General features: G+C 38.1%; 45 protein-coding genes (2 of these 45 only partly in view). 4 read left to right on the top strand and 41 right to left on the bottom strand.

The features are described 5' to 3' along the window. From RGQ13_RS11770 to RGQ13_RS11780, 3 genes are all read right to left on the bottom strand, one after another. On the bottom strand, nt 1-966 hold the 5' portion of the coding sequence (locus tag RGQ13_RS11770) for a hypothetical protein (RefSeq protein ID WP_348389945.1). It extends 111 nt beyond the left edge of the window; the window shows 966 of its 1,077 coding nt (coding positions 1-966); it begins with the start codon at nt 964-966; its stop codon lies off the left edge, out of view. After that, on the bottom strand, nt 941-2,359 hold the full coding sequence (locus RGQ13_RS11775) for an MBOAT family O-acyltransferase (protein ID WP_348389946.1): 1,419 nt from the start codon (nt 2,357-2,359) through the stop codon (nt 941-943). Before RGQ13_RS11775 ends, RGQ13_RS11770 begins: the two co-directional genes overlap by 26 nt. 148 nt (nt 2,360-2,507) lie before the next feature. Then, nucleotides 2,508-2,720 (bottom strand): hypothetical protein, encoded by a 213-nt coding sequence (locus tag RGQ13_RS11780; RefSeq protein WP_348389947.1) that lies wholly within the window; start codon nt 2,718-2,720, stop codon nt 2,508-2,510. Nucleotides 2,721-2,952: 232 nt separating this feature from the next. On the opposite strand from RGQ13_RS11780, the gene RGQ13_RS11785 reads away from it, so the two are divergent. Continuing rightward, the gene (locus RGQ13_RS11785; protein ID WP_348389948.1) at nt 2,953-3,723 is read left to right on the top strand and encodes a hypothetical protein; all 771 of its coding nucleotides are present in this window, start codon (nt 2,953-2,955) and stop codon (nt 3,721-3,723) included. 157 nt (nt 3,724-3,880) lie between these two features. On the opposite strand, the gene RGQ13_RS11790 is transcribed toward RGQ13_RS11785, so the two are convergent. The 3 genes from RGQ13_RS11790 to RGQ13_RS11800 all read right to left on the bottom strand — a co-directional run bounded on the left by RGQ13_RS11790 (nt 3,881) and on the right by RGQ13_RS11800 (nt 9,847). Then, entirely contained in the window at nt 3,881-6,946 is a 3,066-nt protein-coding gene (locus tag RGQ13_RS11790; protein WP_348389949.1) for an SMC family ATPase, read from the bottom strand. Next, nucleotides 6,946-8,139: an exonuclease SbcCD subunit D gene (locus RGQ13_RS11795; RefSeq protein ID WP_348389950.1), complete on the bottom strand. Its 1,194-nt coding sequence runs from the start codon at nt 8,137-8,139 to the stop codon at nt 6,946-6,948. Before RGQ13_RS11795 ends, RGQ13_RS11790 begins: the two co-directional genes overlap by 1 nt. Nucleotides 8,140-8,254: 115 nt before the next feature. Further along, complete coding sequence (locus RGQ13_RS11800; protein ID WP_348389951.1) at nt 8,255-9,847, bottom strand: DUF2235 domain-containing protein; 1,593 nt, start codon at nt 9,845-9,847, stop codon at nt 8,255-8,257. A gap of 373 nt (nt 9,848-10,220) precedes the next feature. On the opposite strand from RGQ13_RS11800, the gene nrdG reads away from it, so the two are divergent. The 3 genes from nrdG to RGQ13_RS11815 all read left to right on the top strand — a co-directional run bounded on the left by nrdG (nt 10,221) and on the right by RGQ13_RS11815 (nt 13,408). Further along, nucleotides 10,221-10,697 carry an anaerobic ribonucleoside-triphosphate reductase activating protein gene (gene nrdG / locus RGQ13_RS11805; protein ID WP_348389952.1) on the top strand — a complete coding sequence of 159 codons (477 nt, stop codon included), beginning with the start codon at nt 10,221-10,223 and terminating at the stop codon, nt 10,695-10,697. After that, nucleotides 10,684-12,531: an anaerobic ribonucleoside-triphosphate reductase gene (gene nrdD, locus RGQ13_RS11810; protein ID WP_348389953.1), complete on the top strand. Its 1,848-nt coding sequence runs from the start codon at nt 10,684-10,686 to the stop codon at nt 12,529-12,531. The genes nrdG and nrdD overlap by 14 nt, the downstream gene beginning before the upstream one ends. An 82-nt stretch (nt 12,532-12,613) precedes the next feature. Further along, nucleotides 12,614-13,408: a hypothetical protein gene (locus RGQ13_RS11815; RefSeq protein ID WP_348389954.1), complete on the top strand. Its 795-nt coding sequence runs from the start codon at nt 12,614-12,616 to the stop codon at nt 13,406-13,408. A gap of 64 nt (nt 13,409-13,472) precedes the next feature. Here the strand turns inward: RGQ13_RS11815 and pyrD are convergent, their stop codons facing one another. The 35 genes from pyrD to plsX form a co-directional block, all read right to left on the bottom strand. Next, nucleotides 13,473-14,483, bottom strand: a complete 1,011-nt coding sequence (pyrD, locus tag RGQ13_RS11820; protein WP_348389955.1) for a quinone-dependent dihydroorotate dehydrogenase — start codon at nt 14,481-14,483, stop codon at nt 13,473-13,475. Nucleotides 14,484-14,623: 140 nt separating this feature from the next. Further along, nucleotides 14,624-19,450 carry an NAD-glutamate dehydrogenase gene (locus RGQ13_RS11825; RefSeq protein ID WP_348389956.1) on the bottom strand — a complete coding sequence of 1,609 codons (4,827 nt, stop codon included), beginning with the start codon at nt 19,448-19,450 and terminating at the stop codon, nt 14,624-14,626. Nucleotides 19,451-19,790: 340 nt separating this feature from the next. Next, nucleotides 19,791-22,145: an efflux RND transporter permease subunit gene (locus RGQ13_RS11830; protein WP_348389957.1), complete on the bottom strand. Its 2,355-nt coding sequence runs from the start codon at nt 22,143-22,145 to the stop codon at nt 19,791-19,793. A 12-nt stretch (nt 22,146-22,157) separates the two neighbouring features. After that, complete coding sequence (locus RGQ13_RS11835; RefSeq protein ID WP_348389958.1) at nt 22,158-23,165, bottom strand: WD40/YVTN/BNR-like repeat-containing protein; 1,008 nt, start codon at nt 23,163-23,165, stop codon at nt 22,158-22,160. Between the two features lie 94 nt (nt 23,166-23,259). Then, a complete protein-coding gene (locus tag RGQ13_RS11840) occupies nt 23,260-24,624 on the bottom strand; it encodes a DUF1329 domain-containing protein (RefSeq protein WP_348389959.1) in 1,365 nt (454 codons plus the stop codon). A gap of 11 nt (nt 24,625-24,635) precedes the next feature. Continuing rightward, the gene (locus tag RGQ13_RS11845) at nt 24,636-26,663 is read right to left on the bottom strand and encodes a DUF1302 domain-containing protein (RefSeq protein WP_348389960.1); all 2,028 of its coding nucleotides are present in this window, start codon (nt 26,661-26,663) and stop codon (nt 24,636-24,638) included. Nucleotides 26,664-27,091: 428 nt separating this feature from the next. Continuing rightward, entirely contained in the window at nt 27,092-29,662 is a 2,571-nt protein-coding gene (gene pepN, locus RGQ13_RS11850; RefSeq protein WP_348389961.1) for an aminopeptidase N, read from the bottom strand. Nucleotides 29,663-29,766: 104 nt separating this feature from the next. Further along, the gene (gene nhaC, locus RGQ13_RS11855) at nt 29,767-31,224 is read right to left on the bottom strand and encodes a Na+/H+ antiporter NhaC (protein WP_348389962.1); all 1,458 of its coding nucleotides are present in this window, start codon (nt 31,222-31,224) and stop codon (nt 29,767-29,769) included. 296 nt (nt 31,225-31,520) lie between these two features. Then, nucleotides 31,521-33,596 carry a carboxy terminal-processing peptidase gene (prc, locus tag RGQ13_RS11860; protein ID WP_348389963.1) on the bottom strand — a complete coding sequence of 692 codons (2,076 nt, stop codon included), beginning with the start codon at nt 33,594-33,596 and terminating at the stop codon, nt 31,521-31,523. Between the two features lie 16 nt (nt 33,597-33,612). Further along, a complete protein-coding gene (gene proQ / locus RGQ13_RS11865; protein ID WP_348389964.1) occupies nt 33,613-34,263 on the bottom strand; it encodes an RNA chaperone ProQ in 651 nt (216 codons plus the stop codon). A gap of 73 nt (nt 34,264-34,336) precedes the next feature. Next, a complete protein-coding gene (locus tag RGQ13_RS11870; protein ID WP_348389965.1) occupies nt 34,337-34,627 on the bottom strand; it encodes a hypothetical protein in 291 nt (96 codons plus the stop codon). Nucleotides 34,628-34,655: 28 nt separating this feature from the next. Further along, nucleotides 34,656-35,117 (bottom strand): GAF domain-containing protein, encoded by a 462-nt coding sequence (locus RGQ13_RS11875; protein WP_348393403.1) that lies wholly within the window; start codon nt 35,115-35,117, stop codon nt 34,656-34,658. 105 nt (nt 35,118-35,222) lie between these two features. Further along, the gene (locus tag RGQ13_RS11880; RefSeq protein WP_348389966.1) at nt 35,223-35,933 is read right to left on the bottom strand and encodes an SIMPL domain-containing protein; all 711 of its coding nucleotides are present in this window, start codon (nt 35,931-35,933) and stop codon (nt 35,223-35,225) included. Continuing rightward, complete coding sequence (locus RGQ13_RS11885) at nt 35,930-36,541, bottom strand: YccT family protein (protein WP_348389967.1); 612 nt, start codon at nt 36,539-36,541, stop codon at nt 35,930-35,932. The genes RGQ13_RS11880 and RGQ13_RS11885 overlap by 4 nt, the downstream gene beginning before the upstream one ends. A gap of 387 nt (nt 36,542-36,928) precedes the next feature. After that, nucleotides 36,929-38,107, bottom strand: coding sequence for a 2-methylaconitate cis-trans isomerase PrpF (gene prpF / locus RGQ13_RS11890; protein WP_348389968.1), 1,179 nt, complete (start codon nt 38,105-38,107; stop codon nt 36,929-36,931). A 180-nt stretch (nt 38,108-38,287) separates the two neighbouring features. Continuing rightward, nucleotides 38,288-40,891, bottom strand: a complete 2,604-nt coding sequence (gene acnD / locus RGQ13_RS11895; protein WP_348389969.1) for a Fe/S-dependent 2-methylisocitrate dehydratase AcnD — start codon at nt 40,889-40,891, stop codon at nt 38,288-38,290. A gap of 281 nt (nt 40,892-41,172) precedes the next feature. Continuing rightward, entirely contained in the window at nt 41,173-42,297 is a 1,125-nt protein-coding gene (gene prpC, locus RGQ13_RS11900) for a bifunctional 2-methylcitrate synthase/citrate synthase (protein WP_348389970.1), read from the bottom strand. A gap of 60 nt (nt 42,298-42,357) precedes the next feature. Next, complete coding sequence (gene prpB, locus RGQ13_RS11905; protein ID WP_348389971.1) at nt 42,358-43,248, bottom strand: methylisocitrate lyase; 891 nt, start codon at nt 43,246-43,248, stop codon at nt 42,358-42,360. Nucleotide 43,249: 1 nt separating this feature from the next. Then, a complete protein-coding gene (locus RGQ13_RS11910; protein WP_348389972.1) occupies nt 43,250-43,933 on the bottom strand; it encodes a GntR family transcriptional regulator in 684 nt (227 codons plus the stop codon). 243 nt (nt 43,934-44,176) lie between these two features. Continuing rightward, entirely contained in the window at nt 44,177-45,406 is a 1,230-nt protein-coding gene (locus RGQ13_RS11915) for a nucleoside recognition domain-containing protein (protein ID WP_348389973.1), read from the bottom strand. Between the two features lie 597 nt (nt 45,407-46,003). Then, nucleotides 46,004-46,639 carry a glutathione S-transferase family protein gene (locus RGQ13_RS11920; protein WP_348389974.1) on the bottom strand — a complete coding sequence of 212 codons (636 nt, stop codon included), beginning with the start codon at nt 46,637-46,639 and terminating at the stop codon, nt 46,004-46,006. A gap of 24 nt (nt 46,640-46,663) precedes the next feature. Then, nucleotides 46,664-47,431 carry a TatD family hydrolase gene (locus RGQ13_RS11925; RefSeq protein WP_348389975.1) on the bottom strand — a complete coding sequence of 256 codons (768 nt, stop codon included), beginning with the start codon at nt 47,429-47,431 and terminating at the stop codon, nt 46,664-46,666. 171 nt (nt 47,432-47,602) lie between these two features. Then, nucleotides 47,603-48,130 (bottom strand): hypothetical protein, encoded by a 528-nt coding sequence (locus RGQ13_RS11930; protein ID WP_348389976.1) that lies wholly within the window; start codon nt 48,128-48,130, stop codon nt 47,603-47,605. Nucleotides 48,131-48,144: 14 nt separating this feature from the next. Next, complete coding sequence (locus RGQ13_RS11935) at nt 48,145-48,768, bottom strand: HupE/UreJ family protein (RefSeq protein ID WP_405054196.1); 624 nt, start codon at nt 48,766-48,768, stop codon at nt 48,145-48,147. Nucleotides 48,769-48,961: 193 nt separating this feature from the next. Further along, nucleotides 48,962-49,288 (bottom strand): PilZ domain-containing protein, encoded by a 327-nt coding sequence (locus tag RGQ13_RS11940; protein ID WP_348389978.1) that lies wholly within the window; start codon nt 49,286-49,288, stop codon nt 48,962-48,964. A gap of 33 nt (nt 49,289-49,321) precedes the next feature. Then, on the bottom strand, nt 49,322-50,269 hold the full coding sequence (locus tag RGQ13_RS11945; protein ID WP_348389979.1) for a hypothetical protein: 948 nt from the start codon (nt 50,267-50,269) through the stop codon (nt 49,322-49,324). Then, nucleotides 50,259-50,891 (bottom strand): dTMP kinase, encoded by a 633-nt coding sequence (tmk, locus tag RGQ13_RS11950; protein ID WP_348389980.1) that lies wholly within the window; start codon nt 50,889-50,891, stop codon nt 50,259-50,261. Before tmk ends, RGQ13_RS11945 begins: the two co-directional genes overlap by 11 nt. A 3-nt stretch (nt 50,892-50,894) precedes the next feature. Beyond that, the gene (mltG, locus tag RGQ13_RS11955; protein WP_348389981.1) at nt 50,895-51,890 is read right to left on the bottom strand and encodes an endolytic transglycosylase MltG; all 996 of its coding nucleotides are present in this window, start codon (nt 51,888-51,890) and stop codon (nt 50,895-50,897) included. Further along, a complete protein-coding gene (gene pabC, locus RGQ13_RS11960; protein ID WP_348389982.1) occupies nt 51,890-52,678 on the bottom strand; it encodes an aminodeoxychorismate lyase in 789 nt (262 codons plus the stop codon). The genes mltG and pabC overlap by 1 nt, the downstream gene beginning before the upstream one ends. A 189-nt stretch (nt 52,679-52,867) precedes the next feature. Then, nucleotides 52,868-54,109, bottom strand: coding sequence for a beta-ketoacyl-ACP synthase II (gene fabF / locus RGQ13_RS11965; protein ID WP_348393404.1), 1,242 nt, complete (start codon nt 54,107-54,109; stop codon nt 52,868-52,870). Nucleotides 54,110-54,245: 136 nt separating this feature from the next. Further along, a complete protein-coding gene (gene acpP / locus RGQ13_RS11970) occupies nt 54,246-54,479 on the bottom strand; it encodes an acyl carrier protein (RefSeq protein WP_348389983.1) in 234 nt (77 codons plus the stop codon). A gap of 192 nt (nt 54,480-54,671) precedes the next feature. After that, nucleotides 54,672-55,415 carry a 3-oxoacyl-ACP reductase FabG gene (fabG, locus tag RGQ13_RS11975; protein WP_348389984.1) on the bottom strand — a complete coding sequence of 248 codons (744 nt, stop codon included), beginning with the start codon at nt 55,413-55,415 and terminating at the stop codon, nt 54,672-54,674. A 7-nt stretch (nt 55,416-55,422) separates the two neighbouring features. Continuing rightward, complete coding sequence (gene fabD, locus RGQ13_RS11980) at nt 55,423-56,352, bottom strand: ACP S-malonyltransferase (protein WP_348389985.1); 930 nt, start codon at nt 56,350-56,352, stop codon at nt 55,423-55,425. Nucleotides 56,353-56,367: 15 nt separating this feature from the next. After that, nucleotides 56,368-57,336 (bottom strand): beta-ketoacyl-ACP synthase III, encoded by a 969-nt coding sequence (locus RGQ13_RS11985; protein WP_348389986.1) that lies wholly within the window; start codon nt 57,334-57,336, stop codon nt 56,368-56,370. Nucleotides 57,337-57,341: 5 nt separating this feature from the next. Beyond that, nucleotides 57,342-57,671, bottom strand: the end of a protein-coding gene (gene plsX, locus RGQ13_RS11990) for a phosphate acyltransferase PlsX (RefSeq protein ID WP_405054197.1). It continues 669 nt past the right edge of the window; the window shows 330 of its 999 coding nt (coding positions 670-999); its start codon lies off the right edge, out of view; it ends in the stop codon at nt 57,342-57,344.

The following is a 57,671-nucleotide window of genomic DNA, read 5'->3' on the forward strand; positions in this document are numbered from 1 at the left end:
GGGCAATGTATATTTATTTAAATCTGGGTAGTCTTGAAAATGAATGCCGGGGGCACCAGTTTCTTTAAGTAAAACATCCCAGTTCGTTTCTTTTGGATTATACATGCCCTCTTTCATTGTATAAAAACCTTGTGATGGCATTCTGACAAAGATAAGTGTAGCGCCTTTTGCGAGCATTTTTTTGTTAACTGCTACCGCTCTTGCTATTTGTTTATCTCTGTTTTCACGCATTTTGGCTATTTTTTCCGGCGTTTTTTTATCGATAGGCTCAAAGCCCTGCATCCATATTTTTATGGCTAATTTACGGTATTGTTCATCCTTTACAACTTTATCCCACATTTGCGTATTTCTATCTGCTGACATTAGAGCTAAAGCCCGAACATCAAGTTCAATTTTAATTTGTTCCCGTGTAGGCCAGCTTTGTCTTTTAAGTACGGTAAATAAAGCAAAATCTGGCTCAATAAACGCGAAAAAGGGTTCAATAAGCATAGATAGTTGTTGACCAAGCCATTGTGAAGGTGCTTCTTTTTGATAAGCTTTTAAAGCATTTTGTCGGTATTCAAAACCTGAGAAAAACAACCCTGGGGCAACACCAGCAAACACTGTCCCTTTAAAGTTGTCATCGTCGGCTAAATCTTCTAAAACACCTATTGGAGTTGTCCCTTCTAACGCTAATTGTATAGGTTTAATACCGGTTTGTTGCTGCCAAATATCGGTTTGCATATTAAACAACACTCGAGAAGAGCCAGTAAACACCACCGAGTTTTCCTGCACTTTACGGCGTTCAATAGCCCACAAACTGTCTGAGTTTAAATAGTCAGGTTTAGCTCCTTCACTGCGCCAATACATTTCCCAAGCAGCTATTAAAACAATAAATAAAATAACCATAACAACAAAGAGCTTGCCCCAACTTTTATTGGGAATATCGCGTTCTACAATGTTAGAACTGGAAGTAGATGAAGGCATTGCTTCCTCCTTGCGAGATCGCAATTAAAAACATTAAGGTCGCGCCGGTAGCACTTAGTGCAGGTAAAGAAATATTATTGATAACTTGTTCTAGTTTTCTATTTCGCATATACCAGTGAATGCCAAGCATAATACTGATGGTTATTATCGTTTGAATAATATATTGGCTAGAGAGTACATTTTTATCACCACTAAATAGCAGCATAGATTGCATCATTCGCCAAGCTGTAGCAAAGTCAGGCGCGCGGAAAAATACCCAGGTAATGTTCACTAAAAAATAAGTAACAAGCGCAAGTATTATTTTACCTTGTGTTGTGTGCCATAGTGCTACCTGTTGATATTTTTGCCGAAGAATTCTTTCGCCAGCCAAGTACAAACCATGTAAACCACCCCAAACAACAAATGTCCATGCTGCCCCATGCCATAAACCACCTAGCAGCATCGTCAACATTAAGTTAATAAAGGTTCGTCTTGAACCGTTTTTATTGCCCCCTAAGGGGATATATAAGTAATCTCTTAACCAGCTTGACAATGATATGTGCCAACGACGCCAAAAATCAGAAAAACCAATTGCGGCGTAAGGGTAGTTAAAATTATTAGGTAGAGAAAAACCTAAGGTTAATGCCACACCAATCGCAATAGTTGAATAACCGGCAAAATCACAAAATATTTGCCCTGAAAATGCCAACGTTCCTAGCCATGCATCAATGGGATTAAGCTGTTCATGTGAAGCAAAAACAGCCTCAGCCGCAGGTGCTAATAAACCATCGGCCACTACTACTTTAGAAAACATGCCGATAATCATTAACCCTATACCCCATAACAATTGGTTAATTGTTGCGACTCTAGGTTTGGCAAATTGCGGAATTAAATAGGTAGGCCTAACAATGGGCCCAGCCACTAATTGTGGAAAAAAGGTAACAAATAAAGAAAAATCTAATAACGATTTAGCTGGCGCAGCTCTTTTTAGATACACATCAAGAGAGTACGCCATAGTTTGAAAGGTATAAAAAGAAATACCTACGGGTAATATTATTTCCCATGCTGCAGCTTGGTATTCAATACCGAATACCGCCATAAGTGCGATAAAGTTATCGAGAAGAAATTGGCCATATTTAAAAAATCCAAGCATGCCAAGGTTAACTATCACACTTATCGCAAGTAATACTTTTCTGGCATGTGGCCTTTGTTCATTAAACATCCGTTTTGCAACGTGCCAATCTACAACTGTTGAGATCCACAACAATATTACAAAGGGAGGATTCCATGCGGCATAAAATAGGTAACTGGCAATAAGCAGGTTAGATTTTTTAACACGCCAGCTAAATGGCATATTGTGTAAGGCGAGAACAATTAAAAAGAAAAATATAAATGAAAATGAATTAAATAGCATTAAACCATCCGGTTATTAGATAAACCATTCAGCTTGATTGCTGATAATGCTAGTTTTTGTACAAAAGTTAAGTTTAGAAGAAAATAGTTAAATAGCTAATAACTCTACAATTTCCTGAATTTATTTCAGGGTCTAGTAACAATGAAATTTACTTGTCAGCCTTATTTCTATAAATATTGGTTTTTTGATGGATGTTCGATTTACCGGTAATTTGAGTTTTTAAAATGTCGTAAAAGCCTTTTGCAATAAATGGCAATGAGTTTAATAATAGTTTGAAAAAAACAGTTAAAACTTGACCTGCAGAGGTTCCGTGTTCAACTTGTTTTTTCTTTTTTAATATTGAGTGTTTACGAGTTTTCAAAATAACGCCACGCCTTGTTTACTTAACAACAGCGCGAGTATACCCACGTAAATGTAATCATGTGTTACCCCTTTGTAACACCAAAATTGTGATTTCTATATTTTTTGCTAGGCTTTAACGGTAATCATGCTGGCTTTAATGCCATTTGAATTCATAGAGTTAATTACTTTGTTGTTGTGAGTTGTTTCAAAGAATTGTAGCTAGGCATATCAATTCATTAAAGGAAAACGTAATGAACAAAGTAATACTAAAATCATTCATTGTTAGCTTACTAGCAATTATTCAATTAAGTTTCTCAGCATTTGCTGCTGATGAAAAGCCTCATTCACTGGCAGATGTTTGGGTTATGGTGCCTAATCCAGGGCAACAAGCTGGATTTGAAAAAGCCTTTCAAGAACATATCAAATACAGAGCATCTAAGGGTGACCCTCGTCAATGGCAAGCTTATACGCCTGTTATTGGAAAGAACTTAAACTACTATGTAGTTCGATACTGTTGTACCGCTTTTAAAGATGTTGAAGCTTATAAAAAGTGGGAGAGCGACAACAAAATGGATGCCCACTGGAATGAAAATGTAGCAAAATATGTGGCCCACTATGAACATTATTATTCAAGAATAGATTTCAAAAATAGTAATTGGCCAGATGGTAAAAACAACTACAAATACTTTGCTGTGACGGACTATAGTGTAAAAGTTGGCGCAGGAAAAGGCGTTAGTGAAGGCAAAAAAGTTCTCAGCGAAACCGCTAAAGCAATGAAATGGCCATACTCTTGGTCTTGGACTTGGCAAATTGGTGGTGATGAAAACTTAAGCCTAGTTATACCTTACGAAAATTACGCGGAAATGGAAGATCCTGACAAATCATTTTCTACAGCTTTTGCAGAGCAAATAGGCGATGCCGATAAAGCCGCTGCGGTATTTAAAGCTTGGGGAGAAAATTTCCATTCAACACAATATACCGTATATGTACTAAGAGAGGATATGTCTATGAGTACTGATTAGTTAGGTACTTAAGATTCGTTTTTGATAAGCCAATGCAAATGCATTGGCTTTTTTGTTGGCATGATGGGGATAAAAAAACGTCATGCCCGGCTCACTTCCGTCATGCCCGGCTCACGTCATGCCCGGCTCGTTCGGGTATCGGGTATCCATAACTAACCTACACTCCAATAGTAGTGATCGAACTGCCCGCCCTGCTGCTTTGTACGTCTATACGCAGTGCCATTTGTTCTTTTAGCTCTGATACGTGCGAGATAATGCCAATTGTTCGGCCTGTTGCTTGTAAATCAATTAACGTTTGAATGGCAAGTTGCAATGATTCTTGATCTAACGAGCCAAAGCCTTCATCGATAAACAAGGTATCAAGCTGTATACCACCAGAGCGCTGTTGTACTACATCGCTTAAGCCTAGTGCCAGTGATAATGAAGCCATAAACGATTCTCCTCCTGACAATGTAGCAACAGGCCTAACTTTACCGGTATAAGCATCGTCTATGGCTAAATCTAAGCCGGCTGTCACATTACGTTTTTGGGTGCCTTCATCTTGGCGCACCAGGCGATATTGGCCTTTACTCATAATATGTAAACGTTTGCTGGCTATGGCTAATACTGAGTCGAGTAAATCGCCCAGTACAAAACGCTCTAAAGAAACTTTTACATTGCCCTTTCCGCTAGCTGCACTGGCTAATGTGCCGATCACTTCAAATTGCTTTTTATTGTCTTCTTGTTCAGCTTCAATCCGGGTTATTTTAGTTAAGATGTCTTGCAACTTACTGTGTTGGTTTCTAGCTAAAGCCCAGCATTCTTCTGCTTGCTTATACAAATTTTGCTGTTCAATTAAGTTCGTATTAAGCTCATCTAAATTTGGCGCAACTTTATCTTTTAACTGTTGATCAAGTACCGACAGTTCTGACTGCAAACCTTGCAAAGTTTTATCAAATAATTCAATGTCTTGAGCGAATTGTTCGAGTAATTCATTCGCTAAAATTGCTTGAGTGAAAGCTGCAACATTATCAAACATACTGTCATCTAAAGCTTGTTGCCAGCTTGATGTAAGCATTTCAACTCGTTCAGATAATGTGGCTTTATTTGCCGATATTTGGTCAATGGTTGCATTAATTGCACTGCTATCATTACTTGCTTTATGGTGTTGCTGTTGAGCAATCCGTAAATCAATATCAAGTTTTTCTATTTGTTTTTTATTGCTAATTATGGCTGTTTCAAGCTCTACAGCGTTTCGGTATTGCTCTGGCAATGCTTGCTCTGCTGTTTGCAACTTTGTCGATGCAGCAACAGTATTCGCTTGTAATGTTGGGATCTCTTGCTCTAATTGAGCAATATTTTGACTTATTGGCGCTAGTTGTTCTTGCATATCTTGTTGAGCTTGTTGCCATTTAGGTAATTTACTTTCTTTAGTCTCTAAATCAAAAATTTGTTTATTTACAGTGTTAAACTCTTGATTTACCTGCTCTAAGATTTTATTAAATCCTTCGCCAAGTTCAGTGTTCAGCTTTTGCTTTTGAAGTTCTAGTTGAGTTAATTCTTGCTTGGCTGCGCCAAAGGCTTTATCCGCTTCACTTTGAGCTTGAACAAGCCTATTTTGTTCACCTCTTGCCGTATCTACATGATCTTTTGTCGCATTGGCCATTTCTGTAGAAGTAACTGCCGGCTCAGGGTGTTCAATTGATCCACAAACAGGGCACGGCGCATCAGTTTGTAGTGTTTGTGCAAGGATAGCCGCTTGATTTGAGTGCCATAGCATTTCAAGTTGATTGGCATTATATGTTGCTTGTTCACACTGTTGCTTAGCTTGGTTAAACGTCATTTCTAACTGTTGAATTTTTACTTGCTGATTAGCCATAGTTTGACCAATCGATAGTAATGAGGTTAAACCGTTAACTTGTTGCTGTAACGTTTGCTGAGCTCGCACCATTTCAGCTTTACCCTGCAACTCTTGGTGCAAGTCATGTATGACCTTTAAACCTTTTTCGCTGCGTTGGGTGTACTGAGTAAAGTTTTGTTTTAATTCGCTATGCTTATCTGTCGCTTTTTTCTCAAGCTCTTGGCATTGCTGTTTTTGTTGATGTAATTGTTCTAGACCAGATAATGTTTGTGTATAGCCTTGTAAGGTAATGTCTTGATTAACTAACTGATCGCGTTGCTGATATTTTTCAGTTGTTAGTTCTAATTGTTTCGATGCTTGTTCAAGGTTTAAAGCTAATTGTTGTTTAGTTTGCAGGGCTGTTTGATATTGTGTTTCGTTATTTTTAAAATCAACTTGCCCTTGCTGTAATGCATGATATTTAGGGGCAATTATCCCTGCCTGTTTTGCTAAGGTTAATTGCTCGCGTTTGTGCTCAACATTGTCTTTGCGCAGAGTATGCTCGGCTAAACTTTGTTGCTTTTGTGTTTTATTGGCAAATAATTTAGCTAGTGTTTGTGCAGCTTCTACGTTGTTATGGCTAAGTTGGCGTTTTTCATCTACCGCAAGTTTGGCCACATTTAATTCATCCTGCTTAGATTTAGCCGTTGTGACTGCGGCAATTAAATTTTCTTTGCCATCAACAAAAACTTCATTGAGCGCTTCAGTTATTTGATCTTTAAATCGAGCATATTCGCGTTCAATATTCCCTGCTTGGTTTTTTAATAATTGTTCAATACGCTGGAAAATTTCGGTTTGAAACAGGGTAGATAAAATGGCTTGCCGCTCAGTAGAATTAGCCAGCAGTAACTCTCTAAATTTACCTTGCGGTAATACCATTACCTGCCTGAATTGCTGGGCTGATAGGCCAACAATTAGTTTAATTTGCTCGTTGGCGTCTTTTACCTTTTTAGTAACCAAGGTTTGTTCTTCGCCATCAGCTAATATTTTTATTAAATGTGCTTCTGACTTCTGCTCAGTATAGCCGTCTCCGCGTTTGGCTTTTCGCTGCTGGGTGGGAATACGAGTAATTCGATAAAGTTGATCTCTTATTGAAAAGTCGAGGCTTAATTCGGTTAACGTTTCATCAGCAGCATTGTCTGACCGTACGCCCATGTCTTTTCTATCTTCATCGGTAGTTTCGCCATACAAGGCATAACAAACTGCATGTAAAATAGATGACTTACCCGCACCAGTTGGTCCATCAATTAGAAATAAAGGATTATCGCCTAATTCAGAAAAATCGATTGTTTCGGTCTTGGCAAAGGGGCCAAAGGCTTGAATGCTGAGTTTATGGAGTTTCATTATTCGTCCTCCATACTAGTACGAGCATCGGTAATAGTGGTTTGCAATATAGCAATTTGCTCTTTTGATAATTCAGTATTCATAACTTGGCTGAAAAAGTCGGTAAACACTTCTTCTTCACTGCGCTGGTTAGCGCTTGAAGATGCTGTGTTTTGGCTTAATTTGCTGCCACTTTGCAGATCAAAATTAGTGCGTTCTATTTGCAATACGTTAGGATAAACGGTTCGAAGTCGGCCCATAGGATCTAATATTACTTGCGTGTCGGTAAGCTTTGCTAATAAATAATCATCATTGGCTGTTTCTGTACTTTTTAAATTGGCTCTACCCTGCTCTATTAGCTCTTCTAGCGTGCCTTCTATCACTCGTAAATCATGCTTTGCAGTTAACGGTAAATGTTGTTGAGTTTTAAAGCCTTTAGCGTCCATTTCAACTAAAGTAACGCCCTTTTTTTGTTTGTATTCAGAAAACGAGTACTTAAGCAATGAACCACTATAACGGATATGCTGCTCACCTTTGTACTGCGGTGCATGCAAATGTCCTAATGCAACATAATCAAAATCAGTTAATGGTTGCCATGATACTCGATCAGCGCCGCCTATCGATAACGGTCGTTCAGAGTCTGATTCACTGGCGCCATCAATAAAACAATGGCTGAGTAATACTGCAGGTTGCTCTGGAAAATTAGCCGCTTTGTCGGCTAATATTTTATTAGCCGCAAAAGTATGTGCTTGATCATAGGTTTTTATCTCTATTCCCTGTTCGACTGTATTAAATGCTTCACGTACTTCTACAGGGTCATGATAAGGAATGCCGTAAAATGTCACCGGCCCCGTTTCACTATTAATAACAATTCCTTGTTCAATTTCACTTAAATCAGCAAGAATATGTAAGCCTGCTTTTTGCATTTGCTTGGCGCCAAAACGTAAGCGTTTAGCGCTGTCGTGGTTACCACTGATCATAATGATTGGAATAGCTAATGCTTCCATACTTCTAATAAACTTATTTAATGCATCAACCGCTTCACTTGGCGGTACAGAGCGATCAAAAATATCTCCGGACACCACTAAAGCGTCTATTTTATGATCTTCGGCATACTGCTTAATTTGCTTTAATACAAAAAGCTGATCGTCAAGTAATGAGATGTTTTGAAATAACCGGCCAATGTGCCAGTCTGATGTATGGATAAAACGCATTGAATCCCTAAAGGTGTGAGTCTTTTGTAGTTATAATAAAGATGTAAAAGTGCTACGTTCAAAGTAAGGCATGTTATTAAATTTCTCAATAACATTTTGCCATTATTTTAGTTATTTATTTTACCCTAGTAATGGTTAATTCAATATAGCCTTTGTTGTTTTCATAAAAACTCCAAGCATCATTAGCAAAACAATATAAATAGCCAGGGTAATTTATCAACAATGGCTTATTAGCTTGGTGATCTGCCAGTTGCAAATATTGATGTGGAATAGCACTACCATCATGCTTGACCACTTGTTGATAATCATTATTATGCTTAACAGCTAATTTATTATGGGTTTGTCCGCTGTCGTTTGCTATCGCACTAATTAACGCAAACCAAGGTTTGTTTTCTACTCGTTTACTAGCAAAAAAATCTGTAGAAGTATTGTCACTAAAGCGTTTAATTAACGACTCAAACTTTCCTAAAAAGCTTGAGGTTGCACGAATTAAATCTCCTGCAGTGCGTTGATTATTCCGCTCAGTACCAAGCCAATCACAGCTCTCACTACCATCTTGCCATTGACCATTAGCACTAAATACATATTCATGGCCTTGTGCTAAATATACCGAAGTTCTATTCCATCGACACTTCGCATATACCTGTACTGTTGTGCTTTCATCAAGGGCAAGAATTTGTGTCGGATAATAGGGCTCATGCTCTATTGGTGATATACGCTGTCGAATAAACGCACTCGGATGAAACTGCAGTGAATTAGCTCTAATTAATGCCGGTATATTTCTTGGCCGAGAGCGTAATTTAGAAAATGCTCCTTTGAATGAGTTATGCAAAACCCCCACAGGGTTGGCTGTAATTAAACCTTCAATATCATGTCGATACTCTAAACCAAAAACTTTGCTTTGTTCTATCATCCATTGCAATGCACCGTTTGATAAATCACAGTCTTGGTAACCTCCCCCTACATCAGAATGTACACCTGGAAACCATAACTCTACTGCGTCATTGTGTTCAACGGCATTACTCCAACGGGTAACGGTAAAACTGGTTCGTTTTTCATCTATAGCCATAGCGTGACGAGCGTGTTTAATATGCTCAGCCAATTTAGTGTCATGAAATTGCCATGCTTCTTTGCGATCTAATAAATTGATGATCTCTAAATCATCCGGAATACCTAAAGCTCCGACTGTATCCCAAACGCCTAAAAAGGAAATTGGGATAGGCCCTTTATTATGAAAAAACTGCCAATGAGCTTTAGCCCAACTATTTTGTGGCAGTTTATCTTTGTAGCCACGCTTAAACGCGGTATCGACTCGCTGCCAACTATCTTTAGCCGAAATATCTTGCAGATCTAACAGGCCCTTACCTAAAAAACCGGCTAAGCTTCTTGCAGAAAAAGCTCCGCGAGAAAAACCAAATAAGAAAACTTCATCACCTTCTTTATAATTTAAACCTAACCAATGATAAGCACTGGTGATATGACGGTTTATACCTAAGCCAAGGGCACCACCAAGAAACTCATCAATAAAACCAATTTCTTCACCGCCGACGCCTGGATGATAAAAAACTTTTTGTATAACCGCTGAATTGTTTGCGCTTGCATTGATAGAGTTTTTTAAACGATAAACATTGGTTGGCGAGGTGACACCGTTTTCTTCTTGCTCAGGGTTATTCCACGTACCATCAAAACAAATAATTAAACGCTTCATATTGCTTCCTTGCTGATATTAAATTCTAGTAGGATCTGTTGAACAAAATTTGTACCGCAAAGATCAACAGCCCACAGTTAAATTTAGCTGAAAAATGCAAGTTTGTGAACTAAATGACGCTTATCAGGTATATTTTCCCAACCTCAATTTAACATCCTATACACCTTTATTGATTAGCCTTTACAGCATTAAATTACGACTTATTACACTTTATTTCTTGCACTGTTTTTTATTAATCAGCTTTAGATTAAATAATATCCCCTAATTAATTTGGGGATATTAAAACCATAAAACTTTGATCTAGATCAAACTTTACCACCACACAAACACTATATAGTGTGTTTAACAACAATAACAACACAATATATAGTTTATGACTTTTAATTGCCTACCGCCAACAATAGTGTTCCAGGAAGTGCCAAATGAGATCAGTTTATGCTTTAGCATTACTGGTTGCCAAGTAGGTTGCAAGGGTTGTCACAGCACTGAGCTTTGGAATAAAAACTTTGGCCAACAGTTAACCAACACAAATTTTCAACAATGGATTAACAAGTACCAAGGGCTAATTTCTACAGTGTTATTCATGGGCGGAGAATGGCAAAAAAATGCTCTTATAGAGAAGCTCATTTTAGCCCAAAAACAGGGATTGAAAACCTGTCTATATACTGGCGAAAATATTGTTGATGAGCAAATAAGTAAGCATTTAAATTATGCAAAAATTGGAAAATGGGATCCTGACAGGGGTGGTTTAAACAACCCTGATACAAATCAACAATTCATTGATTTAACCGCAGGTAACACCTTAAATCATCTATTTATAAAAGAAGGAATACAACATGTTGCGGCTTAGCGAAGAACAAATTAATAATAAAACAGCTTACATTGAAGAGTATTTTGCAGCTAAAAATGCTGCCGATGGCTCTAAAATGGATGCCAACGCCAATGTTACACAAAAAAATATTGCCACTTTAGAGGCTGAACTACTAAAAGATTGCTACGTGCAAATTAATCGTTCATTGGTAAAAAATAAAATCAGTGAAATTTTTGATGCCGATTTAGCCGAAGAATATAAACGACAAATTGAAGATCATGAAATTTATGTTCATGATGAAACCAGCATTAAGCCGTATTGCACATCAATTAGTATGTACCCATTTTTACTTGATGGTTTAACGAAACTTGGCGGTGAGTCAAAAGCACCAAAACATATTGAGTCGTTTTGTGGTTCATTTGTTAACTTGATTTTTGCTATATCCGCACAATTTGCAGGTGCAGTAGCGTCGGTGGAGTTTTTAACTTATTTTGATTATTTCGCCCGTAAAGAATTTGGTGATAACTACCTAGACAATCATAGCAAATCGATTGAGAACCACTTACAGCATGTTGTTTATGCATTAAACCAACCAGCCGCGGCACGTGGTTACCAAAGTGTGTTTTGGAATATTTCAATATTTGATCAATTTTATTTTCAATCAATGTTTGAAGACTTTGTTTTCCCTGACTTTTCTAAACCAAGTTGGGACAGCGTAGATAAATTGCAGAATTTCTTTTTAACTTGGATAAACAGTGAGCGAGAAAAAGCAGTACTTACCTTCCCTGTTATCACCGCAGCTATGCTTACCGAAAATGGTGAATGTAAAGATAAAGACTTCGCTTACAACCTAGCCAAAGAAAAAGCTATGGGTAATTCATTCTTTATGTATTTGTCTGATAGTCCAGATTCATTAGCGTCATGTTGCCGTTTGCGTAACGAAATAACTGATAATACATTCTCCTTTACGTTAGGTGCTGGTGGCGTTGCAACAGGCTCGATAAACGTAATTACGATGAATATGAATCGTTTGATTCAAGATGGTCGTGATCTAAAAACCGAAATTGAAAAAATTCAAAAATATCAGGTCGCTTATCGAAAAATAATGGAAGACTACTTGGCTCAGGGCGCATTAAGCGTATACGACGCAGGCTTTATCACCTTAGACAAGCAGTTTTTAACTATTGGCATTAATGGCATGGCAGAAGCTGCAGAGTATAAAGGCATAACGGTTAGCAATAACCAAGAATACAAAGACTTTGTTAGTAAACATTTGCAGGTTATTTTTAAAGCCAATCAAGAGGCGAAAAAACAATTTGGCTATATGTTTAATACTGAATTTGTACCAGCAGAAAACCTAGGCGTTAAAAATGCAAAATGGGATGCTAAAGATGGTTACCTCACTAAGCGTGATTGCTACAACTCGTATTTCTACTTAGTCGAGGATGACAGCAGTAATCACTTAGATAAGTTTGTATTGCATGGTAAAGAGATCAACCAATACCTTGATGGCGGCTCTGCCTTGCATCTGAATTTAGATGAAAGTTTGTCGGCAGAGGCATATGTAAAACTGTTTAATGTAGCAGCCAAAACCGGCTGTAACTATTTTTGTGTGAACGTGAAAATTACTATTTGTAATGAATGTGAGCATATAGATAAACGAACTCTTCACTCTTGTAGCAAGTGTGGAAGTGAAGATGTAGATTATGGCACAAGAGTAATTGGTTATTTAAAGCGAGTTTCTTCTTTTTCAAATGATAGACAAAAAGAGCATGGCTTGCGTCATTACCAACGGTTACAAAGCGAACGAGTATATAAAGAAAGAATGTTGCAGCAACAGGTACAAGAGCAGTCTAATTTAGAGCTGGTTTAGTTAAAGCAAGGCAGTGTAATATGTATTTATTGATGTTACTCTGCCCTATCATCTTTAATCTATTTTAGAATTATTTACTGTCATGCTATCCAACCTATTTAAAACCAGTCCATTACTTGATAACGCCACAAAAAATTGGATATTAGACACCTTTTCCTGGGCGTTGAGAGAGTTTGATTTAAACGTATTTAAACAAGACTCTCAGCTAATATTGCCAATACATGAATTCTATCCTGGTAAAGTAAACAGCATAGAAGAAATGGCGCAATCGGTATTTGAGCACACCTTGAAGTATGCCGGCATGCAACACTGGCCAATTAAATTGGTAAGGCCAGATAACTATCAACAAAGCCCTATGGCCAAGCTAAGTTTTACTGACGGCATGCGCGGCTCACAAAGTCAGATAGTTAATAGTGACTACAGTGAGAATAATAATGCCACGATTTTAGTCAGTTATAACCCGTCACAAATTAACCAACCTCAAGATTTGGTCGCCTCATTTGCGCAAGCCTTTGCTTCAATTTTGGTCGCACAACGTGGTGTATTACCACCTGGAGGTGAAGAGTTTGTTCCACAAGCAGTTGATCTGCTAGCTTGTTTCATGGGGTTTGGGGTGATGTTTGCTAACACCGCTTATCAATTTAAAGGTGGCTGTGGTAGTTGTTATAACAAGTATGCCAATAGAGAAGTGGCATTACCTGAGCAGGAAATGCTTTATTGTTTGGCGCTGTTTACGACATTAAAAGAAATTCCAGCAAAACAAGTAGCTACTCATTTAAAATCACATTTGCGCAGTGATTTTAAAAAAGCGATGAAAGAAATAAAATCAGATCTTCAACAGCCAAACAACTCTGCTTTGCTAATAGATCAAATATAACAAAACTAGGGTCAGAGTCAGGTTATTACACAATAACCTGACTCTGACCCTAGTTTATCTGTTTTTAGATTGCGTCGACGATGTCTTTGATAAGTTTAGGGCCTTCGTAAATAAAGCCAGTATAAATTTGTACTAAGCTAGCGCCTGCGGCCAGTTTTTCTTGGGCAGCTTCAACACTGTTAATACCGCCAACACCAATGATAGGCATTTTTCCATCAAGCTCTTTGGCTAATAGCTTTATAACTTCTGTACTTTTATCTTGAACAGGTAAACCACTTAAACCGCCCATTTCGCTGCCATGTTCTAAGTTTTCTACGCCTTCACGACTTAATGTGGTGTTAGTCGCAATAACACCATCAATTTCATTGGCTAACAAGCATTCTGCTATGCCAGCAATTTCTTCTGCTGTTGAGTCAGGAGCTATTTTAACGGTAATAGGTACGTATTTCCCGTGTTTAGCAGCAAGTGCTGTTTGCTCGGCCTTTAACGCGCTTAAAAGGTTATTAAGGGCGTCTCCGTACTGTAGATCACGTAAGCCAGGAGTATTTGGTGATGAAATATTTACAGTAATGTAGGTGGCATGCTCATAGACTTTACGCATACAAAAAATGTAATCGTCTTTGGCATTCTCTTCAGGGGTATCTTTGTTCTTACCTATATTGATACCAAGCACACCTTTAAAGTTTGCTTTTTTTACTTGGTTTACTAAATAATCAACACCATGATTATTAAAACCCATGCGGTTAATAATCGCATTTGCTTCTGGTAAGCGGAATATACGAGGTTTTGGATTACCCGGTTGTGGACGCGGTGTAACAGTACCTATTTCAACAAAGCCAAAGCCCATTGCGCCAAAGCCATTAATACATTCACCATTTTTATCCAAGCCAGCAGCTAAGCCTACCGGGTTTGGAAATGTTATGCCCATCACTTCTACTGGTTTATCTTTAACTTGTGCACCATACAAACCTTTAAGTGCAAAAGATGCAGGTAGTTTAAGCATGTTAATGGTTAATTCGTGGGCTTGTTCAGCACTAAGTTTGAACAATAAATTACGGGCAATAGAATAAAGCATGACGTCTCAAAATAAATGGAATTGGAATGAAATAGCTAATTTTTTTAGGCTTATAAAAAAATAAACTCCCTTAAAAAGGGAGTTTATCATTTCTAGCTAGAAAGTATAAATTATTAATAATATTTTACACTTACTGATCACTACTGATGAGCAAGCAACATTAATTCACGCAACGCTACTGAGAACTTAGCAAACTCGTGAGTTTTCGTTGTTCTAAAGTCAGCAAGGATTTGTTTCCAACGCTCAATTGGTTGTGAAGACGTTTCCATCCAGGCTTCAAACATTTGATCAATGTCTTTACTGTCTGGGCTGCCTTTCAAAATTACTGACGTTAATGCACGCTGTTGCCAGTCCAGCTCTTCTCTAAATGAAGCACGAGCTAGTGCTTGCCAGTGGTTTTCAACCGGCTGAGCTGTAATTTGATTCAAGAACCAATGTAAATCTAAGTGCTCACCTATGGTGAAATATAACTCTGCAACAAGTTCTATATCACGAGATTCTTGACAAGCAACTTGGGCTATATCCATAGTTGAGAATAACGTAGATAATAATGAAATTCGTTCAGCAATTTTTGCTGGTACTTTTTCATTTAACAGTTTTTCTTTTCCTACTTTTAATTGACGAGCTTCAGTATCAACTAATAATTTGTCCATTTTATTCGACATGATTTTAAACGTAGGACGATAAAACTCAATTGATTGCTCAATATCAAGGGCTTTATTACGGTGACGCAAGAACCAACGCGTGGCACGACGAATTGTGCGACGCATTTCGAATAACATTTTAGTTTGTACTTGTGCTGATATTTTATTATCAAGCACTTCTATGGCTGACCATATATCTTCTAACTCAAATATTTCACTCGCCATGGTGTAACATTTAGCAATTTCAGCAACATCGGCACCTGTTTCTTCACCCATACGATAAACAAAATTAGCCCCCATGTAATTACATAAGTTGTTGGCCAAACGAGTGGCAATTATTTCACCGCGAAGTGGATGGTTTTGCATCTCGGCTTGATATTTTTCTTGAAGCTGTACCGGGAATGCTTTGATCAATAATGCACTAATAAATGTATCATTAGTGATTTCATCAACTACCAGTTGTTCTTTTAATACCATTTTCCCGTAGGCGATAAGTACCGATAACTCTGGTCGGGTTAAACCACGATTGCTCGACATACGATCGGCAATTTCTTCATCGTTAGGGATAAACTCTAAACCACGATCTAACTTCCCTTCACGTTCTAAGTGGTGAATAAAGCGAGCATGCTCTTTAAGTTTACTTGCACCGCGCGACTCTGAAACAGAAATTGAGTGAGTTTGACGATAACAGTCTTCTAATACGATATCTTCAACTTCATCAGTCATGTCGTATAGTAAGTTATTACGTTGTTTTAAGGTTAAGTCGCCATTGGCTACTAATACATTAAGTAAAATTTTAATATTTACTTCATTATCAGAACAATCAACGCCACCAACATTATCAACAAAATCGGTATTCATACGGCCACCGTTGGCTGTATATTCAATACGGCCCAGTTGCGTACAACCTAAGTTACCACCTTCACCTACAACTTTAGCTTGAACTTCATTACCATTTACGCGTAGTAAGTCGTTCGCACGGTCACCTACTTCTAAATGACTTTCGTTAGTACCTTTAATATAAGTACCAATACCACCATTCCAGAATAAATCGACCTTCATTTTTAAGGCAGCTTGAATTAATTCATTTGGTGCCATAGTTACTTTTTTAGTGCCAAGCATTTTCTTAATTTGGGGCGTCAGCTTAATTGATTTAGCTGAGCGTAAGAAAATACCACCACCTTCTGAAATAAGATCTTGGTTGTAATCATCCCAACTTGAGCCCGGCAGGTTGAATAAACGATCACGCTCTGGGTAAGTAGCTTTTGAATTCGGTGTAGGATCAATAAAGATATGCATGTGGTTGAATGCCACTTGCAAACAAATATGTTTCGATAACAGCATACCATTACCAAATACATCACCAGCCATATCACCAACAGCTAAACAGGTGAAATCTGTGGTTTGACAGTTAATATCCATTTCACGGAAATGGCGTTTAACTGACTCCCATGCACCTTTTGCGGTAATGCCCATTTTCTTATGGTCATAACCTACACTACCACCGGAGGCAAAGGCATCACCTAACCAAAAATTATACTCTTCGGCGATACCATTTGCGGTATCAGAGAAAGTTGCCGTACCTTTATCGGCTGCAACAACTAAGTAAGTATCATCTTCATCTAAACGAACTACGTTTTCAGGGTGAACAACTTCACCACCAACAATATTGTCAGTAACATCTAATAAACCACGAATGAAGGTTTTGTAACATTCACGTCCGGCTTCAAATATTTCATTACGAGTGCCGCCAACAGGTAATTGTTTACAGAAGAAGCCACCTTTAGCACCTACAGGAACAATTACCGTATTTTTTACTTGCTGCGCTTTAACTAAACCAAGTACTTCAGTACGAAAGTCTTCTCGTCTGTCAGACCAACGTAGACCACCACGAGCAACTTTACCGCCACGTAAATGGACACCTTCAAGTTGAGGTGAATAGACAAATATTTCGTACTTAGGTAACGGTTTCGGCATTTCAGGAATAAGTTCAGGCAACATTTTAAATGAAATGTATGACTTAATATTACCTTGCTCGTTATTTTGGAAATAGTTTGTACGAACCGTTGCGTTAATGATCTCTTCATAACGACGGATGATTCTGTCGTCATCAAGGCTTGCTACGCTATCAAGTGATGACTCGATAGTTTCAACAACTTTAGCAATAGCTTTGCTGTTATTTTTACCATTCGGTGTGAACTTAAGTTCAAATAACTGTATTAATAATTCAGCAAAGTTAGGATAACGAGTAAATGTAGACTCAATGTAGCTTTGTGAGAACGTGCTGCCAATTTGTTGCTGATATTTAGCATAAGCTCGTAAAATTGACACTTCACGACCAGCAAGACCGGCACCTAAAATTAAACGGTTAAAACCATCATCTTCTAATTCACCGTGCCACACTTTAGCAAAAGCATCTTGGAACAATATTTGAACTTGCTCTAAATTAAAGGTTTTATTGCCGGTTAACAACATTGAAAAATCTAGGATCCAGCACATTTCACCGTCACAGTTACGCACCATGTACGGGCTTTCGCCAATAACACGTAAACCAAAGTTTTCCAGCATAGGCAATACATCAGATAAATGTAATGGTTCACCTTTATGGAATAATTTTAACTTAACAAAACGTGAATCAGCTTTTTCTTCAAGCGGCTGGTAAAACAACATTTCAAGTGGTTTTTCAGCTGACACAGATTCAAGTTTTTCAATATCAACGATAGCTGTACCAGGTAAAACTTCATCTTTATACGATTGTGGAAAATTTGCATACTTACGGCTTAGCAACTTCCCTAATACTTCACCTTTATTTATGTTTAAGGCATCGACTAATTTGTCATCCCAGCTGCGTGCTGCTTGATTTAGGTTATGTTCAATTTCTTTCACATCAATATCTGCTTTAGTTGAGTCAACTCTGACTATGTAATGTGTTCTTGCTTGTACAGACTCTGAGAAGTAAGTATTAAATTCTACTTCTGCTGAGGTGCCAAACGCTTTTTGTAATATTTCTTGGGTATCAACACGTAATTGCGTGTTATAACGCTCACGAGGCACATACACCATACAAGAAAAGAATCGATTAAATGCATCACGACGAACAAATAACCCTGTTCTGTCTCGTTCTTGCATTTGCAAAACACCCTTTACGGTGTCAATTAATTCATCTTCTTTTGATTGTAATATTTCATCACGAGGGAATGTTTCTAAAATATTGATCAAGGTTTTATAAGCATGTGAGCCTTTAGCAAAACCAGAATTATCAACTACGCGTTGAACTTTATGTCGAATGATAGGTACGTTCAAGGCGCTATTATTATAAAAAGCCGAGCCAAACAAGCCAACGAATCTATCTTCGCCAACAATATTACCTTTGTTATCAAAACGCTTAATACCAATATAATCTAAATGCGCAGGACGGTGTACACGTGAACGAGAATTAGTTTTAGTAAGTATCAGTAAATTTTTACCTAATGCTAACTCTCTTGCCGATTCAGAATATTTTGAAACTAGACGTTGCTTAGTGCCATTTGAATTGCGTAATAATCCTAAGCTTGTATCAATATCAGCTTCTAAGGCAATATCACCTTCAACTTTTACTACGTTATACGAGCGAAAGCCCATAAAGGTAAAGTGATTATCACAAAGCCAGTTTAAAAACTCTTTTGCTTCATTAAAGTCAGTTTCATCAACTTGCGCTTTAAACTTATCTAGGCCTTTTATGCTGTCAGTGAATTTTTCCATTAATGGTTGCCAATCGGTAACCGTTAGTGAAACATCTTCATATACTGAATGTAATTCGGCTGTTAGTTCATCTAATTGTGACTGATCTGATAAACGGTCAATTTCAATAAAAAATACAGTTTCACAAATGCTGTCTTTTAATTCTTCACGAGCTGGAGATATTTGTTCAACACTGCCGTTATAACCACGAACTATGTTTAGTGGGCAGTTCAATATTAAATGTGGAGATAGACCTAAACGGTTTAAAGCGATTCGGGTTGAATCAACTAAAAATGGTACATCTTTAATAATAACTTCAATTACAGTATGGCTAGACTTCCAACCATGTTTGGAGACTTCAGGGTTCAATACACGTATGAAGGCTTTATCATCTTTTTGTGCATTTAACGCTTTCCAAAGACTCAATGTTGCTCCATAAACATCGCTGTCATTACGACCAGCAAGATCATCTTTTGACAGATTACTATAAAGTAAGCTGGTAAATTTTTCTAATAAAGGAGCCGTTTCACTTGGCACCTTATTGTGAATTAATTTTGCAACATTTTTAAACAGTACAGAAGATTTATTATCTAATGACGCCATATTTGTACCCTCAGATTAAGGCGAAATGTAATTGGTTATTTAAACTTTCACAGCTTATTACAACAAGATTTCAATAAGTATAGTAAATTCTTGTAAAATAAAACCTTAGATTAGTCTATGGGGCGGATTCTATTGTGATTTTTGCTGTTTTGCGAGTACTTTATTAGAGTAAAAATACCAATTTTTATAAAGCGGTTGAGCAAAGGTAAGTGATTATTCAGTAGCGATAAATAGAAAATGGCCTTTCGGCCATTTTAGTGATTAGTTATGCAGTTTAATGAATACAACTTGAATAAAAATAATTTTTAAGTCATTACAATTTTTTTTATTGTCATTTAAATTATTTTATTTCAGCGCTTTTTTTCAGATGTTTTTTATCTGGCCATAAGAAGGTCGAAAGTGCCGGTAAAATAATAATTGCCGCAAGCATATTAACCAAAAACATAAACGTTAATAATATGCCCATATCTACTTGGAATTTAAGATCTGAGAAAAACCAAGTTGATACACCAATTGCTAAGGTTATTCCGGTAATTAATACCGCACTGCCGCGTTCTTTAAGGGCAGATAGATAAGCCTGAGCCATGCTTTCGCCATGTCTTAAGTGAGCACTCATGGTAGATAAGATATAAATACCATAATCAACACCAATACCTACCCCTAACGCAATTACAGGTAGCGTAGATACAGTTAAACCTATATCGAGGTAAGTCATAAGTGCTTGCGCTAGCGTGGAGACAACATAAAGTGGGGCAATAACGACAATGGTTGCCCGTACAGAGCGGAAGCTAATCAAACATAATAACGTTACCGCGCCGTATACATAAAACATCATTGGAATTTGCGCTTCAGCTACCGCTTCATTGGTAGCAGCCATAACACCAACAGGACCAGATGCTAATTTAAACTTGATGGTCTCAGTGTTTAACTCTGCAGCATTTTCTTTAACGGCACTTACAATTCGTTCAATCGTATCTGCTTTATGATCTTCCATAAATAGAATGATCGGCATAGCACTACAATTAGTGTTTAACAAACCACTGGTTTGTGGAATGCGCGCAATCGATTGTACTAAGCTTTGTTGGTTTCGAGATAATACCTGCCAACGCTTATTACCTTCGTTGTAGCCGGTATTAACGATTTTAGCGACACTAGCTAAAGAAACCGTAGATTGCACACCAGGAACATTTTCTAAACGCCACTGCATAGTATCAATGGTATTTAGCACTTCATGCTCTACACAGGACTCAGCAAAAGTTTCGACAACAACCGACATATAATCAACACTAATCGCATATTTATCAGTAATTAAGAATGTATCTTGGTTATAACGAGAATCTTCATGTAATGCTGGAGCCCCGGCATGCAGTTCACCAATTTTTAGTTCACCACTTTGGTTGAAACCCCAAATAAACAGTATCGCGGTTAACGTTAATATAATCGCCGCTGGCTTTTTAGAGGTAACAATAGCCGCTTTTCGCCATAACAATCTATTCATTAGTTTATGGTCGGCATTATCAATAATGTGTTTCTGCTCTTCTTCGTTAAAACGAACAAATGATACTAATATTGGTAACAATAAAAGGTTTGTAAAAATAATAAGCCCCACACCCAATGATGCAGTTATGGCTAATTCACGAATAATACCAATATCAATCGCGAGTAATGTTAAAAAACCAACAGTGTCTGACAGTAAAGCGATACCACCAGGGACTAGCAATCGTCTGAAACTTAACTGCGCAGCCTGTCTGGCATTGTTACCTTTTGCCACTTCTTTTGAAATTGCATTGATCATTTGTACGCCATGGCTCACCCCTATGGCGAAGACCAAAAACGGCACCAAAATAGACATAGGATCTAAACCAAACCCTAAAACTGTCAGCATCCCCATTTGCCAGATAACCGCAATTAATGAACAAAGAATAGGTAGAAGAGTTAAGGTTATGGAATTACAAAATAAATAAACCATTACTGCGGTTATTGCTATGGCAATAGCAAAGAACGTAACAACACCTTTAGCACCGTCAGCTATATCGCCAACCATCTTTGAAAAACCAATAATATGGATACTAATATTATCTTTTTCAAATTCACCACGCAGTTCATCTTCGAGTTGCTTGGCTAATTTTAGAGTATCTAGCTTTTCACCGGTTTGAGGATCTATTTCCATTAACGATGATTTTACCATTGAACAGGTGTAATCATCAGAAACCATACTCCCCACAACACCGGCTTTTTCAATGTTGCCTTTTACAATAGCCAAACCATTTTCGTCTGGCTGAAAATCCGCTGGAATTACCGGCCCGCCAGCAAAACCATCTTCAACTACTTCGACAAAACGAGTGGATGGCGCATACAATGAATTAACCAGAATACGATTAACCCCAGGAATGAAGAACAGTTGGTCGTGCACACCTTTAAGTGTAGTGAAAAACTCAGCGTTAAAAATATCACCATTGGTATTACATACAGAAATTAATACATTGTTAGCACCGCCAAAATCAGTTTGATGCTTCAAATAAGTTTGCATATAGCTGTGTTGTAACGGGACATTCTTCTCGAATGATGCATCAAGTTTAATGTTTGTTGCTTGCGCTAATAAATAACCGGTAATAAAAAGAAATATTCCGAGTACGGAGAACCTGAAACGAAAGATATTACGTTCAAGATGATTTAAAAATTTTAAAATTGCCATTATTGGCTCCTACTAATTAACAGCCAATACTTTGACGCCAACTTCACTGGCGACTATAAGTTTGTTATTGAACCAAACGCCACCAATTAAGGCTTTACCATCAGGTTGTGTGCTTAAGGTAAAATCAGTGCCGTTGGCACTACTTAGAATAACACCGGCGTTTGCTAACACATATACATGCCCAAGGTCTGTAACAACAACATCATTTAATAACGCCGTAGTGTTTGTGCTTTGATGTTGCCACCCTGCACCACCGTTTGTGCTGGAAAAGATATTACCGCGTAATCCAACCACAAGCAGTTGCTGCTCATTAATTTGAGCTATATCGAAAAAAGAACCCATGTAAATTTCATCAAGAAGTTGCCAAGTTTTCCCTTGATCGGAGCTTTTTGCCAACATGCCTATTTCACCAGCTAGATATAATTCATTACCACTTGATAACAAACGATTAAAATGCGGCAAGATACTGGCTATTTCTTCCAGATAAAATTCTTCGTCTTCAATTTTTAGCTCTAGTAAGTATTCTTGATCGTCTACATTAACTAATTCTAAATGGAACTCTTCAGTCCAAGTTTTACCCGCGTCAATGGTGCGATAAAAAACACCATAAGCGCCAACGGCAATACCATGTTTATCATCAAAAAATACGATATCAAATAATGGCCGTTCTTTTTCAGGTTGGTAATTTTGAATTGCCCAACTTGTACCACCGTCAGTAGTATTTAAAATGACTGAGTCGTGACCAACGGCCCAACCTTGTTGTTCATTGATGAAATAAACTCGGTTTAATGCAGAGTTTGCTGGTACGGATTGCTGTTGCCAATCAATACCATCGTTTGAAAGTAAAATATGACCTTTATCGCCGACGGCAATTAACGAAGTATCACTAATTTTAGCGATATCTAGCATTAACGATTTAGAGGCTAAAGGGAGTACTTCAGCAGGAACTGGAGTATTGCTGGCTAAGACGGAAAAAGGGAAAATGCAATAAACTAGCATCAATTTGAATACACGGATCATAAAATTATAAACTCAATAGTTAACGTTATAATAACAACTAACCTAAAACTAAAAACGGTTGGCAGAGCCAACCGTTTTTTAATAAGGCCGATTCTTATCTGCGACCTGCTCGGCGTAAGGCTGAAGAGGTAAAATCTCTGTCTTTATGCTTTGGAGCAAAGTCATACATGTTGTGTTCATTATCTAAACCGATAGCAATATAACGACGTGATTGCAGATCATGATATACCTCAAGTGTAGACCATTGCGCCGGTAACTCGTAGTAGTTAAGACCATGAGCAACAGCTACACGATATAATTCATCACGGTTATCGTACATGTCGGCAACCGATACTTGCCAGCTGTCCTCATCAATATAGAAGGTACGTTTTTTATAAACATGACTAGTACCATCTTTTAATGACGCTTCAACAACCCATACACGATGCTTTTCATAACGAACTAAATCAGGGTTGATATGTCCAGCTTGTAAAATGTCATCATATTTAAGTTTATCGCTATGTAAACGGTAATCGTTGTAAGGTATCAACAGCTCTTGCTTACCTTTTAATTCCCAAGTGTAACGGTCTGGTGCGCCGTTAAACATATCGAAATCATCGGTAGTACGTAAGCCATCAGACGCTGTACCTGGTGCATCGTATGCTACGTTTGGAGCTCGGCGTACACGACGTTGGCCAGTATTATAGGTCCAAGCTTGGCGTGGAGTTTTAATTTGGTCCATTGTTTCATGAACTAATAACGCTGTACCGGCTAATCGGGCTGGTTGCGATACTTGCTGCTTAAACTTAAATAAAATATTAGTATCTTCAAGCGTTTTATAATTTGCACCTTTAACGCCATAAGGGATGATTAATGCTTCATCAAACCCTATGTAGGTAAAACTACCTGACGCTGTAGGTGCGGCTTGGCCACCTTGGCGAGTAATACTTTCACCACGGTAACGTAAACTGTGATTCCAAATAGCTTCTAGGCCATTAGCAGGAATTGGAAATGGAACCCCAACAGCGGCTTTACTAATACCGTTACCATCACGAATTAGTTCGGCGCGAGACGCATTATTCAATGTTTCATCATAAACGTGTTGTGGATATGAAGCACTGCGACGTGTTTGATAAACATTCATTTTAAATGTCTTAGGATAAGTCTCAAATAATTTTTGTTGACCTAAACTCAATAAATTTTTGTATTGTGCGTAGTTACTACTATCAACGGTATATTGAACTTTATCTTCAGGGAACGGGTCTGGATGATGATCGCCAGATTTGTAACCCGCTGGAGCTTCAGTTATACCACCAGTCCACGCAGGAATTGAACCATCTTCGTTTGCGGCCATTTCAGCGCCCATAGGCGTTAATTCTTTACCGAGTTTAGCGGCGTCTTCAGGACTAACTTTTGCAATACTTGCTGCTGAAGTTAGCGCTAGTGTAATAGCTAATGAAATTGCTGTTATATTTTTCATTGTTTCTAACCTTAGATTGAATACTTAACATTAAATGATACGAAATCGCGGTCTTCGGTGGTGTTTGTAGAACCTACACCGTCAAAGAAGCTGTTGTAATTTAGATCAAACGATAACTTACTTTGATAATCAAACGTTATACCGACAGATACTGACTTTCTTTCCTCAACAAAAAGGAACAATGGATCTGGGGTAATACCTTCTACATCGTGTGAGAACACAACTCTTGGCGATACGTTCATACTCCAAAACACGTCGTTATAATCAAGTTTAGCTAATACTTTATAACCCCAAGCAAAGTCATCCGGGAATGGATTTGATTCTGTTCCGCCTTGAACTGCGTTAATCAAAGGATGTTCTTCTAGAGTGGTACCTGATCTATCTGTTCCTGGGCCATTGAGTCTAAGTTCATCATGTTCTGGCATATCAAATATACTGATACCACCAATTTCAAATAAACCGGTGAATTGACTTGCACCAAGACTTGGGCCAAATAAATGTGTAAATGTCACTTGGTACTGTGCGGTATCAAGTTCAACATGCCCTTGAACTTCTTCGCCAGTTTGATAAGGCATTTGCGACAGTTTAAAAATTTCAGGAACTCCCTGAGATCTCAACGCTTGATCTGGTATCGCGGCAAACAATAACTCTACATCATCAATTTGTAACGGCTCATCTTGACGGTATGTTACTTCACCAGCAACCGAGGTTAAGCCGACAGCTGTGTTAAAGCTTAATCCGTATAGTTTTATGTCTTCTTTATAATTTAAAAATGCTTTACCAAATAAATTCAAATCTAAGTAATTATCTTCAGTAATTGCGCCGCCACCTATCGTCGCTAAATCAGCGCCAATTGCAGCCGGGTCTAAATTTGCAGCAACACCTGAAAAGGTAGGACGACGTGAATGATAATTAATATAATAAAGCGCTAATTCGGTATCATTAAGCGAAGGGAAGAAATAAGAAAATTTCAAACCATATTGGCCGCCATCGTCAGGAGTTCTTTCTCCACGACTGCCATTACCTTTTAAACCTTGATTAGTAAGCATTGCGGTATAATCACCAACCGCCGTTGCATCACCCATTCTTAGGCTATCACCAACATCATTCAATTCAGCAATAAATTGTTCTAAGTTTCGATCAACTAATCCACCAAAACCAAGTTGAATATTATTTAAATGACCACCAGAGCCGGCAAAATCATTAGTCGAAAAGTAGCTACCTGGTGCAGGTAATACTGACTTTTCCCAACGATATTGATAAAACGCTTCAATATTGAAATTTTCGGTTACGCCAACTGAGGCCCAAACCGCGCCAAATGGAATAAACGCTTCTTTTAATTCAGAGCCTGGAGCTTTTAAGCGGGCAATATCAACTGGATTGATTTCACTAATACCATGAGCAATTAGAGTACTTTCACCCCAACCTATTACTTGGTCACCAACACGAATACTTACGGGTGTATCACCTACGTAAAAATCGGCATAAACAAAGGCATCTAATAAACGCACATCTCTACAAATTTCATCTTTAGCATCATCATCATCGCATGGGCTAAGCTCTTTACCGGTAACAGGGTGCGTATACGGACGAGAGTTATCCATCATTTCAAAATCGTAGAAATACATCCCACGAGCAAACACACCAAAATCACCAACATCGTTAGAGTAGGTAATATCTAGTTCATGGTTACCTTTAAACATTCTTGAGAATGCTTCACCAGAGTCGTAATTTAAATTACCGAGATCACCATTGGTAGAGTAACTACCCGCGCCATTTAGCCAGACGTCACTTTGACCAGGAGGATTGTTAACCCAATCAATATTATTGTTTAAGTTATTCGACTTACCTATCCCGTCCCAGTTTCTGTCTTCAATACGATGAGATTCACCGTATGAAAAAGTAGAATCAAAGCTGACTTTAAAGTCACCTAGGTCGAATTGAACAGCGTTTGCTTGTGATGTTGCTAACAGCATTATGCTGGCAGCAACACTTTTTGCGATACGATTTTTACCAAAATTTAAAGTAGAACTTGGCATTATTTTTTCCCCAAGAATATAGAAAAACTTTATAGTTTTATGTGCGTTATTTTTCTTAATTTATATTTACTGAAATAATAATTACACTATTTGAACATGTTGGCAACACTAAATAACAGTTGTAAACCTGAGTAAAACTATTGGTTTGTATGGATTTTCAACATTTTTACGCTTAATCAATTTAAACGACTGTTTGAAACGGAACTCTGATCTTAAGTTACTTTTAATTGATGAGATAAAAACAACTTTGCTACAGGCTAGAACTGGCAATGGTCCAACCAGTTATTAAAGCAAATACTCTATTGGAATTGGTTTACTATTCAACAATGCTGTTACGTTTGATTGGGGGAAATGAAGTAAACAAAAAAAACAAAAGCTAGAGCATAAAATTATTTAAATTATTTTATGCTCTAAGCAATATTTTTCATTTATTTTAAAGCAGCATCTAATTTTTCAATTAAATCTCGAGATAAACTCTCAAGTTTGGTTAACTTTTGCAACTGCCCTTTCATCAATTGTTGGTGGTTATTATCAAACGACTTAAATTGAATAAGTGGCGTAATTAACCGTGAAGCAACTTGCGGGTTTATTGTGTTTAACTTAGCGAGTTGCTCAAATAAAAATTCATAGCCGCTAGCATCTTTATTATGAAAGTATTCACTATTGTAAAAAGCAAATGCGCCAATAAGTGCTCTTGCTCTATTTGGATTATCGATACTAAATTCAGGATGTTCTAATAAACCAGTAATACGCTGAACAACATTTTCATTATTATGCAGTGCATTAATGGTAAACCACTTATCCATTACCAAGGTATTGCCCTGCCATTGTGTCGCAAATTCTGTCATTACATCTTCAAAACAAGCTAAATCGTTTAATGCCGCAACTTTTATCGCCGCTAATTGGTCCGTCATGTTATTAGCATCTGTAAACTGATTTAGTACAAGAGCATTAGCACCATCAAGTAGAGATAAATAATCTAAACAGACATTCTTAAGTGCCCTATTACCAATTGCTTGTCCATCTTTAGCAAACTCACTGGTGCATAACGATTGATACGTTTGCAAAAATTGTACCTGCAACTGTTCAGCAATAAAGCCTTTTAAGACTGTAATAGCTCGAACTAACGAGCCCGGGTTTACTTCAACAATAGCTGCTGCCATTTCATCAAAACTTGGCAGTATTAATTGCTCAGCTTTAAAAGCATTATCGGCATTACATGCTAATACTTGCTCTAATGCGCTAGCTATTTGTAAGGGCAAATCCAGCTCAGGGTTATTTACCAGTTGTTTAATATAACCAGCAAACAGCTTTTGCCCTGCGTCCCATCGATTAAATTCATCACTAGCGTCAACCATTAATGTATTTAAGTCTTGATCGTTATAGTGATAGTTTAATTTAACTGGTGCAGAAAAATTACCAAGCAGTGCAGGAAGAGGTTTTGAACAAACATTGTCAAATGTCCAAGTTTGCGTTTTTTCTTTACTATGTAACAAACCACCTTGATTAGGCTCATTATCATTAGTGATCAATTCAAAATTTATTGGTATATGCAGGTTTTGCTTTTCTTGCTTATCATGAGTTTGTGGATAGCTTTGCTCAATCGTTAACTGATAAGTATTAGTGGCACTATTATAATCATCGCTAACAATTAACTCTGGCGTGCCTGATTGGCTATACCATAGTTTGAATTGACTAAGATCTGTCTTACTGGCATCGCTCATCGCAGCAACAAAATCATCGCAGGTTACCGCTTGTCCATCATGACGGTCAAAATACAATTCTATACCAGCTTTAAAGGCATCATCCCCTAAAATGGTATGCATCATACGAATAACCTCTGAGCCCTTCTCATATACGGTTAGGGTATAGAAGTTATTCATCTCCATTACTTTCTCTGGGCGTATTGGATGCGCCATAGGGCCAGCATCTTCGGCAAATTGCTGAGCTCGTACAATTTTTACATTTTTAATGCGAGTAACGGTGCTTGAGTGCATATCGGCACTAAATTGTTGATCTCGAAATACCGTTAACCCTTCTTTTAAACTCAATTGAAACCAATCACGACACGTTACTCGATTACCTGTCCAGTTATGAAAGTATTCATGGGCTATTACTGCTTCAACATTAAAGAAATCATCATCGGTTGCCGATAAATCATCTGCTAGAACAAACTTTGAATTAAAAACGTTTAATCCTTTGTTCTCCATCGCTCCCATATTGAAGAAATCAACCGCAACAATCATGTAGATATCTAGATCATATTCAAGGTTAAACTGTTGCTCATCCCATAACATAGATTTTTTAAGAGAGACCATTGCATGTTCGCCACGGCTTAAGTTGCCCTTATCAACAAACAGTTCTAACTTAACCTCTCTTCCAGACGTCGTAGTAAAGGTATCAGATAATAAATCAAAATTACCGGCAACTAAGGCAAATAAATAACAAGGCTTTGGAAATGGGTCATGCCAGGTAACGTAATGTAAATTGTTAGCTAAATTGCCTTGTTCAACTTTATTACCATTTGCTAATAAAAATGGAAAGCTTGTTTTATCAGCAATAATTTTAGTGGTGTAAACAGCCATCACATCAGGTCGGTCTAAAAAGTAAGTAATACGTCTAAACCCTTCCGCTTCACATTGGGTACAATATACATCAGCAGATTTATACAAGCCTTCTAAAGCAGTATTTGCAACAGGGTTTATTTCAGTGGTAATCGTTAACGTAAACTGCTCAGGCAAATTGGTTATAGATAACGTGCTATCACTGAGCTGATATTGACTAGAGTCAATTTGAGTCTGATTTATCAACACTGACTTAAGCTGCATATGCTCGCCATCAAGTACTAGAGCGCGTTGATGTTCGCCTGATTTAATCACATTCATCACATTAGTAACAATGGTCTTGTTGTCATCTAATTCAATAGTTAAGTCTACGGTGCTTATTTTATAATCTGGAACTTGATAGTCTTTTAAGTATCTTGGGGAAAATTCAGTCATGTGACTCTCATATGGGTATTTATATTATTGATTGTAGTTTACAAAAAAAAAGGGCTTGGTTAAATAACATTTAACCAAGCCCATTAATATTTAAATTATGCTCATTAAGCTGTAACGGCGTTGCCAAGTCTCTTAATTTTAAAGCCTACATAGCCGTAAACCACAGCTAACACAGGGTTAATTAAGTTAAAGAAACAGTAGAACACGTAATCAAGTGGATTAACTGCAAGTACACCGTACATGTAGGCACCACAGGTGTTCCATGGGATAAGTGGTGAGGTTAATGTACCTGAGTCTTCTAAAGTACGACTTAGAACAACAGGATCTAAGCCTCTGCGCTCATATTCTTCTTTATACATACGACCAGGCATCACAATCGCCATGTATTGATCAGCAGTTACCAGGTTAGTACCAATACAAGTTGAAACGGTACTTGCAATTAAACCACCGGTTGTATGTACACCATTTAAAATAGCATCCATTAACTTACGCAACATACCTAAATGCTCTAAAACGGCACCAAACGTTAATGCACAAATGATCAGCCACACGGTGTTTAACATACCAGACATACCACCACGGCTTAATAAACTGTCTAAGTTTTCATTACCGGTATTTACTGATACGCCATCAAAGAATGCTGTCCACACCACTTTAATGTTTGCAGTAACAGCATCAACACCTTCTCCTGCTAAACTCATAATAAAATCTTGTTGGAATAACATCGCCCATACAGCCCCCGTTATCGCGCCAATTGATACCGCTAAAAATGCAGGTACTTTCTTTATCGCCAATACAAGTAATACCACTAATGGGATAAGGTTAAATACATTGATATTAAAATGCTTGTCCATTAATTCATTAAGCATTAATGCACTTTCACTAGAATCTTTTACATCTTCATTAAAGCCTAAAATCAAAAATAAAACTAACGCGGTGGCAATTGAAGGTAATGTGGTCCACAGCATATAGCGAATATGCTTAAACAGTTCAGTACCAACAACCGCAGGGGCTAAGTTGGTGGTTTCTGATAGTGGAGAAATTTTATCGCCAAAATAAGCGCCAGAAATAATTGCACCTGCGGTAATTGCTGGATCTAATCCTAGGCCATTAGCAACAGCAAGTAACGCCACACCTATGGTCGCTGCAGTGGTCCATGAGCTACCAATAGACATTGAAACCAAGCCACATATTAAACATGCCGCTACGTAAAACCATTGTGGGTTTAATATGTTTAAGCCGTAATAAATAAGCGTTGGCACTGTACCAGATAATAACCATGTACCAATTAATGAGCCTACAGCTAACAAAATAAGTACTGCGCCTAATGAGATAGAAATGCCATTAATAATAGCTTTTTCCATACTTACCCAATTGTGACCGTTTTTAAAGCCGATAATAATAGCTACGCCGGTTGCAAGTAGTAGTGCGATTTGGTTTGGACCATAAGAGGAATTATCAGCAAAATACATCACCGCTGCGGTAAGCATTATTATCATCATTACTAATGGCAATAATGCATCCATTAGGCTGGGGGATCTCATTGTTTCTTTATTTGACATATTTTCGGTAAACCTACTTCAACGTTTTAGTATAAATTGTTTATAGTTTGTTAATAATCTTATTATGGTTTTTCTCAAATGTATGCAATTACTTTTAAGAATGCCACTAGCAGATATAATCTGGCCAAGAGTATAAATGACTTCATGCAGTAATTACGAATAGATATGCGCAAACGTTACAAATTAGATCAATAATCATGCAGTATAATAATGACAAAAAAAACGGGGTCAGAGTCAGGTTATTTTGCAATAACTTGACTCTGACCCCGGTTTTTTGAGTTCTTTTAGTTTAAAAACTACTTTTTAGCAATTTTTCCTACTTCAACTAGGTCGAATGTGATGTATGCTGTTTCATCTAAAAATGGGTCTAAGTCGGCTAGTTCTTCAGGAATATCATCAACTGACTCAACCGGCTCTTTTGCCATTGCTTTAAGACGCATATTAGCTCGATTTAAACGTTTAAGTTTATTATCTTCTCTTTCAGCTTTACGTTCATCAAAGTTTAATGATGCAGATTTCTTATCTTTGTTGGCACGATAATAACTAATATCTTCATTTAAATATTTAAACTCATCATTAGTTTTTATACGTTCTTTATGCAAAGAATCTAAATAAGCAATATCTTGGCTAAAGTCATTAATAGTGCGGTAAGAAGCTTTATTAATTTTATCCCACTCTAAGGCACGCTCTTCGCGGCTTTCGCCCCACTCACCTGGCTCAATTGCCGAAGGATATAAAATATCAGGTGTTACGCCTTTATGTTGAGTACTGCCACCATTAATACGGTAAAACTTAGCAATGGTAAATTGAATACTGCCTAATGGGTTTTCATATAAGTCATACACTCGGCCTAAGCCACGGTGTTGCTGTACAGTTCCTTTACCAAACGTGTTTTCACCAATGATAATTGCACGGCCATAATCTTGTAATGCGGCAGCAAATATTTCTGATGCTGATGCACTGTATCTGTCTACCATTACTGTTAATGGACCATCGTAATAGCTTAAACCATCAGTATCTTTATTAATTTCAACTCGGTTAGCGCCATCTCTAACTTGTACGACCGGACCTTTATCAATAAATAAACCGGTTAATAACGTTGCTTCTACTAATGAACCACCACCATTACCACGTAAATCTACAATAATACCTTGTACATTATCTTCTTTTAACTTGGCAATTTCTTTAGCAACATCGCGAGATAGTTTGTTGTAAAAACTAGGAATGGTGATCACACCTAACTTTTTCGCATTTGCTACATCTTCGCCTTCAGCTTGTTTTTCACTATACACTTCAGACTTAGCGGCTCTGTCTTCTAATTTAATCGTGTCACGAACAATAGAAATCACTTCTATTGTTGGATCATCTTCGCCTTTTTCAACCTGTAAACGTACAGTTGTGCCTTTTGGCCCCTTAATTAAGTCAACTACGTCATCTAAACGCCAGCCTACTACATCAACAAATTCTTTATCGCCTTGAGCAACACCAATAATTTTATCTTTAGGCTTAATTTTTTTAGATTTATCTGCCGGCCCACCAGTAACAACGCTTTGAATGACAGTGAAGTCATCTTCAGCACGAAGGACTGCACCAATACCTTCAAGAGAAAGGTTCATTTCCATTTGGAAACGTTCGGCGTTACGAGGAGATAAGTAAGAAGTATGTGGCTCAACAGTGCGAGAGAAAGCATTCATCACAATTTGGAAAACGTCTTCACTTTCACCTTGGCTAAGGCGTTTTAACGCGTAGTTATAACGCTTAGTTAGTACTTTTTTAATTTCAGCCCAGTCTTTACCGGCTAATTTTAAATTTAACGCATCAGATTTAACACGTTGACGCCATAATTCATCAAGTTCAGCTTCGCTTGTTGCATATGGAGCATCTTCGCGGTCGAAAACATACTGCTCTTTTTTAGTAAAATCGAACTCTGTTTCCAATAAACTTAATGCATATTGGTAGCGTTGAAATCGACGTTTAACGTTTAAGTTATATATATCGTATGCAGGAGCAAGTTTGCCACTGGCTACCATATCGTCAAAGCTATTACGGTATTTTTCAAAGCTGGCAATATCAGATTCTAGAAAAACCTGACGAGAATAATCAAGTTGTTTCAAAAAAAAGTCATAAATTAATGATGATAGTTCATCATCCATCATAAATTTTTTGTAGTGTTGCCTCGAGAAGGTGGCAGATATTCGCTGACTAGCTTTTTTGTGTTGCATTTCCTGCATTAACTGCGGCAGGTCTTGTTCTGCTATTTTAACTTTTTCTACAACTTTCGTTTGTTCAACAACTTTCGCTTGTTCAGCAATTACCGACAACGATGAAAAAGATAGAGAAACGGCAAGGGCTAATCGACAAATATTCTGCATATAACAACTCCGGTGTTTATTTAGTAAAGATTTTATCAGCTTTTGTTTTAACCACCATTCCAGAGGTTAACTGTACACTTACATCTTTACCGGCTACTTCTGTAATAGTAGCATCTAATGGTGAATTCCCAACCTGAACCATTACATTCATACCTGCGGTTAATGAATTTGCTTCAGCTTGAGTTAATTTAACTTTTGGTTTAGCGGGCATCTTTTTAGCTTTACCAACTTTAGCTGCTTTACCAACTTTAGCGGCTTTACTTGCTACTGTAGAGCCTTTATCACCTGCTTTAGTTCCTTTATAAGACGTATTTTCTTTTTTGTCTTGTGTTTTTTTGTTAGCAAATTTGTCTTGGCTTTCTTTTAGTGTTTTAGCTGCAAAGTCAGCTTGGTCTTGATCGATAAGCTCGGCATCTTCACCAGCAAGGTTTACACGGTGATTACCAACTTTGATTGACTTAAGGTAACGCCAGCTTGATGTATAGTGACGAAGTGCTTGACGTAATTGGGTTTTACTTACTTTTTCGTCGCCTTCAAGTTCAGTAGCTAGCTCTTGAAAAATACCAACTTTTAATGGCTTTACTTTGCCTTCGATAGAGAAACATGCCGGGAATTTTTCCACTAAATGGCTAATAATTTCTTTACTGGTAATACGTTTTGTTTCCATAATATTTTACTTCAATTAATTAATTTTGTTGTTCTAGATCCTAGCTACCTCTATATGGAGGGTTTAGCTGGAATTAGAGGTTGTTTTGTTCTAAATACTGTTCACGGTTTTCAAGCAAATGCCTGCACCAATCATAAATATCGTCATATTCTAATTCAGGTAAGCTTTCTTCGCCTATCCAAGCATCCCAGACTAAATTAAGCAAATTAGTTAATTCTTCTGGGTCGATGTCATCTTCAGCCATTTGATAAATGGTGTGATAAAATTCATTTACTTTTTCTGCAACACATTCTTCTTCTCCATCCCAGTCACCTACTACAGCGTCTGACACTAAAAAATCATGTATTACGACAAATTCTTTCATTCAGTTTAATTCACTTTTCATAACAAGGCTATAAAGCTAATTGCTTTTCAAATGCATGTACTATAGCTTGCAAACCATTGGCATCTTGTTGTTCAAAATAACCAATCGACACACTGTCTATATCTAACACCGCGATGACTTCACCTTGATGAAATACCGGAATAACCACTTCTGAGTTACTCGCTGCATCACAAGCGATATGTCCTGCAAATTGGTGCACATCTGCAACTAACTGAATACGTTTTTCGCTCACGGCCGAGCCACAAACACCGCGACCAACGGGGATTCTAATACAAGCAACTTGACCTTGAAAAGGCCCTAAAACCAACTCATTATCAACCATTCGATAAAAACCAGCCCAGTTAACATCATCAAAAGCATTAAACAGTATGGCACTGATATTCGCCATGTTGGCAATCATATCATTTTCGTCGCTAATTATCGCTTCTACTTGCCCAAGCATGCTTTGATAAAAATCAGTTTTATCCACGTTTGCATAAACCATTTTACAAAAGCGCCTAACATACCTTGTCAGCTGTTTAAATTAAAGCTTTACTCGTTGTTTTTTAGAAATAAATGCAGATTAAATTTACTATTAATGATTTATTGAATAAATTAGCGTGATTTGTGCGCTTATTTCTCTTTTCCCGGGGTTAGATCTGAAGGAAATAGATTTTGCACCTTCACTATAATCAGTCATTAATACACGCGGTGCACCATGTGGAAATTCACTCATATGAGTAACAGCACCAAGTTTAAAGTTAAGTCTGCTGGCAATCTGTTTTGCTTTTTCTTCTGCGTCTTTAATTGCCACATTCAGAGCCTGTCGATAATATTCATCAGCTTTACTGGTTTCATATTGTAATTTAGAGATATGTTTAACCCCTAAACGTATTGCTTGGTCTAAGATCGGGTCGTAATGCTCAAAATTAGTTAAAATAAAGGTAAGTTCTCTTGATACATCGATAAGAGATGGTTGATATAAGTCTTGAGCACTTTTAGATTTGTTGTCAAAAATAGGTCGAATACTCATTTGGGTAGTTTCAATTGAGTTCTGATCAACGCCAATTTTTTTGGCCAGCGCCAATAACTCATTGGTTTTCTCATCAACTACTTGTTTCGCCTGCTCTGCTGTCATTGCTCTATCGGCTAAAGTGATGGAGAAAGTAAAAATATCAGGGTCAATCAATACCGCGCCTTTACCCGTTACTTCAACACCAGGAGGGTTTATGTCTTCTGCATTAACAGCCTGACCAGCAATTGAGAGTAGTAAAACTGTGAATGCGATAAATTTGTTTTTGATCACTTTTTAAATACCTCTTGGTTGTCTTTTATAAAAGACAAAAACTCTTTTCGTTCTTGTTCGCTAGCTTGTTGCCACCAATATTTGAGCATGAGCAAATTTTGTGGCCCTGTTTGAGTAAATTGGCCTTTATCATTCTCATTTAAACTTCTCTTAACAATTTCTTGACGGCGACTCAACGTTTCTTTCATAACCGTATCATTGTAAGTTGTTAGGGACTGAGCAATGATAGGTACGGCACTACCATTAGGTTTTATTAAACTTACTATTGGCGATTTAGCATAATTTTTGGCACTCTCAACATCGTTTTGTTTGGGAAAACTAAATTTAAGCTTATCTTCCTTCCCTACCGAAAATAATAAGATGAAGGGTTTAGACTTCACCGTTATATGATGATCTTCAGTATCATCATCAAATAACTCAGAATACTTTAGAACTAGAACATTTTGTCCTGTGCCAAGAAATAACTCGGTAGTTGAGCTAAAAAATGAAGTGGAATACTGTTCACCATTAAGCCTTACTACAATAAACTCTTCTGGCACGACAAGCTTTGCCGCCAATGCCGAGAACGAAGTAATTAAAAAACACAAAGGTAAAAACAAAAATTTCATAGTAATATTAATTTATATAAATGAGTCTGTTAATTTGAGTATAAGTTATTTATATGAAATTTTTATGAAAAATATTGTTGATTATAATAAGTTAGAAAAATATCCCCGCCAAACCTGAAAAATAGCACGGTCAAATATTTAATCAGAAAAAGTATGACGTCATCCCAAACGAGCATTAGCGAGATTTGGGACCTCCTGTCGCGTATCGTGCTTCGAACATTTATGTTTTTAAAGCCACTGTATACTGAAGGAGATCCCGGATATCGCTGCTCGGCAACTGCTCCTGCGTTGCTCTATCTCCTGCGTCCCTGCAGTCGTCTTCCGGGATGACGGTGAAATATTGATAATTTAGTTACAACTTCAAGTTGCTCTAAGCTAAAGTTTTATTTAAAAACAATCACCTGGAATACGAACAAAACCTTCCATAAGTACGCGTGCGCTGCGGCTCATTATTGCTTTATTAACCGTCCAGTTTCCGTCAATACAAGCGGCCTCTGCGCCCACTTTTAATGTTCCAGATGGATGACCAAAAGTAACTGCGTTACGTTCTCCGCCACCAGCAGCAAGGTTAACAAGTGTTCCAGGAATGGCAGCAGCAGTACCAATAGCAACTGCAGCGGTCCCCATCATTGCATGGTGTAATTTCCCCATAGACAATGCACGAACATGTAAATCAATTTCACCGGCAACAACGTCTTTACCACTAGAAGTAATATAATCTTGAGCATTTGATACAAATGCAACCTTTGGCGTATGTTGACGTGCTACAGCTTCACTAACGTCAGTAATTAATCCCATTTTTATAGCGCCATGAGCTCGAATAGTTTCAAAACGAGTTAAAGCAGCATCATCACCATTGATTGCTTCTTGTAATTCAGTACCGCTGTAACCAATTTCATCTGCATTTAAGAAGATTGTTGGAATGCCAGCAGTGATCATTGTTGCTTTAAAGGTACCAATGCCTGGAACTTCTAAATCGTCAACTATGTTACCTGTAGGGAACATAGCTTCAGAAGGGTCAACTGGTGCGATAAATTCTACCGGCACTTCTGCTGCAGGGAAAGTTACACCGTCTAGTTCAAAGCTACCTGTTTCTTGTACTTCACCGTTAGTGATTGGCACTTGTGCAACAATTGTTTTAGAAATATTTTTCTGCCAAATGCGAACCGTACAAACACCGTTTTCAGGAATTCGTGAGGCATCAACTAAGCCAGACATAATGGCAAACGACCCCACTGCTGCGGTCAAATTACCACAGTTACCTGACCAATCAACAAATGCTTTATCGATAGCTACTTGACCAAACAAGTAATCAACATCATGATCTGCAACTGCACTTTTCGCTAAAATTACGGTTTTAGATGTAGATGAAGTTGCTCCACCCATACCGTCAGTTTGTTTACCGTATGGATCAGGTGAACCAATAACACGTAGCAGCATGTTATCACGCGGCTCACCAGGAACCTGACAGCGTTCAGGTAAATCGGTTAAATTAAAAAATACACCTTTTGATGTACCACCACGAATATACGTAGCTGGGATCTTTACTTGAGGAACGTGAGACATCACTCTCTCCTTTTTTCTTTTATACAAAAAAGCAGCATTAAAGTGCTGCTTTTTAATCAAATTATCAAAACTAAATCTATTTGCTTTAAGCTGGATTTTAGCTCTAATTCAAGGCGGTAGCGCGGAGCCTAGTGTACATAGGTGAGCACTACCAACGCAGAAGTCGAGCTAAAAGACCATTTAAGCATTAGATTTAAGGAAATCGGTGGCGAATTTCTGAAGGACTCCACCGCCATCGTAAACTGAAACTTCTTCAGCTGTATCTAAACGACACTTCACTGGAATTTCAATTACGTCACCGTTAGCACGCGTCATAACAACTGTCATAGCAGCACCCGGTGATGTAGTACCCACTACGTCATAAGTTTCACTACCGTCAATGTTATAAGTATGACGTGTTTCACCATTAACAAACTCTAATGGCAATACGCCCATACCAACTAAATTAGTACGATGAATACGTTCAAAACCTTGTGAAACAATCACTTCAACACCCGCTAAACGAACACCTTTTGCTGCCCAGTCACGTGATGAACCTTGACCGTAATCAGCACCAGCAATAATGATTAATGGCTGTTTGCGCTGCATGTAGGTTTCGATAGCTTCCCACATGCGAGACTCAGTACCTTCAGGCTCTATACGTGCTAATGAACCCTGCTTAACTTCGCCATTTTCGTCACGACACATTTCATTGAACAATTTCGGGTTAGCAAATGTTGCTCGTTGCGTAGTTTCATGATCGCCACGGTGAGTTGCGTAAGAGTTAAAGTCTTCTACTGGTAAACCCATTTTATGAAGGTAAGCACCAGAAGCACTATTAAGTTGAATAGCGTTTGACGGTGATAAGTGATCAGTTGTGATGTTGTCACCAAGAACCGCTAATGGACGCATGCCTTTCATGGTACGTTTACCCGCTAAGGCACCTTCCCAATAAGGCGGTCGGCGAATATAAGTACTGGCAGGATCCCAGTCATATAACGGACTTTCAGCTGGTTCAAACGCACCTAAATCGAACATTGGCGTGTAAACTTTCTTGAATTGCTCAGGCTTAACACTTGACGCTACAATTGCATCGATTTCTTCATCACTTGGCCAAATATCTTTCAAAGTAATGTCGTTACCGTTTTGATCTTGTCCCAGTACGTCCTTTTCAATATCAAAACGCATAGTACCAGCAATTGCATAAGCTACAACTAATGGCGGTGACGCTAAGAATGCTTGTTTTGCGTGAGGATGAATACGACCATCAAAATTACGGTTACCAGATAATACTGCTGTTGAGTATAAATCGCGGTCGATTATTTCTTGTTGGATTTTAGGATCTAACGCACCACTCATACCATTACAAGTAGTACATGCGTAACCAACAATACCAAAACCAAGCTTTTCCATTTCAGGCAATAAACCGGCTTCTTCTAGGTAAAGTTTTGCAACTTTTGAACCTGGGGCGAATGAAGACTTAACCCAAGGTTTACGAACTAAACCTAATTCGTTAGCGCGTTTAGCAACAAGACCGGCAGCAACAACGTTACGTGGGTTAGAAGTGTTAGTACATGAAGTAATCGCAGCAATAATTACCGCGCCATCTGGCATTTCACCAGCAGCTTCTTGTGATTTACAAGCATCTAAATCTTTAGCAATGTCTTTCGAGGCCAAATCAGCTGTTGCTAAACGACGATGTGGATTAGAAGGACCTGCTAAGTTACGACAAACTGTTGATAAATCAAATTCGATAACACGAGGGTACTGCGCTTCAACTAAATCATCAGCCCATAAACCTGTGTGTTTCGCGTAAGTCTCAACTAATTTAACTTGTTCTGGTTCACGACCAGTGATCTTCAAGTAATCAATGGTTTGTTCATCAATGTAGAACATACCTGCAGATGCACCATACTCAGGTGTCATATTTGAGATAGTTGCTCTGTCACCAATGGTTAAACCTTTAGTACCTTCACCGAAGAACTCTAAGTAGCTAGATACTACTTTCTCGGCGCGTAAAAACTCAGTAATAGCTAATACCATATCGGTAGCAGTAATACCTGGTTGGCGTTTACCGGTTAACTTAACACCAATAATATCTGGTAGACGCATCATAGATGGACGACCAAGCATTACAGTTTCAGCTTCTAAACCACCAACACCAATAGCAATAACACCAAGAGCATCAATATGCGGAGTATGGCTGTCGGTACCAACACAAGTGTCAGGGAAAGCTACACCATCACGAGCTTGAATAACTGGCGACATTTTCTCTAAGTTAATTTGATGCATAATACCGTTACCGGCTGGGATAACATCAACGTTTTTAAATGCTGTTTTAGTCCATTCAATGAAGTGAAAGCGCTGTTCATTACGACGATCTTCAATTGAGCGGTTTTTATCAAACGCTTCAGGGTCAAAACCCGGAGCTTCTACTGCAAGAGAATGATCAACAATAAGTTGTGTTGGCACAACAGGGTTAACCTTTGCAGGGTCTCCACCTTGATCAGCGATAGCGTCACGAAGACCGGCTAAATCAACTAAGGCTGTTTGGCCAAGAATATCATGACAAACAACACGAGCAGGATACCAAGGGAAATCGAGGTCTTGCTTGCCTTCAATGATTTGTTTTAATGAATCAGTTAAATCAGCAGGAGCACAGCGACGAACAAGTTGCTCAGCTAAAACACGTGACGTGTAAGGTAATTTTGCATAGCTACCCGGAGTGATTGCTTCAACCGCTGCACGCGTATCGAAGAAATCTATATTGGCACCAGGTAGGGGCTTGCGGTATTCATAGTTCATAACGTTATCCAAAGAATAATGTTTAAAAGGATTGGCCAAATAAATGGCCAATTCAATTTTTAATTGTTTATAAGTATCTTTATACCAATCCGTATAATGATCTGTTCATTGAGTAACTCATATATACAACATATGAGTTACCCTTCGGGAATGCATAAAAACCTTGATAATTTCCAAAAATTTCAAAAAGATATGAATAACTATCTATTCAAAATTTCAGTTACTCTAAAGCTTTTTATATCATTCTCAATTGTTCACATCATTACGCGAACTGGTATTACTTATCTTTCTGCTATAGGACCAACAGTACGAGGTTCAACGCCAGTGTAATCTGCACTTGGACGAATAATACGGTTATTTGTACGTTGTTCCATAACGTGAGCTGCCCAACCAGTTAAACGTGAACACACAAAAATTGGTGTAAACAGTTTAGTTGGAATACCCATGTAGTTATAAGTCGATGCATGGAAGAAATCAGCATTACAGAATAATTTTTTGGTATCCCACATGAATTCTTCACATGCTACAGAGATATCGTAAAGTGATGTGTCACCATTTTCTTGAGCTAGTTTTTCAGACCAAGCTTTAATTACTACGTTACGTGGATCAGAAGTACGGTAAACCGCATGGCCAAAGCCCATAATTTTTTCTTTACGAGCTAGCATGCCAGCCATTTGCTCTTTCGCATCAGCTGGTGATGTGAATTTTTGGATCATATCCATCGCAGCTTCGTTTGCACCACCATGTAATGGACCACGTAATGTACCGATAGCACCTGTAATACATGAGTACATGTCAGAAAGTGTAGATGCACATACACGAGCAGTAAATGTAGAGGCATTAAATTCATGCTCAGCATAAAGAATAAGAGATACATCCATAACACGTTTGTGTTGCTCTGAAGCTTCTTTACCCGTTAATAAACGTAAGAAGTGACCACCTAATGAATCTTCATCAGTCATACAGTCAATTTTTACGCCTTCATGGCTGTAACGGTACCAGTAAGTCATAATTGCAGGGAATGCTGCAAGTAAACGGTTAGCAGCAACACGCTCTTCTGAAAAATCATTTTCTGGCTCTAAGTTACCTAAGAAAGATGCACCTGTGCGCATAACATCCATAGGATGAGCATCAGCAGGAATACGCTCTAGTACTTCTTTAAGCGCTTGTGGTAAGTCACGCATCGCTTTAATTTCTGTTTTGTATGCATCAAGCTCTGCTTGGTTTGGTAAATCACCATTGAATAAAAGGTAAGCTACTTCTTCAAATGTAGAGTTTTCAGCCAAATCAGCAACGTCGTAACCACAATAGGTTAAACCTGAACCAGATTGACCCACTGTACATAATTTTGTTTCACCGGCGCTTTGACCACGTAGACCTGCACCACCAATTTTCTTCTCAGACATAATTTCTTCCTAATAATTTCTGCAATTTGTATTTAATTTAATTATTCAATTAACGTTTTATTATTTATTTTTACCTTCCGAGAAAAGCGCATCTAGCTTTTGCTCGTAATCGTGGTAACCAAGGTAATCATATAAATCCATGCGAGTTTGCATGTTATCAATTACTGCTTTTTGGTCGCCATCGGCTAATAATGTTTTGTAAACAAGTTCAGCGGCTTTGTTCATTGCACGGAATGCTGATAACGGGTAAAGCACCATTGCACAGCCCCACTCGCCCAATTGCTCTTTGTTCCAAAGTTCTGTTTGACCAAACTCTGTGATGTTCGCTAATACAGGTACATCTAGAGCTTCAGTGAATGCACGGTAGTGCTCTTCAGTTTTAACTGCTTCGGCAAAGATACCGTCAGCGCCAGCAGCAACGTATGCTTTAGCGCGTTCAAGTGCTGCTTCTAAACCTTCTTGAGCGAAAGCATCAGTACGAGCCATGATGAAGAAGTCGGCATCTGTACGAGCATCAACAGCTGCGCGAATACGATCAGCCATTTCTTCAGTAGATACGATTTCTTTGTTTGGACGGTGGCCACAACGCTTTTGTGCAACTTGGTCTTCAATGTGAACTGCTGCCGCGCCTGCTTTTTCCATATCACGAATAGTTTTGGCGATATTGAATGCTCCGCCCCAACCTGTATCGATATCTACTAATAACGGTAAGCTCGATGCACCAGTTATACGTTGAACGTCAGCAACAACATCGTTTAAAGATGTCATGCCTAGATCAGGTAAACCGTAAGATGCATTGGCTACACCACCACCTGACAAGTAAATAGCTTGATGTCCAAGTTGTTCAGCCATCATTGCGCAATACGCATTAATAGTACCTACAACTTGTAGTGGTTTGTTGTTTTGTAGTGCTAAACGAAATTTTGCACCTGGAGATAGTTGAGTTGTCATATTATTCAGTTTCCTGTTCTAGTTTTCTTTCGATATTTTTGCGCGATGCAGCAATGTGGCGACGCATTAGCATTTCTGCTAATTCACCATCTCTGTCAGCTATCGCATGTAAAATTGCTTTGTGTTCACCATATGCACGACTTGCACGTGGACTGTTCATGCCAAATTGGCAACGATACATACGCACAAGGTGATATAGTTCACCACAAAGAATATTGATTAATTGTTGATTGTTACTGCCTTGGATCACTCGATAATGAAAATCTAAATCACCTTCTTCTTGGTAATAAGCGATGCCATCTTGTAGTTGTTTTTCTTGGCCATGAGCGGCAAGAATGGTTTGCAACTCTTTAATTTCAGCATCTTCCATCTGGCTTGCAGCCAAACGACATGCCATGCCTTCAAGAGCTTCACGAACAATATATATTTCTAGTAAGCCCTTAGTTGTACACTCAACAACACGAGAGCCAACATTAGCTTTACGTTCTATTAAGTGGCATTTTTCTAAACGGTTTAGCGCTTCACGAAGGGTTGAACGACTTACCTGATACTTTTTAGCAAGTTCGGGCTCACTAATTTTACTGCCCGCTAATATCTCCCCTTCAACAATTTCATGCTGCATGGTTTCAAATATTTTATCGGCAGTAGTTACCGGTGCTTGTCTTGCTGGATTATTAAAGTTCATCGGACTCTATTTAGTTCTTATTGAGCGATTTTGTCATCGATTTGTCATAAACAAATTGTCGACACTTTTGATTTACACCAAGATAATACGCCGATTGGATATTAAGTCAAGACTAAAAAGGACGGATTGTCGACAATAAAGGCAAAAAACTAGTTAAATGATGCAAATATGTTATATTCAAGTGAATCATTGTCCGACATACAAGCGTTTGAATTCAGTATTTATTGGCTTTTGTGAGTAATATTAGCCAAAGAACCAGTAACAGACACCAATACCAGCGCAAATACCACTAACATCAGCAATAAGGCCACAAGTAATGGCATGGCGGGAATAACGAATACCAACACTACCAAAATATACAGCTAACACATAAAAGGTGGTTTCAGTAGATCCTTGCATTATTGAGGCTAACCGCCCAGCAAATGAGTCGGCACCATGAGCATTCATTGTTTCAATCATCATTGCTCGAGAGCCAGAGCCGCTTAATGGTTTCATAAACGCAGTTGGCAATGCATCAACAAAACGAGTGTCGCCTCCCAGGTAAATAACTAAATTGCGTATACTGTCGACAATTAAGTCTAGTGCGCCACTTGCTCGAAAGACACCAATAGCGCAAAGCATAGCCAACAAATAAGGGATCAATTTAATACTGACCTCAAAACCTTCTTTAGCACCAATAATGAATTGATCGTATACATTAATTTTTTTCAAATGAGCGATAGCAAGAAAACTGATCAACACAGAGATAATCAAAAAATTGCCCATTAATGAAGATTGGCTCGCTAACTGTTCTGCGGTTAACTGCGCTAAATAAATAACCAATGCGGCTACCAAGGCCATAGCACCACTAAGATATAAAAGTATGACACCTTTATATAACTTAATTCGTTGAAACAGAGCGACTGAGACTAGCCCTGCTAATGTAGAAGCAAACGTTGCAAGAAGTATAGGAAGAAATACATCGGTAGCAACAGCTGCCCCCTGCTGTGCCCGATAAACAAATACGCTTATAGGGAAGAGAGTAACTGAGGATGTATTAAGCACTAAAAAAAGTATTTGCGCGTTACTAGCGGTATCTTTTTTGGGGTTAATCTCCTGCAGATCACTCATTGCTTTTAAGCCTAGCGGCGTAGCTGCGTTATCTAACCCTAAAAAATTTGCCGATAAATTCATTGTTATTGAACCAAAGGCAGGATGATTTTTTGGAACCTCTGGCATTAGCCTAGAGAATAACGGTGAAATAGCTTGCGCTATTTTATTGACAATACCGCCACTTTCGGCAATTTTCATCATACCAAGCCAAAAGCTTAATATTCCAATTAAACCAATGGCAATTTCTACCGTGACTTTAGACATTGAGATAATACTAGTGAGTAGTGCTTCAAAAATTCCAGCATTGCCAAGAACAAGCCATTGATAAAGTGACACCACAAAAGCAAAAATGAAGAAAAACAACCAGATGATATTTAACATGAAAGAGCCATTTATTTTTTATTATTTTAGTTACTGATTTAGTTAATATTTTTATAATGAAATATAAACAATGCAAATACCATAACATAAGAAACACGGTTATTTATACAACATTCACTGCAAAATATAATAACAAATCGAGCTGTGGATAAGCTGTGCCAAAGATGTACAGAACCTATAGATAAGCTGTGCAGAGCAAAATAAAACACCATCACCACACACTTGTAACGCATTGATATTAAAGGCATAAAAAATAATTTAAATTATTTTAAAAATCGACTGGACTTTAATCCCTCTTACACTACAATTAAAAGTCCAAGCAGCAAATTAATTGAGTTTTTATCTAGGAGATAACGAAAAACTCACTGCTTAAACAAATTAGCGCAGGCTCAACCTATTGAGCCATTCCCCTGAGCCTGAAGCGATTGCTTCAGGCCTTTTTTTTGTTCGGATTTTGGGATGTTAACTCGTTTCGGTTGCATGGAACTGGGCTCAGAGCGGTTTGGTTATATTAACTCGTTTCAGCTCCATGGAACTGGGGTCAGAGCAAACCCTATTTAAAAATAGGTTTGGTCTGACCCCGTATGTCTGCACCTGCTATAAATTCATAAAAGGATCTAAATCAACACCTATCTCCCTTGCTCTTTTAAACGCGGGTCTAGCTTGGAGTCTAGTTAAATATGCTTTGATTTCTGGCTTATAATTATCTGCTAAACCAATTCGTTCACCAAAATTAAGCGCCATACCTATCGCGATATCAGCTATAGTAAATTTATTGCCACAAAGATATTCATTAGTTTTTAAGTGCTTTACCAAGCCGCGCATTCTTGAAAATAGCCATTGGCTATAATCTTCTACAATTTGCGTGCTTAAACGCTCACCTTGCTCTAAGTATTTATAGCGAAGTATTAATGCTAATGGAAAAGTATAAGTAGTATCGCTCTGGTAAAGATAATTCAGAAACTGACCATATTCTGGATGTTCAACAGGTATGGCTAACTGGTGTTGGTTATATTTTTCCACCAAGTAATGACATATTGCCGTTGATTCGGTTAAACAAATATCGCCATCTTCAAAAAATGGCACTGTACCCAACGGATTGGTATCTAAATAGTCTTTCTTTAAAAAACGAGGTGGAAAAGGTAGCACTTCCACCTGATATTTAAGTCCCATTTCTTCTAATGCCCACAATGCACGCAAAGATCGTGAGTCATAACAGTGCCATAATTTCATGGTCGTTTAGATCCTTTATTAAAGTTAAACGTTGAACAGGCGCTTGTAGTTATTAGTAGATAGCTTTGCTATTTGCTCAACTGTTTGGCCGCGTACATCAGCAAGCATTTTAGCAACTTCTACAACATATGCTGGTTGATTTTGCTTACCTCGGTGCGGTACTGGCGCTAAATAAGGTGAGTCAGTTTCGATCAAGAACTTATCATCAGGTACTTGGTGGGCAACATGACGTAATGCAGAGGCATTTTTAAAGGTAACGATGCCGGAGAATGAAATGTAGAACCCCATCGCAATTGCTTGTTCTGCCATTTCCCAACTTTCAGTAAAACAATGCAACACACCGCCCACTTGTTCTGCGCCCTCTTCTCGCATGATATCTAAGGTATCTTGCTGAGCATCACGGGTGTGAATAATAATAGGTTTATTTAATTTTCTAGCCACGCGAATGTGTTTACGAAATGCATCTCGCTGTACTTCTTGTGTTTCAGGCGCATAGAAATAGTCTAAACCGGTTTCACCAACAGCCACTACCCTTTTGTGATCTGCTAGTGCTAATAGTTCAGCTTCATCTACCTTATCTTCTTGATTTAATGGATGTACTCCACAAGATAATTGTACATTGTCATATTTTTCAGTTTTAGCAACCATGCTTGGGAATTCTTTGAGTGTTACTGATACACAAAGCATATTACTAACATTGGCTTCTTTGGCCGCGTTAACAACACCATCGAGATCGTTGTTAAAATCAGATAAATCGAGACGGTCTAAATGACAGTGAGAGTCTATGAACAAGGGTTGCTCCAAAAGGTAAAGTAAATTGCGGAAATTGTATCTAAACGAGGGTCAGAGTCAAGTTAGGTTTTTAGGTATATTAATAAGTTCCAATTGCATGGAATGGGGTTCGAGCAAATTTCACTTTAAAAAGTATAATTTGGTCTGACCCCGTATGGTTGCACCTACTATCTATTTTTTTATGCCAATTACGGTATATTCGCCGTTAACCTTCAATTTAATGATAACGGCTTTATCAGTTTTATTTTTCCAGTACCAACCATGAACACCATTGAATGGTGCGGTAAAGCTGCCTTTCATTTCTGCTAACGTGGCAATTGCATAACTCTCAAAGTAACCAGTGGTATCACCTTCAGGTTCGCCGTGTAGGTCAAAATACAAAGCACTACCCTCTGTTAGCCATTCATACTCCATTTTTTCAAACTGCTGCATAGCAAACTTAAACTCAAGACCTCGTCTAGCAGGAACAGTAATTTCAAAACTATCTGAAGAGCTAAGTTTATCGGTGTTTTGGTATTGGTCTACATCAGTTGTAGTAGTAGTGTTCGCTAAGGCGGTAAGTCCCATTTTTTCACCAAGCCCAGTAGGATCAATGTTATATTCTGCTGGCAAAATAAAACTTACTAATGTTAAAACGGCAATAACTAAAGCAATGATTGTCGATTTAATAAGTGTTGCGGTTGATAATGTATGTTGCATTGATACCTCTTAAGTTAATTAACAAAGTAACCGGTAAGTTGAAATCCTATAAGCATAAAACCAGCGCTTACTAACAGCGTATTAGTGGCAGTAGAAAATTGCTTAAAGGTGTGATGTTTTCGCCAATAACTAATGCCAAGCAAAATAAACGTTAATGCGGCGAACTGTCCTATTTCTACGCCTATGTTAAAGGCAAGCAAATTAGTAAACAGGCCATCTTCTGGCAACTGAAATTCTTGTAATTTAGTTGCTAAACCAAAACCATGAAACAACCCAAAAACCAACACTGCGACTTTCGCATTTGGACTATAACCTAAGGTTCGTTTGAACCCACCTAAATTATCAAAACCTTTGTATACAACTGATAAGCCAATAATAGCATCGATAAGATAAGCATTAACTTGTATATCAATCATCACACCTAGCAGCAGGGTTAAACTATGTCCTAAAGTAAACATGCTCACATATAATAATATGTCTCTGCTTTTGTATAAAAAGAAGATCACACCAACTAAAAACAAAAGATGATCATATCCGGTGACCATATGTTTAGCGCCAATGTACATAAATGGGAAAAACTGCACGCCAGTATTGTTTTGTAAAAACACCCGGGTACTTTCATCTACGCCATGTGCCATTAAATCGAATGAGAGCAAGGCGAACAAAAATAGTCCTAAAACGAGCAAAGGTTTGCGGATATGGTTTTTTATCATGATTGGTTCCAATAAATAACTAGGGGCAGAGTCAACAAATTAACCGACACACTAGTGTCGTCCCGAACTTGATTCGGGATCTTACTCTGACCCTAGCTTTTTCGTTTGTCTGCAGCTGTTACATCGTGTAGGTGGCTTCTTTAGAATTAAGCATACGTCCTAAATTAGACTCTATTTGGTTACGCACGTTGTGTTCGTCACTTAAAAATGCCACTCCAACGCCAGGTTCAGTGCCATTTTGAGCACCGTGTGGAGTGATCCAGCAAACAGAAGTATCCAATTGTACGGATTCTAATTGGCCAGGCAGAGTGACTTCTAAATTAATTTTATCGCCTAGCTCAAACTGCTCAGCTGTTTTTATGAATAGTCCGCCTTGTTTTAAAAAAGGCATGTAGGCCATATACAATTCGCGTTCATTTTTAAATTCTAATGCAAAGTTATTCATTTTAGTCCTTAACAATCCTTTCTTATTTTTATTCTAACCTGCAGTTAGTACATGTTCAATATCCACTAATAACGCTTCAATAGTAAAGGTTTTATTCGCTTGCGTTAACAGTTTTATTTGTTTTGTCGCTTGGTTTGATAAATTTATGCATTGCCAAAGTTGCTCGAGGGAATAACGATTTGCTAACTGGTTCATTTCATGACCAATTAATGCGTCTTGCCAACCTGATTGAATACGGATTAATTGATTAAATGAATTAGTTAACCAACGCAGACCGTGAATACTAGATGCAAGTAAATTGACGAATTCATTACCATTATTAAAATGTTGCAGAAATACAATTAACTGCTCGATAATCTCTGTTCGTTGCTCTTGGCATTTAACATCGGTTAGTTCTGCAAGTTCATTTAAATTACTAAAATCATTTATTAAGCTTTTATCACTTACTAAACTAGCAAGTTCTTCGCCCGTTGGCGGGTTAATTTTTACTACGCTACAGCGGCTTAAAATTGTTGGCAATAACATATCTATATCGTTACACACTAAAATTAAATAACTGTTTGATGTTGGCTCTTCTAATGTTTTTAATAACGCGTTTGCGGCTGATTCAGTCATATTTTCAGCAGATAATATTACTACCACTTTATTTTTAGCAAGTTGGGCGGTTTTTTGTAAGAAAGCACCAGCACTTCTTACTAACTCTACGCCAATAGTTTTTTCACCATTATCAATTAGCACTAGATCGGGATGTGATTGTGCTTTGATTAATGAGCAAGATTTACATTGTTTACAAGGCTCGTTTACAGTCTCAGCACGTTCACATAATAATAATCCAGATAACCAAGCTCCCAGCTCTGCTTGCCCGGCTAAATGACTACCTAACATGAGCATGGCATGTGGCAGTAGGCCTTGTTCAATTTTGCTGGTGATTTCTAGTTTATTATTAACTAGCCAGCTTTTGTCTTGTAAGTTAGCTGCCAAAATGTTTACTCAATAATTCAGTAATATCGCTATGTACTTTTTCCATAGTCTGGCTAGCATCGACAATAAAAATACTATCGTCAGATGTAGCTAACTGCAGGTACTTGTTGCGTACGCGATGGAAAAAATCTATTTTTTCTTGTTCGATTCGATCTAACTCACCGCGAGCTTGAGCGCGAGATAGTCCTAGTTCAGGTTCAATATCTAAATAAAGAGTAAAGTCTGGTTTAAAACCATTTAATGTTATATTTGCTATGGTATCAATAACTGAATCACTAAATTCACGTCCACCACCTTGATACGCTCGAGATGATAAATCATGACGATCACCTACCACCCACTTTCCTTGATTGAGTGCTGGTAATATTTTATTGGCGACAAGTTGTGAACGACTGGCGTACATTAACAATAGTTCGCACTGAGGAGTAATTTGTTCTTCACTAGGTTCTTTAACTAATGTTCTTAATTTTTCAGCCAATGGCGTACCACCAGGCTCACGAGTTTTCTCATAGCTAATTTGTTGAGCAGTTAAGAAATTTTCAATAACTTCTATGGCTGATGATTTACCTGCCCCCTCAATACCTTCGACAACAATAAACTTTCCCTGAGATTGACCTGACATAACTTACTTCTTCCCTCTGATGTATTTGTTAACCGCGTTATTATGCTCGGCTAAAGTGGTTGAAAAATGATGTTCTCCGTTGCCTTTACTTACAAAGTATAAGAATGGTGAGTTGGCCGGATGTAAACTTGCTTCAATGGCTGATTTACCAGGCATGGCAATGGGCGTAGGTGGCATACCGTTAATACGGTAAGTATTATACGCCGTTTTCTCTCTTAAGTTAGCATAAGTAATATCACCAGTGTAGCGTTCGCCTAATCCATAAATAATGGTTGGGTCAGTTTGCAAGCGCATTCGTTTAGCTAAGCGAGTTATAAAAACTGCAGAAATTAATGGCTGCTCACTAATTTTAGCCGTTTCTTTCTCGACCATAGACGCCATAATTAATACTTCATAGGTGTTTTTATATGGTAAATTCTTTGCTCTGCCCTGCCAACTTTCATCTAACTCTGCCGCCATACGTTGGTATGCCTGCTTCAAAATATCAATATCTTTTGTGCCAGAGATAAACTGATAAGTATCTGGAAAAAATAGTCCTTCAGGGTGCTTATGCTCACTCTCTAAAGTACTCAGAATTTGTTGGTAGCTTTTGTCTGCCAAGGTGGATTGAACGTGTTCTGTTTCTGCCAATTGGATAAACCACTCTTTAAAGGTTGAACCCTCAACAAAGGTAATTTTAAATTGATGTTCTTCACCGGCAACAAGGATTGCAAATAATTGTTTTATCGTAAGCTGCTCTGGCAACTTATATGTTCCGGCTTTAATTTCAGTAATCTCTGGGTGTAACTTACTATACAGCTTTAACCAAAGAGATGTTTCAAGCCATTGTTGTTTAATTAAATTGGCCACTACAGAATTAAACGAACTGCCTTTGGAAACGGTATAAAACTGCGACTCTTTAATAGGTAAGTCGTTATCAACATGACGCACAGTAACTGTATATACAGTAATCACTGCTGCTAGGGTGATAAATAACAAGATAAAAGCAATGCGTTTCATTAACACTTCCCTAGTAAAGCTAAAACAGTTTCAATATTAAACGATCTTTCCATAAATTTAACCACTGGAATAACACCTAATAATGAATTAGAGATAAAGATTGCGTCAGCACTGTGTAATACTTCTATACTTGCATTGACGATTTGAACGTTCGCTGATGATTTAATAAGTTCTTCTCTGACAATGCCCGTTACACCCGACAATTTTAGACAAGGGGTAAATAATGTGCTGTTTTTAACCCAAAAGATGTTAGCGGTATTACACTCAACAATGTTGTTGTTAATATCACAAACGACAACCTCATCAACATCTAAGGTATCCAGTTCATTTCGTATCAACACTTGTTCCAAACGATTTAAATGTTTAATACCAGCAGTGCTTGGATTTAAACCGAGTTTAACTGTGCTTATGCCTAAATTCACCCCTTGTTTTTGCCACAAAGGGTAATGACAGGGAAATTCGCTCACAGTGATGACAACTGTTGGAGTTAAACCGCCGCGTCTCGAATATCCCCGGCTACTTACACCTGCGGTGATAATCACTTTAATTGCAGCTAGAGTTCGACCGTTTATAGCTTTAGAAATTTCACTTTCTAACGCTTGCCAGTCGGGTGTTGGCAATTGTAAAGTTGCACAACCGTGTTTTAATCGATCAATGTGCGCCTTATAATGTTCGAGCTTACCTTCTACAACTTTACCTGTAGTAAATATTCCATCACCAAAAGCTAAGCCTCGATCAGAAATATCGATGAGCTCGGTTTGTGTATAGTTAACTGAACTGTATAGCATATGGTTTTATTTATTATTTTAATTTGATGTAAATGAGATCCTGAACAAGATTCTGAATCAAGTTCAGGACGACACTAGTGTGTCGGTTAGGTTCTCGTGTCTAGTTTCTAGCTTATATCTTCTAAAACAACAAAGCCTGAATATCATATAGTATTCAGGCTTTTAACTGTATTGGCAAGGCTTTGTTATCTAAATCTTCTTAAATAATAACGAACCGTTAGTGCCACCGAAACCAAACGAATTACACAGTGCATAATCAAGTTTAGCTTGACGAGCTTCGCCTCTGATATAATCTAAATCACAACCTTCATCAGGATTGTCTAGATTAATTGTTGGTGGTACTTCTTGGTTTTGTAATGCGAGGATAGTAAAAATAGCCTCAGCAGAGCCAGCGGCACCTAACATATGACCGGTCATTGATTTAGTTGAGCCCATCATTAATTTATATGCATGATCACCAAATACTGATTTGGCACCATTAGTTTCAGCAATATCACCTGCAGGGGTTGATGTACCGTGTGCGTTTATATAGCCAATTTGGTTAGCATTTATGCCAGCATCACGGATTGCATTAGACATAGCAGCTGCACCGCCTTCACCATTAGTTGGTGGTGAGGTGATATGGTGTGCATCACCACTCATACCAAAACCGCAAAGTTCTGCATAAATTTTTGCACCTCGGGCTTTAGCATGTTCATACTCTTCAAGTACAACAACACCAGCACCATCACTCAATACAAAACCGTCTCGGTCTTTATCCCAAGGACGTGAAGCTTGTTCTGGTGCATCGTTACGAGTAGAAAGAGCACGTGCTGACATAAAGCCGCCCATGCCTAATACAGTAGAGGCTTTTTCGGCGCCACCTGCAACCATAGCATCGGCATCACCGTAAGCAATCATACGCGCAGCATGGCCAATATTATGAACACCAGTAGTACATGCAGTTACAATGGCAATATTCGGCCCTTTTAAGCCATGCATAATTGATAAGTGACCTGAGATCATATTCAAAATAGTCGATGGACAGAAGAAAGGTGATAATTTCCTAACATTTTGACTAATGGTTTTTGCATGACCTTCTTCAATTAAGCCTAATCCGCCAATACCTGAACCAATAGCAACGCCAATACGACCGGCATTTTGCTCAGTAACTTCTAGACCTGAATCTTCAATAGCTTGATGGCCAGCAGCTACACCGTATTGAATGAATAAATCCATTTTACGGGTTTCTTTTTTGGCGATACCAAATTCTTCGGGGTTAAAGTCTTTTATCAGACCGGCAAACTTAGTAGTGAAGTGTGTAAGATCAAGGTGATCAATTAGGCCAATACCACTTTTACCAGCGAGTAGTGAGTCCCAAGTTGAAAGTGAATTATTTCCTAGCGGGCTTAGCATCCCTAAACCAGTGACTACGACTCGTCGCATAACAATCAATGTCTCCGCAAATTATACAAATGTCATTAGATACTAAAACGATGAATACTTAATGACATTGGAATAAATGATTTTTCAAAAAACAAATACAAAAAAGGCGGTAATAAAACCGCCTTCTTAAGTAAACTAATGATTAACCGTGAGCAGTCACGTAATCGATAGCTGTTTGAACTGTAGTAATCTTTTCAGCTTCTTCGTCTGGAATTTCAATATCAAATTCTTCTTCAAGAGCCATTACTAATTCTACTGTGTCTAGAGAATCTGCACCTAAGTCATCAACAAAAGATGCTTCGTTTTTTGCTTCTTCTTCTTTAACACCTAATTGTTCAACAATGATTTTTCTTACGCGTTCTTCGATAGTACTCATTATATTTCCTTTACTATATTTAGCAATTCTTACAAAATTGCGTGTAGTTTATTCGCCATCAAGTCACCATGCAAGCATAAAATTATATTTTTACTCTGGTCAAACCTGTTAACTAATTATTTATTTATGGTTCATAAATAGCTATTTTGCAAGAAAACAGCCAGATTAAGGGCTTTAGAGCCTTAATCTTTTTTAAACCATGTACATACCGCCATTAACGTGAATAGTTTCACCGTTAATATATGCTGCCGCATCTGAGGCTAAAAATGCAACAGTTGCAGCAATCTCTTCTGGTTGACCTAAACGATTTGCAGGAACTTGTGATGAAATTGCTTCACGTTGTTCATCATTTAAAGCTTTAGTCATATCAGTATCAATAAAACCAGGTGCAATTGCATTTACTGTAATACCACGAGAGGCAACTTCTTTAGCTAATGATTTAGTAAAACCTAACAAGCCTGCTTTAGACGTTGCGTAGTTTACTTGACCGGCATTACCCATTGAGCCAACAACTGAACCAATATTAATTATACGGCCACTACGTTGCTTCATCATTGGACGCATTACAGCTTTACTAATTTTGAATAATGAATTTAAGTTAGTAGTAATGATATCATCCCACTCACTGTCTTTCATTCGCATCATTAAATTGTCACGTGTAATACCTGCGTTATTTACTAAGATATCAATTTGACCGAAATCGGCTTTGATTGCAGCAAATAATGCAGCGATTGAGTCTGTATCCGTTACGTTTAATTCGTAACCTTTACCGTTAGCACCCAAATATGCACTAATGTTGTCAGCACCACCTTGAGAGGTTGCTGTACCGATTACTTTTGCGCCTTGAGCAACTAATTGCTCTGCGATCGCTTTACCAATACCTCGGCTTGCACCTGTAATTAGTGCAGTTTTACCTTCTAATGAAAATAAAGACATGTTTATTCTAACCTTCTAAAGCTGAATTTAGTGTATCTGTAGTATTTACTGAAACACAATTAAGTTGTTTGTTGATACGTTTTACAAGGCCTGCTAATACTTTACCAGGACCGGCTTCAATAAGTTGTTCTGCGCCCATACCTGCCATTTTTTCAACAGATTCAGTCCAACGAACTGGGCTGTATAATTGACGGATTAATGCGTCTTTAATTACAGCGCCGTCAGTAACTATAGCAACATCTACGTTATTAATTACCGGGATCTGCGGACTGTTAAATTCAATATGAGCTAAGTCAGCTGCCAGCTTATCAGCTGCAGGTTGCATTAATGCACAATGTGATGGCACGCTTACAGGAAGAGGTAAAGCACGTTTAGCGCCCGCTTCTTTACAAAGTGCACCAGCACGTTCTACTGCAGCTTTGTTACCTGCAATAACCACTTGACCAGGAGAGTTAAAGTTAACTGCCGATACGACCTCATCGCCAGCAGCTTGTGCACAGGCGGCAAGAATAGCATCATCAGCTAAACCAATAATCGCATACATTGCACCTACACCAGCAGGTACAGCTTGTTGCATGTATTGACCACGCTTTTCAACGAGTTTAACTGCGTTTTCAAGGCTAATAACATCAGCACATACAAGCGCAGAGTATTCACCTAATGAGTGACCAGCTAACACAGATGGCGTTTCACCACCTTTAGCTAACCAAGCGCGAAAGATTGCAACACTAGCGGTTAACAATGCCGGTTGTGTGTAATCAGTTTGATTGAGTTTACCTTCACTATCGTTTTGAATTAGGTCCCATAAATCGTAACCTAATGCATTAGATGCGGCAGTAAACGTAGCTTTAACAACTTCGTTATCACCAAGATCAGCCAACATGCCTACGGCTTGAGAGCCTTGTCCTGGAAATACAAAGGCTAAATTATTATTCATTTTTTATTTACCTTTTTAAAACTTAATTAGTGCTGAGCCCCAGGTAAAACCACTACCAAAGGCTTCTAATAATAATGTCTGACCACGTTGGATACGGCCATCGCGTACCGCAAAATCTAGTGCTGTTGGTACAGATCCAGCAGACGTATTACCGTGTTGATCGAGTGTTACTACTACTCGTTCCATCGGCATATCTAACTTTTTAGCTGTTGCGGCAATAATACGTAAATTTGCTTGATGTGGAACTAACCAATCAATTTCAGATTTATCAATATTATTATGTTCAAGTGTTTCTTTAACGATCTCACTTAACTTAGTTACCGCAATTTTAAATACTTCGTTGCCTTTCATGTGGATATAAGAAGTGTCAACAGTGTCAGCTTCGCCTCGTTTTGGCGTCGGACAATGTAATAAATCAACATAATTACCTTCACTGTGTAAGTGTGTCGAAATAATACCAGTATCTTGTTCATCTGTTGCTTCTAATATAACAGCGCCGGCTGCATCACCAAAAAGGATCATAGTGGTACGGTCATCTGGAGCAACCATATGGGACAACATATCTGCACCAATAACAAGAATACGTTTTGCATTGCCGGCTTTAATATATTGATCTGCAATAGATAAACTAAAAATAAACCCAGAACATGCTGCGGCAATATCAAAAGCGGGGATATTTGGCACTCCAAGCATTCTTTGTACATGAACTGCACCACCAGGGATATTTGATTCAAAAAAGCTGGTTGTGCCCAAAATGATCATGTCTAAGTCTGTTGCCTTAAGACCAGCCATTTCTAGTGCTTTCAGAGCGGCTTCTGTGCCCATATCTGCAACGGTTTCGTTTTTATCGGCAATATGGCGAGATTTAATACCAGTACGTTCAGTGATCCATTGATCAGAAGTTTCAATAATTTTTTCTAAATCGGCATTGGTCAATGTTTTCTCTGGTAAATAACTACCAGTACCAACAATTTTTGAATTCATAATTTTTAAGACCTTTTAAGTAAACTGACTTCCAGTTTATTTTTAATTTTTTCAGGAACTTGTCTTTCAACTTCTTTAACGGCTTCGAGTATCGCGTTAAAAAAAGCTGAACTGGTGGCATTGCCATGACTTTTCACCACAATACCGCGTAATCCTATCAGACTTGCCCCGTTATACTGGTCGGGGTTCAGTCGTTTTACGATTTTTTTTAATGTTGGGTTAAGCAAAAAACCTAAAAGTCTGGTAAATTTGCTCTCATTAATGATTTTCATCACCTTCCCCATCACCAACTTGCCTACACCTTCGCACGTTTTTAGAGCAATATTACCAACAAA

Origin of the sequence: Thalassotalea psychrophila (genome assembly GCF_031583595.1) — a bacterium.
Taxonomy (GTDB): Bacteria; Pseudomonadota; Gammaproteobacteria; order Enterobacterales; family Alteromonadaceae; genus Thalassotalea_A; species Thalassotalea_A psychrophila.

What these genes read in the sequence shown, in the direction of transcription:
- RGQ13_RS11935 (WP_405054196.1), bottom strand. Translation starts at nt 48,768, where the DNA reads ATGGCACATGGCGTAGATGAAAGTACCCGGGTGTTTTTACAAAACAAT.
- RGQ13_RS11920 (WP_348389974.1), bottom strand. Translation starts at nt 46,639, where the DNA reads ATGAAATTATGGCACTGTTATGACTCACGATCTTTGCGTGCATTGTGG.
- acnD (WP_348389969.1), bottom strand. Translation starts at nt 40,891, where the DNA reads ATGAACTATGAATACCGCAAGCCCCTACCTGGTGCCAATATAGATTTC.
- RGQ13_RS11915 (WP_348389973.1), bottom strand. Translation starts at nt 45,406, where the DNA reads ATGTTAAATATCATCTGGTTGTTTTTCTTCATTTTTGCTTTTGTGGTG.
- prc (WP_348389963.1), bottom strand. Translation starts at nt 33,596, where the DNA reads ATGCAGAATATTTGTCGATTAGCCCTTGCCGTTTCTCTATCTTTTTCA.
- RGQ13_RS11940 (WP_348389978.1), bottom strand. Translation starts at nt 49,288, where the DNA reads ATGAATAACTTTGCATTAGAATTTAAAAATGAACGCGAATTGTATATG.
- RGQ13_RS11775 (WP_348389946.1), bottom strand. Translation starts at nt 2,359, where the DNA reads ATGCTATTTAATTCATTTTCATTTATATTTTTCTTTTTAATTGTTCTC.
- acpP (WP_348389983.1), bottom strand. Translation starts at nt 54,479, where the DNA reads ATGAGTACTATCGAAGAACGCGTAAGAAAAATCATTGTTGAACAATTA.
- nrdG (WP_348389952.1), top strand. Translation starts at nt 10,221, where the DNA reads ATGACTTTTAATTGCCTACCGCCAACAATAGTGTTCCAGGAAGTGCCA.
- RGQ13_RS11870 (WP_348389965.1), bottom strand. Translation starts at nt 34,627, where the DNA reads ATGAAAGAATTTGTCGTAATACATGATTTTTTAGTGTCAGACGCTGTA.
- RGQ13_RS11815 (WP_348389954.1), top strand. Translation starts at nt 12,614, where the DNA reads ATGCTATCCAACCTATTTAAAACCAGTCCATTACTTGATAACGCCACA.
- RGQ13_RS11785 (WP_348389948.1), top strand. Translation starts at nt 2,953, where the DNA reads ATGAACAAAGTAATACTAAAATCATTCATTGTTAGCTTACTAGCAATT.
- RGQ13_RS11840 (WP_348389959.1), bottom strand. Translation starts at nt 24,624, where the DNA reads ATGAAAAATATAACAGCAATTTCATTAGCTATTACACTAGCGCTAACT.
- RGQ13_RS11825 (WP_348389956.1), bottom strand. Translation starts at nt 19,450, where the DNA reads ATGGCGTCATTAGATAATAAATCTTCTGTACTGTTTAAAAATGTTGCA.
- pyrD (WP_348389955.1), bottom strand. Translation starts at nt 14,483, where the DNA reads ATGCTTTATTCTATTGCCCGTAATTTATTGTTCAAACTTAGTGCTGAA.
- prpF (WP_348389968.1), bottom strand. Translation starts at nt 38,107, where the DNA reads ATGTCTCACGTTCCTCAAGTAAAGATCCCAGCTACGTATATTCGTGGT.
- RGQ13_RS11845 (WP_348389960.1), bottom strand. Translation starts at nt 26,663, where the DNA reads ATGCCAAGTTCTACTTTAAATTTTGGTAAAAATCGTATCGCAAAAAGT.
- pepN (WP_348389961.1), bottom strand. Translation starts at nt 29,662, where the DNA reads ATGACTGAATTTTCCCCAAGATACTTAAAAGACTATCAAGTTCCAGAT.
- RGQ13_RS11885 (WP_348389967.1), bottom strand. Translation starts at nt 36,541, where the DNA reads ATGAAATTTTTGTTTTTACCTTTGTGTTTTTTAATTACTTCGTTCTCG.
- proQ (WP_348389964.1), bottom strand. Translation starts at nt 34,263, where the DNA reads ATGGAAACAAAACGTATTACCAGTAAAGAAATTATTAGCCATTTAGTG.
- RGQ13_RS11800 (WP_348389951.1), bottom strand. Translation starts at nt 9,847, where the DNA reads ATGAAGCGTTTAATTATTTGTTTTGATGGTACGTGGAATAACCCTGAG.
- fabG (WP_348389984.1), bottom strand. Translation starts at nt 55,415, where the DNA reads ATGTCTTTATTTTCATTAGAAGGTAAAACTGCACTAATTACAGGTGCA.
- RGQ13_RS11830 (WP_348389957.1), bottom strand. Translation starts at nt 22,145, where the DNA reads ATGGCAATTTTAAAATTTTTAAATCATCTTGAACGTAATATCTTTCGT.
- RGQ13_RS11835 (WP_348389958.1), bottom strand. Translation starts at nt 23,165, where the DNA reads ATGATCCGTGTATTCAAATTGATGCTAGTTTATTGCATTTTCCCTTTT.
- pabC (WP_348389982.1), bottom strand. Translation starts at nt 52,678, where the DNA reads ATGCTATACAGTTCAGTTAACTATACACAAACCGAGCTCATCGATATT.
- RGQ13_RS11985 (WP_348389986.1), bottom strand. Translation starts at nt 57,336, where the DNA reads ATGAATTCAAAAATTGTTGGTACTGGTAGTTATTTACCAGAGAAAACA.
- prpC (WP_348389970.1), bottom strand. Translation starts at nt 42,297, where the DNA reads ATGTCTGAGAAGAAAATTGGTGGTGCAGGTCTACGTGGTCAAAGCGCC.
- RGQ13_RS11795 (WP_348389950.1), bottom strand. Translation starts at nt 8,139, where the DNA reads ATGCGTTTTATCCATACATCAGACTGGCACATTGGCCGGTTATTTCAA.
- tmk (WP_348389980.1), bottom strand. Translation starts at nt 50,891, where the DNA reads ATGTCAGGTCAATCTCAGGGAAAGTTTATTGTTGTCGAAGGTATTGAG.
- nrdD (WP_348389953.1), top strand. Translation starts at nt 10,684, where the DNA reads ATGTTGCGGCTTAGCGAAGAACAAATTAATAATAAAACAGCTTACATT.
- prpB (WP_348389971.1), bottom strand. Translation starts at nt 43,248, where the DNA reads ATGACAACTCAACTATCTCCAGGTGCAAAATTTCGTTTAGCACTACAA.
- RGQ13_RS11910 (WP_348389972.1), bottom strand. Translation starts at nt 43,933, where the DNA reads ATGAACTTTAATAATCCAGCAAGACAAGCACCGGTAACTACTGCCGAT.
- fabD (WP_348389985.1), bottom strand. Translation starts at nt 56,352, where the DNA reads ATGAATAATAATTTAGCCTTTGTATTTCCAGGACAAGGCTCTCAAGCC.
- nhaC (WP_348389962.1), bottom strand. Translation starts at nt 31,224, where the DNA reads ATGTCAAATAAAGAAACAATGAGATCCCCCAGCCTAATGGATGCATTA.
- mltG (WP_348389981.1), bottom strand. Translation starts at nt 51,890, where the DNA reads ATGAAACGCATTGCTTTTATCTTGTTATTTATCACCCTAGCAGCAGTG.
- RGQ13_RS11790 (WP_348389949.1), bottom strand. Translation starts at nt 6,946, where the DNA reads ATGAAACTCCATAAACTCAGCATTCAAGCCTTTGGCCCCTTTGCCAAG.
- RGQ13_RS11930 (WP_348389976.1), bottom strand. Translation starts at nt 48,130, where the DNA reads ATGCAACATACATTATCAACCGCAACACTTATTAAATCGACAATCATT.